Source organism: Myxococcus sp. MH1 (genome assembly GCF_059738865.1).
Map to the genome: position 1 here is coordinate 8,426,582 of NZ_AP026947.1, position 57,671 is coordinate 8,484,252.

The following is a 57,671-nucleotide window of genomic DNA, read 5'->3' on the forward strand; positions in this document are numbered from 1 at the left end:
CCCTCGACGGAGCGCACGCGCTGGTTCCCATCGAAGAGGGCGCCGCGCACGCGCAGGTGCGTCGCCGAGCCGGTGCGGTTCTCAGCGTCCCCTCGGATGAAGAAGAGCGGCTTGCCGGACTGCGTCTCGTACAGGCCGTTGGACACGTCGAGAGCCACCAGCGGCGTGGGCGCGGGGACGACGAGTGAGCGCAGGCGCTCGGGAGAGAGGACGGAGAAGTCCACCCGGCCCTCGTGCAGGTAGACCCAGCCCAGCGCGCCCAGACCCACCACGAGGGCGGCGGCGACCACCAGGTTGACGAACAGGGCCGTCACCTTGCGCGCGCGACTGGGCGGGCGGGCCTGGGGGATTCCGACGTCCTCGGGCCGGGCCGTGGGCTTGGCCACGGAGACCACGGGCGCGGAGGACATGCTCGGGTCCAGCTCCAGCACCTCGCGCTGCCCCACCCCGCTCCCCACGCGTCCCAGGGTGACGCCTCCACCCTGGCCCGCGTCCACGGGAGGCACGTCGTCCAGGAGCGAGCCCAACGAACCGCCGTGCGAGCCATCGTGGTCGAGAGCGCCTGGTGACACGTCACCGAACAGCGCCGCGCGCCCGGTGTCCGAGGCCTCGAGTCCCGCGTGCTCGCCGAAGGCCTCGCCACCGTCCGAGTTCAGGTCGAACAGGTCCTGCGCGCCGGGAGGCGACGAAGGGGGATGTCCCGGTGACGCGGCGGTGGGCGAATGGCCAGGGTGTGTCGCGTCACCCAGGTCGAGGGAAGCAAACGGGTCCGCGGCCGAGGGAGGACGCCCCGGGAGCGTCGCGTCGCTCGGGGCGAGGAAGGGGTCCACGGGAGCAGGAGCAGCAGGTGGACGGCTCGGCTGCGTCGCATCGCGCGGGTTGAGCGGCGCGCCGCCTCCACGAACAGCCGAGGCGGGAGGCTGCCCGGCCTGCGTCGCATCATTCGGATTGAGTGGCGCGGCTCCCCCGCGAGCAGCCGAGGCGGGAGGCCGTCCGGCCTGCGTCGCATCACTCGAGTTGAGCGGCGCGCCGCCTCCACGAGCAGCCGCAGCGGGGGAACGTCCCGCCTGCGCAGCGTCATTCGGATTGAGCGGCGCGCCTCCTGCGCGAGCGGGCGCCGGGGGCGGACGACCGGCCTGCGTCGCTTCGTTCGGAGCCAGGGCCGCGAAGGGATCCACGCGACCAGGAGCAGCAGGCGGACGACCCGACTGCGTCGCGTCGCTCGAGTCAAGGGCCGCGAACGGGTCCGGCGGCTGCCCCGCCTGCGTCGCATCACCCAGGTCGAGCGAAGCGAACGGGTCCGCCGGAGAAGCCGGAGGTCGACCCGCCTGCGTTACATCCAGGTCGAGCGAGGCGAACGGATCCGACGGTGGAGCCGGAGGACGCCCCGGAAGCGTCGCATCCTCGGGCGCCGCGAACGGCGAGGCACCCGCCGCCCCATGCGCGGGGGGCCGCCCTGCCGCTGGCGCACCAGCACGCGGGGCGCCAGGTACCCCCGCCTGAGGAGCCCGAGGAGGCGGCTGCCCCGTCACGCCACGAGGAGCAGCGGTCTGCCCCGCCACCGGAGCACTCGCCGGAGCGAACGGAGGCGGCGCCGACATCGTCGTGTCGTCGATGTCGATGGACGCGAACGGGTCATCCTCGGCCGCGGGAGGAGCGGCGGTCCGAGGCGCAGGCAGCGCGTCATCGATGTCGATGGACGCGAACGGATCCGCATCGACCGGAGGCGCGGGAGGCTTCGCGCCAGGCCCCACGGGCGCGGGCAACGCACCGAACGGATCCGCCCCACCCACCGCCCCAGCGGGCGCGGCGAGGAAATCAGCGAACGGGTCCGCGCCTCGCGACGCGGCGCTTCCCGCCGCGGGAGGCGGAGGCGGCGCGGTGCGGGCTGGCGCCCCCCGAGGCGCAGCGACTCCCGGAGGCTGCCGGGACGCGATTCCGGGCAGGGGCACGGGGCCCGATTGCCGCGATGCGGCGGCCTCATCGACCGGCGGAGGCACCGCGCCACCGTACAAGCCCGAGGAAGTGTCGACTGGCGGACGAACGGGCTGCGCGGCCCCGGGCAGTGGAACCGCGCCAGCGTTGCGCACCGCGGCGACGCCAGGAGCCCCGGCCACGGGAGGGCCCGAGGACTGCGCCGGCGGCAGCGGGATGGGACCCACGCGGGTGGGCTCGCGGAAGACGCCGTCCTCCGTGTCGAGGTCCCCATCCATGCTGTTCCACGAGCCACCCCCAGGGGGGCCCGCGGGGGCTGTTCGCGTCGCCGCGACGCCCTGGGCGAAGAAGCCGGGCCGCGTGATTTCAACGCCTTTGGGGTCGGCAGCGGCCCCGAAGGCGGCGAAGGGGTCGGCCTGCCCGGCCGACGAGGAAGGCGAGGACGCACCGGCATCCTCCCCGCCTGATTCACGGGTGACGCGGAACGTGTTCTGACATTTGGTGCAGCGGACCTTGACCCCCTTCTCGGTCACCTTCTCGTCGGGGATCTTGAACCGCGTCTGGCACCGCGCGCACTTGACGATCATTCAGCAGGCCTGGGGCAGGCACGAGTATAGAGGCACCGGGCGGGTCCGGCGAGACGGGTTCTCGCTGCTTGCTCGCCTCCAACCCCTCTGGTACGAGGTTCGCCCCTGCGAGACTCAGGCATGGAAGCTGGCTTGGAGTCGAGCCCAAAAGGGGCGGAGAAACCGATGAGCGAGGCCGAGCAAGCAGGCGCTCCCAGCAGCAAGGAGCCGAAGATCATCAAGCGGTACACGAACCGGAAGCTCTACGACACCGTGGAGAGCCGGTACGTCACCCTCGATGAGATCGCCGCGATGATCAAGGAGGGCACCGAGGTGCGGATTGTCGACAACCGCACGAAAGAAGACCTGACCTCGGTCACCCTCGCGCAAATCATCTTCGAGGAGGAGAAGAAGAAGAACCAGATGCCGCTGTCGGTGCTGCGGGAGATCATCCGCCACCCCGGCGAGTCCATCTCGGGCTTCATCCAGAAGGAGGTCAGCCCTCGCGTCGCCTCCATCCGCGAGGAGGCCGAGTCCCGCCTCGACAAGCTCCTGCGCCGCGAAGAGGCCGTGAAGGCCGGCCTGGAGGTTCCTCCCGAGGAGCCCCAGCAGGCCGCGGACGCCAACCTGCCTGCCGGTGGCCTGTCCCCCGCCGACCTGCTCAAGGCCAGCCAGCGTGCCTTCGAGGACTGGCAGAAGAAGATCGACGAGCGCGTGAAGCACGTCGTCGAGAACCTCACCGGCAACCTCCCCGCCCTGGGCCGCGACATGCAGTCGCTCACCCAGCGCCTCGAGGAGCTGGAGAAGAAGCTCGAGCAGCTCGAGCAGTCCAAGAAGTCCGAGTAGCCGTCAGGCCCTGGGCGCCGCCCGCTTCCGCTTCCGGGGAGCGGGCCCGCCGTGAATCTCCGAGGCGATGGCCGCCAGCATCTGCGCGCCCCGGCTGCGGGGCGCGTACTCGAAGATGGTCTTCCCGTGGCTCTGGGCCTCGTCCACCTTCACGTCGTAGCCCAGCGGCGTCGTGGCGAGTGACTCCGGGAAGTACGCCCTGAGCCGCTCCAGGATGGCCGTGGCCAGCGCCGTCTTGCGGTACAGCGTGGGCACCACCTTGGTGACGCTCAGGTCCGAGCGGCCCTCGGCCTCGCCCACCTGCCGCACCGTGTCCGCCACCTCGGCGCAGCCATCCAGCGCCAGGTACGTCAGCGCCACCGGCACCACCACCTCCGTCGCGGCCACCAGGATGTTGCGCGTGGTGAGCCCCATGGACGGCGGCGAGTCGAAGACGACGGCGTCGTAGCCCGCGTCCTTCGCCGCCTCCAGGCGGTCCGCCAGCCGGTGCGAGCGCCGCGCGTGGGACGCCACCACCACCGGGAAGTCCGCCATCTCCTTGTACGAGGGCAGCACGTCCAGGCCGGCCACGGCCGACGGCCGCACCACGTCCGCCAGGGCGACGGTGTCGTCGGTCAGCAGGTGGAAGACGTTGCGAGGAAGCGTGCGCACGTCCAGGCCGAGCGCCTTGCTCGCATGGCCCTGCGTGTCCAGGTCCGCCAGCAGCACGCGCAGGCCGCGCTCCCTGACGAGCCAGGCGGCGGTGTTCACCGCCAGCGTCGTCTTGCAGGTGCCGCCCTTCTCGTTGATGAAGGCGATGCGCCGCATGGTGGCCTCGGGCTCCCCCGGACCTGTCCGGGTGCTTACTTCTTCGACGGCGCCTTCTGCGCCACCAGGGTGTCCACCTTGCTCTCCACCGACGCCAAGAGCCGCTCCAGGTCATCCACCTTCGAGCGCAGTTGCTCCAGGTCCGCCGTGGATGGCAGGTTCATGGCCGACAGCGCCGAGCGCAGCGCGCTGTCCAGCGTGCCCTTGGCCGACAGCGAGCGCGACACCAGCGTCTGCACCGCCGCCACGAACTTCTCGTTGGAGAGCAGCTGCTGCGCCAGCTTGCCGACGCGCTCCTCGCCCGTCTCCACGAGCTTCTTCATCACCGGGTTGTTCTTCAGCATGGGACGCCTGGTTTTCACCCGCCCGGTGGAACCCCACCGTCGGGACGTCGGGAAAAAGACGCCGCACTCTGCGAGGGGGCAACGCGACGTGTCAAGCAAGGCAACAACCCCGGGCCAAACGCGTTGACTCCTGGAGACTCGATTCCTACGGTTCGCCGCTCGCTTATGGCAGGGCTCCTGGACAAGCGGTTGTGGGTGGTCTCCGGCAAGGGCGGCGTGGGCAAGAGCACCGTCGCCGCGGCGCTCGCCCTGCGCTCGGCGCGCGCGGGGCGTCGGACGCTGGTGTGCGAGGTGAACACGCAGGAGCGCATCAGCCGCTTCCTCGAGCACCCTCCCGCCGGCCCCGAGGTGAAGCTGTTGGAGGAGAACCTCTGGGCCGTGGACGTGCGCCCGCAGGAGGCCATGCGCGAGTACGGGCTGATGGTCCTGCGCTTCGAGGCCCTCTACAAGACGGTCTTCGAGAACAAGCTGGTGCGCTACTTCCTGCGCTTCGTGCCGTCCCTGCAGGAGCTCGTCCTGCTGGGGAAGATCATGTACCACCTGCAGGAGAAGCTGCCGGACGGGCGCTGGCGCTTCGACACCATCGTCCTGGACGCGCCCGCCACCGGCCACGCCATCTCCTTCCTGAGCGTGCCCCAGGTGCTCGTGCAGACGGTGCCCCCGGGCCCCATGTCGCGCGAGGCCCAGAAGATGCGCGACCTGCTGGTGGACCCGTCCGTGACGGCCGCCATCCTGGTGGCGCTCCCGGAGGAGATGCCGGTGAACGAGGCGCTGGAGCTGCACGCCGCGCTCACGGACCGGGTGAACCTCCGCACGCACGCGGCGGTGCTCAACCAGGCCATCCCCGAGCGCTTCACGGAGGCCGATTTGGAGGCCCTGGCGGGCCACCCCGAATTGCACCACGTGGCCCAGGCGCACCATGACCGCGCGGCGCTGACGGTGCTCGCGGGCACCAAGCTGGAGCGCAACCTTCACACGCCGGTGTTCAACATCCCCCGGCTGTTCCTCCCCGCCTTCGGGCGGGACGCCATCGAGCAGGTCATGGGTCACCTCGAAACACTGGTGATGGGGGAGCGGTGAGCACCACGGCCCTCGCGCCCGCGCTCGCGAACAAGCGCGTCCTCATCTGTGTCGGCTCCGGCGGTGTCGGGAAGACGACGGTGGCCGCCACCCTGGCCCTGCGCGCGGCGGTGGAGGGCCGTCAGAGCCTGGTGTGCACCATCGACCCGGCGAAGCGGCTGGCCAACTCGCTGGGCCTGTCCGCGCTCGGCAACGCGGAGACGCAGGTGCCGGCCTCCGCGCTGCAGCCGCTGGGCGTCACGCCGCGCGCGGCGCTGTACGCGATGATGCTGGACATGAAGCAGACGTGGGATGACCTCATCACCCGCGTCGCGCCTCCGGAGCAGCGCGAGCGCATCCTCGCCAATCGCTTCTACCAGTCGCTCTCCACGGCCCTGGCGGGCAGCCAGGAATACATCGCCATGGAGAAGGTGTGGGAGCTGCGCCGCAAGGGCGAGTACGAGCTCGTCGTGCTGGACACGCCACCCACCGCGCACGCGCTGGACTTCCTGGACGCGCCCAACCGCGTGCTGGACTTCCTGGACAACGAGGCGGCGAAGTGGCTGCTGGCGCCCGCGCTGAAGGCGGGCAAGCTGGGCCTGTCGCTCTTCAACCGCAGCGGCTACGTGCTGCGCGCGCTGTCCAAGTTCACCGGCACGGAGATGCTCCAGGAGCTCTCCAGCTTCATGCTGTCCCTGTCGGGCATGAACGAGGGCTTCCGCGAGCGGGCGCGCGGCGTGCGCTCGCTCCTGGAGGACAAGACGACGGGCTTCGTGCTCGTGACCAGCCCCCACCCCGAGCGCATGGACGAGGCCATCCACTTCAACAGCCTCCTCAAGCAGCACCGCATGGAGGTGGTGTCCCTGGTGGTGAACCGCGTGCACCCGCTGCCCACCGAGGCCATGTGGGCGGACGCGGCCACGCTGACGCCCACCCGCCGCGCCAAGGTGGAGGAGACGCTGCGCGAGCTCCAGGTCCTGGCCGAGCAGGACCAGAAGGGCATCGCCCAGTTGCAGGCCGCCTGCCCGGGCATCCCCCTCATCCGGGTGCCGCGTTTCGGGCTGGACGTCCACGACATCACCAGCCTGTGGCAGACCGGACGCTACCTGCTGGGAGACGACACCTTCTGAGCGGGCCCGGGCTCACCCCTCGTCGCGGCCAGCAGCCGCCCGGGGGCCGGACAGGCGGGACGGCGGCGCGCGCGCCCCGGACGCATTAAACTGGGCGCGCCCACCCTCGGCGGTGGGAACTCCAGGGCACGGCGCGTTGTCCGGAGACGGCAGGGCCAGGAGGACGCATTCCGTGACGCGGAACGAGCGAACGTACATGTCGGTCAGTCGCTGGGGCTGGGTGTTGGCGCTGGGCCTGGGTGTCGCCGGATGTCGGACGACGGGCGCGGCGGGCAGCTCGGACACCGCCCAGGTGGCCCCGGCGAAGCAGGAGATTGAGTTCGACGCGGTGACGGTGACCGCGGACCTGGAGCTGGACAAGCTCAACGACGAGGAGCTCTTCGCCGGGGGCACGTCCGCCTTCGCGGCCAACGACTTCAAGCAGGCGGCGCGCTTCTTCGGGCGGCTGGTGGACTTCCACCCGAAGAGCCAGCACCGTCGCGCGGCGCTCTACAACGCGGGGCTCGCCCACCAGCGCCTCAAGGAGTGGGAGGAGGCGTGGCTGCGCTTCTCCGAGCTGGCGGACGCGAAGGCGGGCCAGGGAGACGCGCTGGACGCGTCCTTCCGCGTGGCGGAGACGCAGTACCACCTGGAGCGCTACGACGAGGCCGTGGCCCTCTTGTCCACGCTCGCCGCGCGCGAGGACATCCCGGTCAACCGCCGCATCGAGGCGCGCGTGCAGCAGGGCGTGTGTGAGCTGGAGGCGGGCCGCACCGACGCCGCCGAGGCCACGCTGCGCAAGGCCCTGTCCGCCTACGAGGCCCTGTCCGACAAGGACGAGGTGGACGACTACTTCCCCGCGCAGGCGCACTTCTTCGTGGGAGAGCTGTACCGGCTGGACTACGAGGACGTGAAGCTGGACCCCTCCAAGGGCGCGGACAAGCTGGCCGAGGACCTCAACTACAAGGCGGAGCTGCTGCTCTCCTCGCAGGGCCACTACCTGCGCTCCATCCGCGTGGGCAACGGCTACTGGGCCACCGCGTCGGGCTCGCGCATCGGCGCGATGTACGAGGACCTCTACGCGCAGATGGTGAGCTCGCCCGCGCCCGCGGAGCTCAACGCGGAAGAGGCCGTCGTCTACCGGCAGGAGCTGCGAAAGAAGATTCGCGTGCTGCTCACCAAGTCCATCAACATCTACGAGCGCACCCTGGAGACGGCCGAGCGCATCGGCTCGCAGAGCAGCTTCGTGGACCGCACGCGCGAGAGCCTCGCCAAGGTGAAGGCCCTGCTGCTGGCGGACGCGGAGGGCGAGCCCCTTCCCGAGCCTCCCGCGTCGAAGGACGAGCCCCACACGTGAGCCGCGGCTGAAGTCGCCCGGAGGCCGCCCCACTGGGCAGCCCCGGGCCGGGCGGCGTAGCCTGGGGCCCTGCCATGGAGCCCCTCTTCACGCCCGAGCAGCTCGCGGAGATTCACGCCTACCACCTGCCCCACTACATCCGCGCGGCGGTGAACCCCTTCGCACGGTTCGCCCTGCTGGCGCTGATGTTGGGCGTGCTGGTGCGGCCCTTCTTCCGCATGGCCACGGCGGCCGCGGCGGGGCTGGAGCGCCGCTTCGGCTTCCTGCGCACCGCGCCCGTCAGCCGCGCCTTCTTCAGCGCCATGGACCGGCTGTGGGGTGAGTCCGGCTGGGGCGCGGCCGTCCTCTTCGCGCTGATGACGGACCTGTTCGTGAAGCTGGTCTACGCCCCCGTGGACATCTGGTTCGCGTACACGCTGGAGCACCAGCACGGCATGTCCAACTACACCCCGGCCGCCTTCGCCCGGGACATGCTCAAGGGACACCTGCTGGGCGGGTTCGCCATCGCCGCGCTCGTCATCGGCCTGTATGGACTGGCCCGTCGCACGCGCCACTGGTGGTGGGTGCTGGGCGTGCCCGTGGCCCTGCTGATGCTCGTCTCCTCCGCGCTGGACACGTACCGGGGCCGGCTCTACTTCGAGCAGGAGCCGCTGCCCCCGGGGCCTTTGCGCACGCGGATGACGGCGCTGATGGCCCAGGCAAACATCACCTTCTCCGACGTGCTGGTGGAGAAGACCTCCGTGGCCTCGCGGCGCATCCAGGCGTACTTCGCGGGCCAGGGCCCCACGCGCGCCATCGTCCTCAACGACGTCATCCTCCAGGAGCTCTCCGAGGACGAGGTGCTCGCGGCCGTGGCCCACGAGGCCGGCCATGTCCAGGAGCAGAAGTGGCCGGGCCGCATCGCCTCCTCCCTGGCTGTCGTCGCGCTCCTCTTCGCCATCGACCGGATGCTGCGCGTCGCGGCGGCGCGGAGCTGGTTCGGCACCTCGCGCTTCGCGGACATCCGCACCCTGCCGCTGCTCTCGCTGCTCCTGTCGCTCGTGCTGCTGCTGGGCGCGCCCATCGCCGGAGCCTTCTCCCGCGAGCGCGAGCGCGCGGCGGACCGCTTCGCCCTCAACCTCACCCACGACGTCGACGCGTTCCGCCGAATGCTGGTGAAGGCCGCGCGCGTCAACAAGATGGACCCCGACCCTCCGCGCTGGGTCGTCCTCAAGGGCATGAGCCATCCCCCCGTGGGCGAGCGCCTGGCCGACCTGCCCGCGCCCTGACGTGAAAAAGCGGCCGGCAGGTGGGCTCTCCCCTTCCCCTCCCCTCTCCACCCGAGCCCACCCGCCGACAGCCGCCGCCGGGCCACTCCCCCGAGCGCCAGCGGCACTTCCTCCCCCCCACGCCACCCAGCTACGGCTGCTGGGCGTCCTGCTTGAGCTTCTCCACCGCGACCAACGTGATGGCCTTCACCAGCGCCCGCGCCCTGCGCCCCGCCGCCGTCTCACCGTGCGGGTCCACCTCCACCGCCTTCGACAGGTCCGTGAAGCCCTGCCGCTCCCCCTTGCGCAGGTACAGCTCCCCCCGGTTCGCCAGCGCCACCGGATGCCCCGCGTCCCGCGCCAGCGCCGCGCTGAACTCCGCGATGGCCTCCTCCAGCCGCCCGAGCTTCTGGTACACGGTGCCCAGCGCCGCGTGAGCGCCCGCGTCCCGAGGATTCCCGGCCACCAACCCCTCGAAGAGGATGCGCGCCTCCTCCAGCCGCCCCGCGGCCGCCAGGTCACACCCCACCTGCGCAATCGCCTTCGCCTCCTCGAAGGTCATCCCCTCCACCTCCGCCCACGTCGCCTCGCCCCGCGCGAAGGACCGCATCCTGTGCACCGCCCCGGTCTCCATCCGCATGCCCTCGACTCCCTCGTGTTTGATGACGCGGCCCATGGACTCAGGCTCCGCGCAGGTTGGAGATGGCGGTCTTCGCCATCTCGTTGAACTTGGCGGACATGTTGCTCATCAGGTCGAACATGGCCTTGCGCTTCTCCAGCAGCCGCTGCAGCCGCAGCTCCAGCTCGCGCATGTCCCCGTCGAGCTTCGCCGCCTTCTTCTTGTCCACGTCCGTGGTGCCCAGCGTCGCGCGGTCCTCGCCCGCGGTCGCCATCTGCTCCATCACCTCCATGATTTCGGTGTCCGTGTCGCTGGAGATGGCGCCGAGGATCGCCTGCACCTTGTCCTCGATGCTCATGCGCGGGTTGTCGACGATGCCGCGAACACTCGAGCTCGCCTTGCTCGGCGTGTTCGTCTTCACGTCCTTCGACTGCTCCAGCTCCGCCTTCACATCCAACCAGCCGATGATGCCGTCGCGCCCGTCGATGCCCGCCGCCATCTCCAGCCGGTCGAAGTACTCCGGGTGGTCCTTGAAGAACTGCGCGGCCTTCTTCAGCGTCGAGGACGCTCCCTGATTGTTCAGCAGCGCCAGCATGTCCGCGCGAGTCACGCGGTCATCCTTCACGCCCGACGCCGTGTCGAACGTCCCCCAGTTGTCGCGCAGCACCGCCACCGCCTCGAGGTACTCGCGGAAGTCCGGGTCCTTCGACGTGGGCGGCTTGCCGCCCCCCACCGGCCCCGCGCCGCCCGAGCCATTCGAACCACCCGTGCCACCGGTGCCTCCCGTACCGCCCGTGCCACCTCCGGTCCCCGGTGACGGATTGCCCGGCGGGGTGGGACGCGGCCCCGGGGACGGCCCACCGGTGGTGGGCGGAGGCGTCGTGCCGGGCGGGCAGTCCTCCTGCTTGGGCGGGGACACCGGCGGCGCCGTCGGCCGGCCATAACGGGCGAACTCCTCCCCCACCCGCTTGAGCTCCGCGCGGACGCCCGACAGCTTGATGCGGTCGTCGTTGTAGATGCTCCCCAGGACCGGCATCAGCGACGAGAGCAGCCCCCGCGAGTCCACCCGCTCGAACAGCGCCGCGTTCTGCGTGAGGAACCGGGCCGCGTCGCGAAGCTGCGGGGACAGGCTGGCGTCGTTGGCCGCGCGCCGCAGCTCCTCCTTCGACAGCGAGCCGGACTTCTTCCCGTCCGCGAGGTCCAGCTGCTCGAAGTTCGCCTCCAGCACCTTCAGCGCGGCCTCGTACTCCAGCATCTTCGGGTCCAACGCGCTGGTGCTCGCGGGCAGCAGCGGGGCATAGCCCTGGGTCTTCCCGGCGGCCCCCGCCGAGGTCGCGTACTCCGTCTTCGCCGCCGGGTTCTTCTTCAGCTCCTCCGCCACGCCCGCCACGCCCGTCGCCGCCTGCAGCACGTTGCCCGTCATGACGCCCGTGGCGGCCTTGATGGAGCTGGAGACGAGCGGAGAGAGAGTCCCCGCGTCCCCCGCCCCCTCCATCGCCGTGCCCTCCGGGCGGGCCAGCAGGTTCGTCGCGCTCTTCAAGAAGTCCACCATGAGTCCTCCCACGCGGCGGGTTGATGGAGTGCCGCGCGATGACTCGTGGGGGTTGCAGCGACGGTGCCGGCAGGCGGCCCGGCAACCACGCGAGCGAATTCCGTCGGTTAGCCGGACTGACAACCCGGGCACGTCCCCGTCAACGGACGGCGCGGTCCGTGAGGGAGGATGCGGTTAAGTTGCGCCACGCATGCGAACCCTGGGTTTGGACTTCGGAACCAAGACCATCGGCGTGGCCGTCTCGGATGGCCTGGGCCTCACCGCCCAGGGCGTCACCACCATTCGCCGCACGTCCCTCAAGGCGGACCTGGCCGCCCTCGGCGCCCTGGCGCGCGAGCACGAGGCGGACCGCTTCGTCCTCGGCCTGCCGCTCAACATGGACGGCTCGGAGGGCCCGCGCGCGGAGGCCTCGCGCAAGTTCGCGGACGCCCTGACGCAGGCGCTCGGCATGCCGGTGGAGCTCTGGGACGAGCGGCTGTCCACCGTGGCCGCCACGCGCACGCTCCTGGAAGCGGACGTCAGCCGCGCCCGCCGCAAGGAGGTCATCGACCAGGTGGCCGCCCAGTTCATCCTCCAGGGCTGGCTGGACGCGCGCCGCCCCAGGGACACCGACTACCACCCGGACGACTACGACGACGAGCCCGGACACTCCGGGTGACGCCGTCGGGCGGCTACGGCCGGCGCCGGTAGACGTGCAGCGGAGCGGTGAAGCCGTCCAGCTCCTCGTAGGCGACGCCGTCCAACGTCAGCGTGCGCCCCTCCAGCCTCACCCCGGGGTCCTTCGCCAGCGAGCCCTGGTCGAAGCGCACCAGCACCTCCGGCCGTGCCTCCCCCAGGAGCTTGCGGAAGGTGTCCCAGCGCACGCGCGCGATGCGCTCCTCGGGCAGCCCGGAGAAGAAGGCCACCTGCAGGTCCATGTAGTTGGGGTCCGTATCCAGCGCGAGCGCCCCGCCCTTCTCGGCCACCTCCGCCTTCACGAAGTCCGCCACGCGCATCACCGGCACGGGGTTGGTCGACGTGGGGCTCACCGGCCGCAGCGACGTCTGCAGGCGCCCGTCGTCGCGGAACGTGTACAGGCCCAGCGCCACCGGCAGCACCACCGCGAGCAGCGCGGACACCCCCGCCACCGCCTTGCGCGCGCCCTCGCCGCGCGAGCCCATCAGCGCCCAGAAGCCGAACGCGACGAACACCGGCACCACCGCCAGCTGCGTCACCGTGAAGCGCCCCAGCGGCACGAAGTTGAGCAGCACCACCGCGCGGAACGTGAAGTACGCCGCGGGCACCGCCGCCGCCGCCACCAGCCAGCGCGTGTCCGGCCGCGCCTTCCACGCCTTCACCATGCCCCACAGGCCGAGCAGCCCCACGCCCGGCGTCAGGGTGAAGAGCGCCACGCCCGGCCAGAAGAACAGCTGCTGCGCGCGCCAGCCGATGGCCGCCCCCGAGCCCGCCGAGGAGAGCACCCAGTCCCGGTGGAAGTCCTCCACCGCCTTCACCGGGTAGAACGGGTCGCCGTGCATCAGCTCGTTGCCCTGCATCCACAACAGGGGGAACGGCAGGCACGCCAGGCCGAAGCCCACCGCGCGCGTCACCGCCGCCACCTTGTCCTGGCTGCTGAAGAACAGCCCCAGGCACAACAGCGGGATGTACATCCACGCGTCGTAGCGCAGCGCGCACGCCAGGTTGAGCATCAGCGCGGCCTGGAACAGCGGCGCGAAGCGGTTCTCGTCCACCCCCTCCGCGTAGAACGCGAACGCGGCCAGCATGAAGAACAGCGACACCGCCTCGCTGCCCGCGGTGGTGGAGAACTGCAGGTGCATGCCCCACGCGCTGAACACCAGCGCGGCCACCACGCCCGCACGCCAGTCGAACAGCCGCCGCGTCAGCGCGAACAACGGCACCACCGACAGCACGCCGAACAGCAGGCTCACCACGCGCCCGGCCACCTCCCGGTCGAACACCGACAGCGCGATGCCCACCAGGTACAGGTGCAGCGGCCCGAACTGGTACGCGCCATCACCGTACGCGGTGATGAGGTGCGGGGCGCGCAGCCACCGCTCCGCCAGCTCCGTGCGCACCACCGCGTCGCCGTACAGGTTCTCGTTCACGAAGAAGACGAGCAGCCGGGGCACCAGCGCCACCGCCAACAGCACTCCGATGAGAAGGCGCGTGCTCGGCTCGGGCGCGGGGGACGGGACCGCCGCGAGACTCGGCACGGAGGACGGAGGGTGGGAGACAGAGGTAGGTGCGGTCGCCATGACGCGCGGCAGGATACGCAGGCACGGCCCAAAGCCAAGCCGGCGACCCCGTCTTCTCCAGCCTCCCCGCAGCCGACTTCACCCTCAGCGAACCGCGCGCCGGAGCGAGCACACCGCCGCCCTCGCGCGCCCCGGAGGCACAGCGGGCCCGAGCCAACGTGTACCGCGTGGCGAATGTATCACCCTTCGGTGCAGGCACGCCCGCCTGGCTGCTGTCAGGGATGTCTTGGCGCCCCTCACCTGCACCGCCGACATGTGGAAGGAACACAGACGCCGCCCCACAACCAGCCAACAGTCCGCCTCCGGCAAGGCCGTCAGGCGTTCAATACCCCTCGCGTTCCGGGGGGGCACCTACCCCGTTGCACGCGCCGCCCTATAATCACCCTTGCCTCTTCACCCCGTGGAGGGGGCGCGCCTGTTCCGGCGTCCTGCCCCTGACACGAGCGTAACGCGCGGTCCCATTCCGCGGCGGGGTCCCGAATTGGCTGCAGGGCTGTCGTGCCTGGGACCTCGGCGGGATGGTTGTGGAATGGCAATCCAGCCCTCCAGGTTCACCATTCTGGCCCCCTAGGGCGCGAGTGCCTCGCACCCCAGGCCGGCTTCCGAGGGAGAGACATGAGGGACGCTGAGAAGGGTTCGTGGGTCTCCAAAATCGCCGCGCTCCAGGACGCGAAGACCTACGCGGAGCTCAACTGGGAAGGCAACTTCGAGGAGTACCTCGAAATCGTCCGGAAGAACCCCAAGGTGACACGCACCGCCTTCCAGAGGATCTACGACATGATCCTCAGCCACGGGAAGACGGAGTACATCGACAACAAGAAGAAGCTCATCCGCTACCACTTCTTCAGCGACGAGAAGTTCGGCGGCAAGGACGCCATCTTCGGCCTGGATGTGCCGCTGATGAAGCTGGTGAACGTCTTCAAGTCCGCCGCCCAGGGCTACGGCACCGAGAAGCGCGTCATCCTGCTGCACGGCCCCGTGGGCTCGTCCAAGTCCACCATCGCGCGGCTGCTCAAGAAGGGCACCGAGGACTACTCGAAGACGCCCGAGGGCGCCGCGTACACCTTCTCCTGGACCACCGACAAGAAGCTGCCGGACGGCACCGTCGTGAAGGAGAAGATGAAGTGCCCCATGAACGAGGAGCCACTCAACCTGGTTCCCCGCGAGTGGCGCGCCAAGGTCTACCAGGAGCTGTCGCCGCCGGACTCCGGCTACACCATCCCGGACGGCTCGGAGCTGTGCCCCGCCTGCCGCTTCGTCTTCAAGGACCTGATGACCCAGTACCACGGTGACTTCGCGCGGGTGATGGACCACGTGCGCGTCAACCGCCTGGTCTTCAGCGAGAAGGACCGCGTGGGCATCGGCACCTTCCAGCCCAAGGACGAGAAGAACCAGGACTCCACCGAGCTCACCGGTGACATCAACTACCGGAAGATCGCCGAGTACGGCTCGGACTCCGACCCGCGCGCGTTCAACTTCGACGGCGAGTTCAACATCGCCAACCGCGGCATCATCGAGTTCGTCGAGGTGCTCAAGCTGGACGTCGCCTTCCTCTACGACCTGCTCGGCGCGTCGCAGGAGCACAAAATCAAGCCGAAGAAGTTCCCGCAGACGGACATCGACGAGGTCATCCTCGGCCACACCAACGAGCCCGAGTACAAGAAGCTCGAGAACAACGAGTTCATGGAGGCCCTGCGCGACCGCACGGTGAAGATCGACGTGCCGTACATCACCAAGCTCGCCGAGGAGGTGAAGATCTACGAGAAGGACTTCAACTCCCGCGCCATCAAGGGCAAGCACATCGCGCCGCACACGCTGGAGATGGCGGCCATGTGGGCGGTGCTCACGCGCCTGGAGGAGCCCAAGAAGCACAACCTGTCGCTCCTGCAGAAGCTCAAGCTCTACAACGGCAAGACGCTCCCCAACTTCACCGAGGACAACATCAAGGAGCTGCGCAAGGAGAGCATCCGCGAGGGCCTGGAGGGCATCTCCCCGCGCTACATCCAGGATAAAATCTCCAACGCGCTGGTGAGCGACAAGGGCGAGGGCTGCATCAACCCCTTCATGGTCCTCAACGAGCTGGAGGCGGGCCTCAAGACGCACTCGCTCATCAACAACGAGGACGCGCGCAAGCGGATGAAGGAGCTGCTCACCTCCGTGAAGCAGGAGTACGAGGACATCGTCAAGAACGAGGTCCAGCGCGCCATCAGCGCCGACGAGGACGCCATCGGCAAGCTGTGCGGCAACTACATCGACAACATCAAGGCCTACACCCAGAAGGAGAAGGTCAAGAACAAGTACACCGGCCTCTACGAGGAGCCGGACGAGCGGCTGATGCGGGCCATCGAAGAGAAGATCGACATCCCCGACAGCCGCAAGGACGACTTCCGGCGCGAAATCATGAACTACATCGGCGCGCTGGCGGTGGAGGGGAAGACCTTCAACTACCGGACCAACGAGCGGCTGCACAAGGCGCTCGAGCTGAAGCTGTTCGAGGACCAGAAGGACAGCATCAAGCTCAAGAACCTCGTCTCCTCCGTCGTGGACAAGGAGACCCAGGAGAAGATCGACCTGGTGAAGGACCGGATGATGAAGAACTACGGCTACTGCGAGATCTGCTCCACCGACGTGTTGAACTTCGTGGCGAGCATCTTCGCCCGCGGCGACGCGAAGGAGTAACCACCTCAGGAGAAGGGCGAGCCGTCGTGACCTTGAAGATCCACCAGGACCACTCCCGCTTCAAACAGATCGTCCGCGGGAAGATCAAAGCCAACCTGCGCAAGTACGTGCAGAAGGGCGAGATGATTGGGAAGAAGGGCAAGGATGCCATCAGCATCCCCATCCCCTTCATCGACATCCCCCGCTTCAAGTACGGCCACAAGGAGCAGGGCGGCGTCGGACAGGGTGACGGCGAGGTGGGCCAGCAGCTCGGCCCCGGGGCGGTGGAGCCCGGGGACGGGCACCAGGCCGGCCAGGGTGAGGGAGACCACGCCCTGGAGGTGGATGTCACGCTCGAGGAGCTGGCGCAGATACTGGGCGAGGAGCTGCAGCTGCCCCACATCGAGCGGCGCCAGAACGAGAAGATCATCACCCAGAAGATTCGCTACACCGGCATCAACACCACCGGCCCCGAATCCCTGCGCCACTTCAAGCGCACCTTCAAGCAGGCCCTGCGCAGACAAATCGCCGCCGGCACCTACGACGCCGCCAGGCCCGTCATCATCCCCACCCGCGAGGACCGCCGCTACCGCAGCTACAAGCTGCAGGACCTCCCGGAGACCAACGCCGTCATCATCTACATGATGGACGTGTCCGGCTCCATGGGTGACGAGCAGAAGGAGATCGTCCGCATCGAGAGCTTCTGGCTCGATACGTGGCTGCGCCACCAATACAAGGGCCTGGAGGCGCGCTACATCATCCACGACGCGGTGGCGCGCGAGGTGGACCGCGACACGTTCTTCCACACCCGCGAGTCCGGCGGGACGATGATCTCCAGCGCCTACAAGCTCTGCCGCGACATCATCCTGGCCGACTACCCGAAGAGCGCCTGGAACGTCTATCCGTTCCACTTCAGCGACGGGGACAACTGGAGCGCGGACGACACGCGCCAGTGCATCGAGATGCTGCGCAACGACGTGCTGCCCAACGTCAACCAGTTCGCCTACGGACAGGTGGAGTCCCCCTACGGCAGCGGTCAGTTCATCAAGGACCTTCGCGAGGCGGTGGGTGACACCCCCAACGTCGCGCTCAGCGAAATCGCGGACAAGGACGCCATCTACGCGTCCATCAAGGACTTCCTCGGCAAGGGACGCTGAAGAGCCAGCGCCCCCACCTGTCCTCCGGAGAGACTTCCCGATGCCCAAGAGCCTTACGCCCCGTCTCGCCGCGCTGAGGGATGAGATCCACGGCTACGCGAAGGAGTTCGGACTCGACTTCTTCGACACCGTCTTCGAGATGGTGTCCTACGACGAGATGAACATGGTCGCCGCCTACGGCGGCTTCCCCACCCGCTACCCGCACTGGCGCTGGGGCATGGAGTACGAGCAGCTCTCCAAGGGCTACGAGTACGGCCTGAGCAAGATCTACGAGCTCGTCATCAACAACGACCCCTGCTACGCGTACTTGATGGAGAGCAACCCGGAGGTGGACCAGAAGCTGGTCATGGCCCACGTCTACGGTCACTGCGACTTCTTCAAGAACAACTTCTCCTTCCGCCACACCAACCGGCGGATGATCGACGAGATGGCCAACCACGCCACGCGGGTGCGCCGCTGGGTGGACAAGATCGGCGTGGAGAAGGTCGAGGACTTCATCGACCGGACCCTGAGCCTGGAGAACCTCATCGACCAGCACTCGCCCCACATCCGGCGCAACCCGGACCCCAGGCGCGCCGAGGACGAGCTCAAGTCCAACGAGCGCGTGGAGGGCTTCAAGGTCGGCCGCGAGTACATGCGCGGCTACATCAACCCGTCCGAGTTCCTCGACTCCCAGCGCAAGAAGGTGGAGGACGAGAAGCAGCGGGCCAAGAAGTTCCCCGAGCGCCCCCAGCGCGACGTGCTGCTCTTCCTCCTGGAGGAGGCGCCGCTGGAGCCGTGGGAGTCGGACATCCTGGCCATCCTCCGCGAGGAGGCCTACTACTTCGCGCCCCAGGGCCAGACCAAGATCATGAACGAGGGGTGGGCCAGCTACTGGCACTCCACCATCATGACCCGCAGGGCGCTGCGCGACGACGAAATCATCGACTACGCGGACCACCACTCCGGCACCATGGGGACGCGCCCCGGCGCCATCAATCCCTACAAGCTGGGCATCGAGCTGTGGCGGGACATCGAGGAGCGCTGGAACAAGGGCCGCTTCGGCAAGGAGTGGGACGAGTGTGATGACCTGCGCGCCCGCCGCAACTGGGACAAGAAGCTGGGCGCCGGACGCGAGAAGATCTTCGAGGTCCGCAAGCACTACAACGACATCACCTTCATCGACACGTTCCTGACGCCCGAGTTCGCGATGGAGCAGAAGCTCTTCGTGTATGGCTTCAACGACAAGCGCAACTCGTGGGAGATCCTCGACCGCGAGTTCCGCAAGGTGAAGAGCAAGCTGTTGCAGGGGCTCACCAACTTCGGCCAGCCCATCATCGAGGTGGTGGACGGCAACCACGAGAACCGCGGGGAGCTGTTGCTCGCGCACAAGCACGACGGCCAGGACCTCAAGGGTGACTACGCCCGCGAGACGCTGCGCAACCTCCAGTCCCTGTGGCGCCGCCCCGTCAACATCATCACCCGCTACGACAACAAGGGCGTGATGCTGCGCTTCGACGGGACGAACCAGACGGAGAAGAAGGTGGAGCTGTAGCGCCCCAAGCAGCCGGAGACCCGCTCACGGGCGGGTCTCCGCGATGGCGGCGGACCGCACGGGCGCGAAGCCCGCGGCCGGCCCCTGCGACACCAGACGCTCCAGCGCGGTGCACAGCGCATCCACGCGGCCGAAGCGCGCGGACGGGTCCTCCTCCAGACAGCGCTCGACGGCCTCCGCGAAGTCCAGGTCGATTCCCGGCACCAGGTCCACCAGCGGCACCAGCGCGGCCGCCACCCGGCCCGCCTCCAGGTCCGCACCGGAGGCGCGCACATGCGGGACACGCCCCGTGCACAGCTCGTACACGAGCAGCCCCAGGGCATACAAATCACTCTGCGGCGTGGCCGGCGCCCCCAGGCGCACCTCGGGCGCCATGTAGCGCGGCGTGCCGACGACGCCCGGCACGGCCCACGGCTTCGAGCGGTCCGTCCCCACGAAGGCCGCGAGCCCGAAGTCGAGCAGCTTGATGCTGCCATCCGCGTCCAGGATGGCGTTGCCCGGCTTCACGTCCCGGTGGAGCACCCCGCGCTGATGCGCGGCCCTCAAGCCCCGCGAAAGCCCCAGCGCGATGTCCAGCACGTACCGCCACGGCAGGGGCGGCGCCAGCTCCGCCAGGCTCTTGCCGTCCACGTACTCGTACACCAGATACGGCCGCCCCTCGACCTGCCCCGCCCGGAACACGGTGACGACGTTGGGGTGCTTGATGCGGGCGATGGCGCGCGCCTCGATGGCGAAGCTGTCCAACGTGCTGGTGTCCGGCTCCAGCGCGACGCTCAGCTTGAGCGCGACGAGCCGGTCCAACGACGTGTCATGCGCCAGGTACACCGCGCCCATGCCCCCCCGCCCCAACAGCCGCACCAGGTGGAACTCGTCCAGCACCCCGGGCGGCACCCAGGTCCGCGCCACCGTGGGCCCCCAGGCAGGCGCGGGCGCGTCCACGCTCCCCGTCTGGCTGCGCATGACGGCGACCAGCAGCTCCCGACACGCGGGGCACTCGGCGGCGTGGCGATGGACGCGCCCCCTCGCCGCGCCGTCCAGCCGCTCCTCGACGAGCGCCACCACGTCTTCCTCGCACAGGCAGCCGGATGTAAGGATTTGACACCCCCCTGTATGCCCCCGGTCAGAGCCTCTCACAAAACGGACTTCATCCGGTAAAGCGAGAAACTCTCCCCTTTCATGCCCAAAGACGACCTTCACTCAGATTAACCCGCACTCAGAGTAAGTCAGGCTCCATCGGTTATAATGGCGGCATGGAGGAGGGGGGCTTGGCATTCGCACCGTTATTCCTGGCGCATGCGGGCGTCCCGCCGGAGGACGTCACGCCCGAGGTGTTGGAGCCGTGGCTGTCACGGCTCTGGAACGAAGGCCGGGAGCACTGGCCGGACATCCCGTTGGGCGCCGAGAGCTTCATGCGACACCTGGCCCTCCACCTCCCGCGCCTGGCGCCGGGCGAGGACTGGGGGACGGCGCTGGAGCGGCTCGAGGCCGGCGACCTCTATCTGGCGTGCGGCTGCGTGCAGGGACTGGGCACGGCGCTCGCCGCCTTCGAGCGGCACCACATGGCCAGCGTGCCGACGGTGCTCGCGCACATGCGGCTGCCGGCGGCGATGGTGGACGAGGTGCGTCAGCAGGTCCGTGAGCGGCTGCTGGTGCGCACCGCCGCCGCGCCCCGCATCGCCGAGTACTCCGGCCGGGGCACCCTGGCCAACTGGGTGCGGGTGGTGGCCCTGCGCACGGCCCTGAGCCTGCTGCGCAAGTCCCAGGAGCCCTGCCCGTCGAGCGACACCGTCCTGGAGCTGCTGCCCACGCCCGCGCCCGACCCCGAGCTGGAGGCCATCCAACGCCGGTACCACGACGCGTTCCGGAAGGCCTTGGAGGACGCCTTCGCCATCCTCCCCGGAGAGCACCGCTACCTGCTGCGCCTCCACTTCGTGGACCGCCTCTCCACCCCGAAGCTCGGCACCCTCTTCGGCGTCAACCAGTCCACCGTCTCGCGCTGGCTGCACAGCGCCCAGCAGGCCGTGCACGACGAGACGCGGCGCCTGCTCAAGGAACGCCTGGACCTCTCCTCCCAGGAGTTCACCAGCGTCCTGCGCAGCGTGGAGAGCCATCTGCATCTCAGCCTCACGCGCATCCTCGATGAAACAATTCACCCAAAGTGAATATCGAGAATTGATGCATAGGTTGATTCGGGCGTGCGTCTTCAAGACGCGAACGTCGCTCGGGCCCGCCTGGGGCTCGCGCTCACGCCATCCACGTCCACGCCTCCCCCCGCGGTAGCGGAAGCCCTCCGCCGCCGCGGACATCCCCCGTCCATCCCGAGAGGCCCCGTGTCGGCGCGGGCGTCGCTCGGCCCACCCAGACCGAGACACCATGCGGCCCCTGCCCCGACGTGCCCATCCCTTGCTTGGAATGAAGCTTGAGGCCCTGCCCTTGTTGGGGGCGCTCGTCCTGGGATTCATCGCCTGCGAGGAGCGCCCGCCCCAGGGCGCCTCCGCCCAGGGGCCCGGTTCGGCTCCGAAGCTGGCGCCGTTGGGCCGCGCCCCCGAGGCGCGGCGCGTCCCCGACGAGTACATCGTCGTCTTCTCCGAGGGCATCACGGGGCAGGCCATCGACTCGGCTGTGGGCCGGGTGGCGCGCGCGGGCGGCATCAATCAGGTGCGGCACCGCTACCAGCTCATCCCCGGGTTCGCGGCGCGCCTGGACAGCGCCCAGGTGGAGCGGCTGCGCGCCGAGCCGGGCGTGGCCCTCATCGAGGAGGACCAGCAGGTCACCCTCAGCGCCACGGTGCCCAGCCCCGCGGACGGCATCGACCGGGTGGACCAGCGCCAGGGGCGCGACGGCCAGTACAACGACTTCGACAACACGGGCGCCGGGGTGCACGTGTACGTGCTCGACACGGGGCTCAACACGGAGCACTCGGAGTTCACCGGACGGGTGGGCTCGTCACAGAGCTTCGTGCCGGATGGCCGGGGCATCGAGGACTGCCACGGCCATGGCACCCATGTGGCCAGCACCGCCGTGGGCACGCTCTATGGCATGGCCAAGGAGGCCACCGTGCACCCGGTGCGGGTGCTGCGGTGCAACGGCCTGGGGACCTGGGGGGCCATCATCGCGGGCATGGACTTCGTGCGCGCCGACTGTCCCCGGCAGGACGGGCCCTGCGTCGCGAACGTGAGCATCACCGGGCCGCTGTACGTGCCGGCGAACCTGGCCGCCGCGGCGCTGGTCAACGCGGGCATCCCGGTGGTGGTGGCCGCGGGCAATGACGACCTGAACGCCTGCACCCAGTCCCCCGCGAGCGAGCCCCTGGTCATCACCGTGGGCGCCGTCGACGACGCGGACGTCCGGGCGACGTTCTCCAACTGGGGCCCGTGCGTGGACATCTTCGCGCCGGGGGTGAGCATCCTCGGCGCCTGGATGGGCGACGCGGTGGCGAGCGTCGTCGACGAGGGCACGTCCATGGCCAGCCCCCACGTCGCCGGCGCGGTGGCGCAATACCTGGGCACCCACCGCACCGCCACGCCCGCGCAAATCGTCGCCAACCTGCGCGACTCCGCCACGCTCGAGTGCGTGGAGGACCTGAAGGGCTCGCCCGACTCGCTGCTCTTCAGCGACCTGACGCAGGGCAACGGCTTCTGCGTGGGCGAGGCCAACAGCTGCGTGGGCCTGTGCGGCGTGGGCGCGGAGGGCTGCTTCTGCGACCCGAGCTGCCTGGAGTTCAACGACTGCTGCCCCGACTTCCAGCAAGTCTGCATGTGAGAGCCGTTCCAAGCGGAGGAGGAAACACCATGTCACGAGCACGTCGTTTTCTGGTGATGGGTAGCACCGCCTGCCTGGCCCTGCTGTCGGGCTGCACCTCCAGTCCCCACGAGCAGCAGGTGGCGGACTTCGGCCGCACGCTGCGCGGGCTCGGCGACGCCACCCGGCTGAGCCAGGCCGAGTGGACCACGTACCGGGCGGACGAGGCCTACCTGCATTCCATCGCCAAGCCGGACGTGCGCGTCCGGTTGAACCTGGCGGACCCGGCCCAGTACCGCTTCGCGAAGGCGCGCCTGAAGCTGGCGGGCAAGACGCCGGAGAACTCGCCGTACCTGTTCGAGGCGCTGGCCGCGCGCCAGAAGGAGCACGTGTCGCGGGGCTTCGCGCCGGGCCAGCTGTCGTCGGAGGACGCCGGGCTGGCGACGTCCGCCGAGCGCAAGGAGATGCACGCCATCGAGTCGGCCAACGCGGGTGAGACCACACGCGAGGAGAACGACGGGCAGGGCGTGTCCACGTCCACCTTCCCGGGCGGCACGTACTACACGTACACGGACACCAACTTCACCGACCAGACGGGCCACCCGCTCACCCAGCTCGCCTGGGCGGAGGAGTACGACCAGGGCACCAACCTCACCGTCCCGACCACCGCGAACCTGGGGCTCACCCAGCTGGGCCGCTACCGGGTCTCCTCGTACAAGGTCGAGGACTCCGTCGAGGGGTTCAAGGACTCGTACCTCTACTCGGAGTTCGGCTCGCCGCCGGGCACCACCTCCACGCGCCCCACGTACTCCGCGCTCACCGTCCAGGCGCCCGTGGACACGGTGCTCAACGACAACCTCATCTCCGTGTGCCTCAACCGCACGTGGACCCAGGACTGCGACTACGACCTGACCGGCACCCCGCAGGCCATCAAGCTGCCCCTCAAGGGGCAGCTGTCGCTCACCTCCGCGCCCCACACCTTCGACCAGGCGAAGATCAACCAGTTCAAGGCGGACCTGGCCCTGGGGACGCCGACGTATGAGGTGGGCCACCTCAAGCTCATCCTCACCAACGCGGGCGGCGGCTGCGACGTGACGGACGGCAACCTCATCGAGGCGAGGATGGGGCAGTTCTGGGACCGCGCCTCCCTCAGCGCCGACAAGAAGACCTTCTCCTGGGATTTGACGGGCGCCCACGCGGCCTTCTTCGACGACGGCTGCCGCCAGGTGCAGGACGAGGTGAAGCTCACGTTGAAGATCGTCCTGCCCGTCGTCGGGACGGGCGGCGCCACGTACCAGTCCTCCGTGACGCTGAGCAACGACCGCGCCGTGCCGCGCCCGGACTACACCTTCAAGAAGATCACCGTCACCAACAGCTGCCTGGCGGCGGGGACGCAGATCGCGCTGGCCGAGGGCAAGGTGGCGCCCGTGGAGTCGCTCAAGGCCGGCGACAAGGTGAAGAACCCGCACCAGCCCACGCTCACCGTCATGGACACGGCCGTGGGCACCGAGACGGTGCCCATGGTGCGCATCCGCAGCGCGGCGGGCCACAGCCTGTTGATGACGGAGATGCACCCCATCCAGGTCCTGGCGCGCGGCATGGTGCAGGCCCGCGCCCTCAAGCAGGGCGACGTGGTGATGACCCAGGCGGGCCCCAGCAGGCTCGTCGAGGTCAGCCGCGAGCCGTACGCCGGCAAGGTGTACAACGTGAAGGTCGGCTCGGACGCGGAGAAGCTCGCGCTCGCCCAGGACCAGACGGTGGTCTACGCCAACGGCTTCGTCGTGGGTGACGGGCAGATCCAGCAGAAGTACGAGTCCATCGCCCAGACGCAGAAGAGCGCCGACGTGCTGGCCTCGCTGCCGTCCCGGTGGCACCGCGACTACAAGCTGGCCGCCCGGCGCCAGTAGCCGCCCAGCAGCGAGGGCGCGGCCCCGAAGGCCTCCGCGCCCCTCGCCCGACGTCATCACCCTTCCAGACCGCCGGCCATCCAGTGGAAGTCCGCTGGATGGCCGTGCCCGTTGCCGCCCCGCCGTTCGCCTCCCGCCGCCCCAGACCTCGGAGTGAACCTGATGCAGCCTCGCAACGTCCCCCTGCTCCCGCTCGTCCTCGCGCTGGCCCTGGCATGTGGCGACGCCAGCCCTCCCGAAGCCTCACCGCCCCAACAGCAATCCCAAGCGACGCTCCGGGAGGAGGCGCAGCGCGCGGAGCGGCGGCGCATCGCGAGCCGCCAGGTCGTGCAACCCGCGGCCCAGCTCGCGCAGGCCACCGCGCCCGACCTGGCCGCGGCGCTGGACATCCCCGCGGGCATGCTGGTGAGCAGCCAGCTCACCGCGCCCGCGCCCGACCAGACGACGAAGGTCATGTCCAACTACGGCATCATCACCCCGCGCAAGGGCCCCTCGCTCATCGTGCTGGGCACCGGCTACGTCAATGACCGCGCCCGGCTGCCCGAGCCCGGCACCGACTTCGCCCCCGAGGGGGCCGAGGGGGACGTCGTCACCCTGCGGCTCACCCTGAACGTGCCCGCGGGCATGACGCGGCTGTCGTTCGACTACCGCTTCCTGAGCGCCGAGTCGCCCGACTTCGTGGGCAGCGAGTACAACGACCAGTTCACCGCGCACGTGCAGGACGCGCAGGGCACGCGCCTGGCCGAGCAGACCTCGGTCAACAGCGCGCACTTCTTCGACGCCTCCGCCACGCGCGCCAAGGACACCCAGTTCGACGTGCTGCTCGCGGACGACCCCTCGGGCGTGGACTTCTTCCCGGCGACCTACCCGGACGGCATCCAGCTCTTCCCGGACGCGGGCATCACCGACTTCAAGACGGTCAACGTGGCCATCGCCGGCGGCGGGCCGGTGACGCTCGTCTTCGAGATCCGCGACCTGGGCGACGGCATCCTGGACTCCAGCGTGGTCATCGACAACGTGAGCATCTCCAGCCTGGAGAAGATCGACCCCAACCCCATCCTCATCGACCCGCTGCTGCGCAAGGTGGAGACCAACCCGGGCCGGCTCGCCACGCTGGGCACGCCCGCCAGCGGCGTCGCCGCCGACGGCGTCAGCGTCATCCTGCTGCGCGCGCGGCTGCCGGGCCCCGGCACCCTGCGCTTCAAGCTGGGCGACACGCACCTGCCCGCCAACGGAGGGCTCAGCCTGGTGGGCTCCTCGGACGCCCCCACCAACGTCATCGACGCGACCGCCCAGCAGGTCGCGACCAACCAGTACTACGCCTTCGCGCTCTACACCGCGCCCGAGGACTTCATCCGCCCGGGCCAGGAGACCGCCGACAAGCTGCTCAAGAAGCGCGCCGTGACGCTCTCCACCCTCTACACCCCGGCCAATGGGACGCCCTTCCCGGACACCCACGAAATCGAGGTGGTCCGTCCGCCCATCGTGGCCATCCATGACCTGTGGTCCGACTGCCAGTACTGGGAGTGGCACGCGGGAATCTCCTCCAACATCCTGTTCGACGTGACGTGCGCCGACTACTCGACGACCAGCTCGGAGAGCATCGACTCGGAGGCGAACCGCGCCGCGCTCGGCAAGGCCATCCGGGAGGCGCTGCTGGAGATGCGCCTGCGCTACATCGCCGTCACCCAGGTGGACGCGCTCGCCCACGGCATGGGCGGCATCATGGCGCGCAGGTTCGCCGCGAGGAGCGACTACCTGCGCGCCGACAACTTCAACAAGGGAGACCTCAACCGGCTCATCCTGCTGAACACGCCCCACGCGGGCAGCGCCATCGCCAAGGCCATCGTCGACACCCGCAACCACATGAAGGGGACGGCCACCTACCAGGTCGCCTGGGACGAGCTGAAGCTGGAGATGCTCCGGGACTTCAACGTCTCGCTCGAGGTGAACTCGGGCACCACGTCCTTCGAGGACCTGCAGCCGGGCAACCCCCTGCTCACCTCCGTGGGCGTGACGAACGTGCCCACCCACGTGCTGGTGAGCCTCAACGGGAAGAACATCGAGCGTCCCCAGGGACAGGGCATGCTCTTCGACCACATCAAGGTCCTCTACACCAACATGGAGGCGTACCACCCGCTGGTGGACAAGCTCACGCCCCCCGCGAACTGGAACCTCATCATGCGCGCGAAGACCTCGCGCAACCCGCAGCAGGCCGCGCAGCCCAGCCGGCTGTTCTGCGACAAGGACTACGACATGTTCGCCTCGGAGGCGGACCAGCGCGGAGGCGCGCCCACCACCGCCACGACGTCCTTCGCCATGGACGCGAGCGTGCCGGACCTCGAGCACTTCAAGACGCCCTCCAACACCAGCTACTACGCGAGCATCGTCAACCTGCTCAACAGCCCCGTGGGCAGTGACAGCTTCGCCCCGTCCCTCCCCGCCCCCGTCGCGGCCACCAACTGCCCGCCGCCGGACGCGGGAGGCGGCGGGGCGTGGATGCCCGACGACGAGCAGCTCGCGCCGGAAGAGGAGCCGCTGCCCGTCATCACCGGGTGGGAGCGCCCCTCGCCCCTGCTGGCCTCCGGCGGGATGCGCATCGTGTCCCCCGCGCCCGGCACGGCGGTGAGCCCCGGGAGCACCCTCACCGTGGTGACCGAGGGCACCGGCGGCTTCGCGCCCCACCTGGTCTATGTCTCGAGCACCGACAAGGCGGTCGTCATCCCCGAGGCGCCCTTCACCACCACGTTCCAGGTGCCACCCCACGCCATCGGCACGGTGCAGCTGGTCGCCACGGGCATCGACGACGCGCGCCAGCGCAGGTCGTCGCCGCCCGTGTCCCTGCAGGTCGTCTCCTCCGCGCAGCTCAACCTCATCTCCGTGCTCAACGGCGATGGCGTCCTGCACGGGGTGGGCTCCACGCGCAACCTGGTGGTGACGGGCCTCTACAACGACGGAATCAAGCGCGACATCACCTCCCAGGCGGTGGGGACGGTGTACTCGTCATCGAACGAGGCCATCGCCACGGTGTCGACCGCGGGCGTCGTCACCGCGCAGGGGCCTGGCATCGCCACCATCGTCATCCGCAACGGGCCGGCCGTCACCAGCATCTCCGTCACCGTCGTGGAGCAGCGCGTGGAGCACTGCATCCAGGTCCGCCTGGCTGACTACAACCTCCTCGTCGCGGAGGACTACCGACAGGGCAATGACGTGGCGGGCCGCGTCGCCGCCGGCGGCAGCATCTTCCTCAAGGACTTCCGCGTCGGCTGGAACCTGCCCGACACCGACACCGACAACCTCCTGGTCGCCGGGAGGGACCTGAACCTGAACAACGGCACCGTCTGGGGTCACGCCCGGTTCGGCGACCGCTACCTGCCCGCGGGCACCCTCACCTTCCCGCGCGGCTCGGTCACCCGCGGCACGCCCATCCCCTTCACCGACGTCCTCGGCTCGCTGCGCAAGCTCTCCGCGGACCTGGCCGCCCTGCCCCAGCAGGGCACCACCACCCTCGAGCCCTGGGGTGGAATCTTCCTGCGGGGCACCCACCCCAAGGTGAATGTCTTCCACGTCCAGGCCAGCGCCATCGCCAGCGCGGCGCTGCTCACCATCGAAGCCCCCGCCACCTCGCTCGTCGTCATCAACGTCCGAGGCACCTCCCCCCTGTTCACCAACTTCGGACATGTCTTCGCCGGCGGCATCGACGAGCACGGCGTGCTCTTCAACCTCCCGGAGGCCACCACGCTCACCGCGTTTGACTATGGCTTCTACGGAACAGTCCTTGCACCCCATGCCCACGTCTCCTTCAGTGATGGAGCCTGGGTGGGCGGCCTCTACGCGCGCTCGATGACAGGCAATGCGGTTGGCCATCTGGGCCAGCTGCGGGATAGTGATATCTGTCGATGAAGGCTTCGGGTCCCCTCGCGGGGACTCGCGCGACATTTCGTGGGGGGTCAAGTGCCCAAGCGTCCAGGGAGCGGTGTCTCCGTCGTGGTACTGGCCCTCGCCTGCTGGGGCGGGTGCGCGGTGGAGCCCCCCACGCCAGGCCCCGTCGACTCGCGCTCGCGGGCCGACGGGGCGGCGGAAAAACCTCACATCGTGACAGTGCTGTCGCGGGACGAGGCGCGGGGCCACCCCACGGTGGTGTGGGCCGGGCAGCGTGGCGCGGCGCCAGGCCTGCGTGTCCATGACACCCCGGAGGCCGCGGCCCGCGTCTATCTGGAACAACAAGCGTCACTGTATGGTTTGAGTGCCGCTGAGCTGGCGTCGGTGTATGTCCATCGGGTCCACGACACGGGCCGGGGCGGCATCATCGTGTTCTTCCGCCAGCGGGTGGCAGGCCTGGAGGTGGGGCGCACCGAGCTGAAGGTGCTGCTGGACCGGGGGCTGGAGCTGGTGGGGCTCACGGGGAACCTGCACGGCGGCGTGGCGGCGATGCACGCGGACGCGACGCGGCTGACGCGGGACGGAGGCTTCACGCTGCCCGCGTCCGAGGCGGTGCTGCGGGCCCTGGGGGATGTGCATGGGCTGTCGCTGGTGGGCGAGGTGGTGGCCGCCGGCTTCGCGCACGCGGACGCGCCCCGCTTCGACCTGGCGCCCGGCGGCACGCTCCAACGCGCGGGCCTGCGGCTGGTGGAGCCCGCGCGCGTCACGCGGCTGTACTTCCCCTCCGGGGGCCGGCTGGTGCCCGCCTACGCCGTGGACGCGCTCTCCACGCGGGCCGGGGACGCCCCCGCGCGCGGCTTCCTGCACGTGCTCGACGCGGCCACGGGCCAGGTGCTGCTGCGCGAGGACCGGGTGGCGCAGGACGCCTATTCGTATCGCGTCTGGGCGGATGCGGACGGCACGCCCGCGGACAACCCCCACGAGGACTACTCGCCGCACCGCACGGGCAACCCCGAGACGGCCGAGCCCGGCTTCGTCGCGCCCCGACAGCTCACGCACGAGGGGCGGGTGCACGCGCAGTCGGGTCGCGTGTTCCCGTGGCTCCCCCAGGGCGCCACGACCACCTGGGGCAACAACGTCCACGCCTACGCGGACCACTTCGACCCGGATGGCTACACCGAGGGCCAGGACCGACGCGCGCAGGTGACGCCCGGCACGCGCGACTTCCCCCACGTCTACGACCCGGAAGCCGCGCCCCTCGACAGCGTGGAGCAGGTGTCCGCCTCGGTGGTGCAACTGTTCTACACCACCAACTGGCTGCACGATTACTTCTACGACTCGGGCTTCGACGAGGCGGCGGGCAACGCACAGGACGTGAGTCACGCTCCGGGAGGGCTGGGGGGAGACCCCGTGCTGGCCGAGGCGCAGAACCTGGGCCCGGACGCGCAGGCGCGAAACCTGGCCAGCGCGTACGTGCCCCGGGACGGGCTGTCGCCCCGGTTGGAGTTCTCGCTCTGGGACACGGAGGAGGCGCGCGCGTTCACCGTGGGCGGTACGCGCTACGTCACGGGCAAGGCCGAGTTCGGCCCGCAGCGCATCCAGCAGTCCCAGCATCCGCTGGCCCTGGCGGAGGACGGCACGGGCGCGGGCACCGACGCGTGCGAGCCGCTCCAGAACGACGTCACCGGGGCCATCGTCCTGGCGGACCGGGGCGGCTGCATCTACGAGCTCAAGGCGGTGAACGCGGAGAACGCGGGGGCCGCCGGGCTGGTCGTCATCAACCATGTCCCCGGCGAGCCGCCTCCGGAGATGCTCGACGTGGACGCGACGCTCACCACGGGCCTGGCCACGCTCTCCATCACGCTCGAGGACGGCCTGGCGCTCAAGGAGCTGCTGTCGCGCGGCTCGCTGACCGGCGCCATGACGCGCGCGCCTGTGCCCCTGCGCGACGCCTCGCTGGACAACACCATCGTCGCCCACGAGTGGGGGCACATCCTGTCCCGCCGCCTGACGCTCTGCGCGGAGCCGCAGTGCCGGGCCATGGGCGAGGGCTGGAGCGACTTCCTGGCCCTGCTCATGATGGTGCGGGAGACGGACGCGCCCCAGGGCACGTACGCGGTGGGCGCCCATGCGGCGCAGGCCTTCGGCCAGAGCACGTACTTCGGGGTGCGTCGCACGCCCTACTCCACGAACCTCGACCTCAACGGGCTGCGGCTGCGCCACATCGCCAACGACGCGGGCCTGCCCGACCAGGACTATCTGCGCGACAACGGCCTGGAGAACGCGCAGATGCACAACGCGGGCGAGGTCTGGGCCACCCTGCTCTTCGAGGCCTACCAGGCGCTGCTCGACGAGGGGCGCAAGAACGCCCGCCCCTTCGCGGAGACGCGGCGTCGCATGGCGGACTACGTCGTGGACGCGCTGCAGCTCGCGCCCGCGGACGCCACCTTCACCGAGCAGCGGGACGCGCTGCTGATGGCGGCCCGGGCCCGTGGGCGGCGGGACGACCTGGAGGCGATGGCCCGGGCCTTCGCGCGACGGGGCGCTGGCACGTGCGCGGTCTCCCCGCCCCGGGACTCCACCGAGCACAACGCGGTGGTGGAGGACGGCGAGGCCCACTCGGACCTCCGGTTGGCGGCCGTGCGCATCGTGGACGGGCGGCGCTCGTGCGACGCGGACGGCGTGCTCGACGCCTCGGAAGAGGGGCTCGTTCGCGTGGAGGTCCAGAACCACGGGCCCCTCCCCGCGCAGCGCGCGACGGTGCGGGTGGTCAGCGACGACGCGCTGCTGACGTTCCCCCGGGGGGCCTCCTTCACCGTGGCCGAGGTCGCGGCCTTCGGCACGGGCGTGGTCGAGGTCCCCATCGCGCTCGCCGCGTCGCTGTCGTCGGCGCGAAGCGCCAGCTACCGCGTCACCCTGGAGAGCAGCGAGGCGTGTCAGCGAAGCGTCGAGCAGGCCCACTCCGTGCTGCTCCACTATGACCTGGCGCCCGCCATGACGGACACGGTCGAGGGCCTGCGCACGACGTGGACCTCCACCGTGCTGGGCGGCACCGAGGAGCAGCGCTGGCGCGTCGTCCCCTCACCGCTCGACGCCCGGGACCAGGTCTGGTTCGCGCCGGACGTCTACGAGTTCTCCGACACGGCGCTGCAGACGCCCGTGCTGAGCATCCCCTCGGGGAACACGTTCGTCCTGTCGTTCGACCATCGGCATGGGTTCGACTTCCGGCACAACCCGGGGCCGAACACCTTCGACTACTGGAACGGCGGCGTCATCGAGCTCACCGAGGTGGTGGCGAACCAGCCGGACGACTGGAAGGACGTCACCGCCTGGGTGACGCCGGGCTACACCGGCACGCTCGACACCCGGACCGGGAACAGTCTGGGTGGCCGTCCCGCCTACGCCGCGAGGAACCCGCGCTGGCCGCAGCGGGAGCGCGTCACGCTGGACTTCGGCACCGCGCTGCAGGGCAAGACGGTGAAGCTGCGCTTCCGCGCGGCCTCGTCGCTCGTCTTCCGGGCCCACGGCTGGGAGGTCGACAACATCACCGTGCAGGGCACGGCCACGCCCCCCTTCCTCGAGCGCGTCGCGGAGTCCACCGCCCCCTGCCGTCCGCTCGCCGAGGCGGGCGTGGACCAGCGCGTGATTGCCGACGCCACGGTGACACTCGATGGCTCGGGCAGCTCGGACCGGGGCTCGGTGCCGCTCGCGTTCTCCTGGCGGCAGGTGGGCGGCGCCGCCGTGGCGCTGCGCGACGCGGACACGGCGGCCCCCAGCTTCACCGCCCCGGACGTGGGACCGGAGCAGGAGCTCCAGCTCGACTTCGAGCTGACCGTCCGCGTGGCCGATGTCGCCGCCACGGACAGGGTGACCGTCACCGTGAGGCCCAAGCCGACGGACCCGGACGCGGGCACTCCGGACGCGGGCACCCCGGACGCGGGCACGCCAGATGCCGGTCCTCCCCCACCCGACGCGGGTGAGGAGCCGGATGGGGGCCCCCCCTTCGAGCCGCCCCAGCGCCCCGGGATGCACAGCTGCGCCTCGGCGGGAGGGGGCGCGCCCCTGGGCCTCGTGGGCGCGCTGATGCTCCTCGCGGCCCGTCGCCGACGGCCGGCCTGAGGCCCCGCTTCCCGAAGCAGCCGAGCAGCCGAGCGCGGGATTTCCCGAGCCGTCGATTGGGCAGGGGCGGGGGTGTCCACTACACTCGCGCCCGCCCCATGCGATTCTCCCCCCTCTGTGCCCTGGCCGCCCTGCTGGCGGTGACCTCCTCGGAGGCCGCTGTCCGGTATGAAATCAAGAACCGCCGCATCGAACCGCGCCAGACGCTGGCGGGCGCGCTGCACGAGGCGCAGTTGCCGGACGCGCAGGTGACGGCCGTCATCTCCGCGCTCGAGGGCGTGTTCGACTTCCGCCGCTCCCGCGTGGGGGACCAGTTCCGCATCGTCCTGCGCGACGGGGAGCTGGACTTCTTCGACTACCGCCAGAGCCTCGTGGACGAGTGGCAGGTGCGCCGCGACGGCGAGAAGTTCGTCGGCAGCAAGCGCGCGATTGAGGTGGAGAAGCAGGTGTCGGTGGTGTCGCTCGAAATCCAGACGTCGCTCTACGAGGCGGCGGTGGACTCGGGCGAGGACCCGGCCATCGGCATGGTGCTGGCGGACGTGTTCGCCTGGGACATCGACTTCTACCGCGACGTGCGCAAGGGCGACACGGCCCGCGCGCTGGTGGAGAAGTTCGTCTCCAAGGGCCGCGTGCTGCGCTACGGCGAGGTGCTCGCCGCGCAGTACCAGGGGGGCCTGGTCGGCCCCAAGAAGGTCTACCGGTACGTGCTGCCGGACGGCCAGCCCAACTACTTCCAGGAGGACGGCGCCAGCGCGAAGAAGACCTTCCTCAAGAGCCCGCTGAAGTACGCGCACGTCACCAGCAAGTTCGGCTCGCGCTTCCACCCGGTGCTCCAGTACCTGAAGAACCACAACGGCGTGGACTACGGCACGCCCATCGGCACGCCGGTGTGGGCGGTGGCGGACGGCACCGTGACGCAGGCCGGGTGGGCCGGCGCCGCGGGCAACATGGTGGTGCTGCGCCACGCCAACGGCTTCGAGACCCAGTACATGCACCTGTCCAAGCTGGGCGAGGGCGTGCGCGTGGGGGCCCGCGTCAGCCAGAAGCAGGTCATCGCCTACTCGGGCAACACCGGCCGCTCCACCGGGCCGCACCTGCACTTCGGCATGAAGCGCGGCGGCAGCTACACCAACCCGCTCAACCAGCAGTTCCCCCGCGCGGACCCGCTGCCCAAGCAGCTGCTCCCGGACTTCCTCGCCAAGGCGCAGGAGCTGGCCTCGCAGATGGAGGCCGTCTCCGTGGCCGCCGTCGCGGGGCAGGCCCCGGCCGCGCCCTGAGGCGGTACCGGCGGGCTACGACTCCCAGGTGATGTCGTAGTCCGCCGCGAAGTAGCCGTGGGGCGTGCCCACGACGCGGCCGTTGCACTGGATGGCCTTGAGGGCCTCCTGCAGCACGCCCTCGTGGAACTGCACCGGCTGCATGTCGCCCTGGAAGGACAGGCGCACGTGGCGCTCGTGCAACACGCTGTATTCCCGGCGCCCGTAGCTGACCAGGGTGGAGTAGGCCGTGGGCGCGTTGGACAACAGGCGCTTGGGGTCCCCCTTGCCAATCAGCCGCGTGAGCGTCTGGCCCACCGTGGAGGAGAAGAACCCGGTGACGGCCGCGGCGCCGCACGCGCGCACCGCGTCCTCCTGCGTGGGGTAGCGCCCCGCCCGCTCCAGCGCCTCCGACGTGGCGTACAGCAACCGGATGGCGTCCACCGCGGAGTAGGAGAAGAAGTCCACCGGTGAGCGCTTGAAGAGCGGCTCGCGCAGGCGCGCGGCGGAGTCCGGGCCCAGCTGCCGCTCGGCGAGCATCAACACCGCGTTGAAGATGAGGCCGCGGACCGTGTCTTCCGGCCGCACCAGCGCCAGGCGCTGGTCCAAGTCATTCTTCGGGAAGGCCATGAGCGTTGATTTCTACATCAAACGGCGCCCCGGAGGGCGGCCCTTCCACGAGGGCCGTGTGGGAAAGCGAGCGGATGGGCGCGCGTGTCACATCGTCCCTGGACGTCCCAGGTCCTTGCCAGGGAGCATCCTCCCCCTCCCTGGCTCCGCGCTTTCCGCATGTGCCGGGCCTTCCGGCTGCGCTACCCTGACGGCCCTCTGCGTTCGTTGCATCCCACTCGACGACACACCTCGGATGGAGACCTCTCGCGACATGGCCTCTCCCGCCTCTTCCTCCTCGCAGCGCCCCGCCGCCCCGTCCACGTCCACGGCGGACGATGGGGGCCGCACCGGGCGCGACGCTTCGTCCATGCGCCGCTCGTTCCTGGACCACGTGCGCTACTCGCGCGGGAAGAACTACGAGACGTCCACCGCGCATGACCGCTTCATGGCGCTGTCGCTGGCGGTGCGTGACAGGCTGGCGGACCGCTGGGTGCGCACGGCCCGCACGTACTACGAGAAGGACGCCAAGCGCGCCTACTACCTGTCCGCGGAGTACCTGCTGGGTCGGGCGCTGGGCAACAACCTGCTGAACCTGGGCATGCACGACGCGGCCGCCGAGGCCATGCGGGAGGTGGGGGTGGACCTCACCAACCTGCTGGAGATGGAGCCGGACGCGGGCCTGGGCAACGGCGGCCTGGGGCGGCTGGCGGCGTGCTTCCTGGACTCGCTGGCGACGCTCGGCTACCCCGGCATGGGGTACGGCATCCGCTACGAGTTCGGCATCTTCACGCAGGACATCGTGGACGGCTACCAGGTGGAGCGCGCCGACGAGTGGCTGAAGTTCGGCAACCCGTGGGAGATCGTCCGGCCGGAGAAGGCGGTGCCGGTGCGCTTCTTCGGGCGCGTGGAGCACCACCAGGGGCCGGACGGCAAGCCGGTGGCGCGCTGGGTGGGCGGCAAGACGGTGGTGGGCGTGCCGTACGACACGCCCATCGCGGGCTACCACAACGACACGGTGAACACGCTGCGACTGTGGCAGGCGCGGGCGTCCGAGGAGTTCGACCTGCTGCTCTTCAACGCGGGCGACTACGAGCGCTCCGTGGTGGAGAAGAACGACTCGGAGGTCATCTCCAAGGTCCTCTACCCCAACGACGCGTTCCAGGCGGGCAAGGAGCTGCGGCTCAAGCAGCAGTACTTCTTCGTCGCGTGCTCCATCGCGGACATCGTCCGGCGCTACCTGAAGAACCACACCGACTTCAGGGACTTCCCGAAGAAGGCGGCCATCCAGCTCAACGACACGCACCCGGCCATCGGCGTGGCGGAGCTGATGCGCGTGCTGGTGGACGAGAAGCGGCTGGGCTGGGAGGAGGCCTGGTCGATTACGCAGGCGGTGTTCGGCTACACCAACCACACGCTGCTGGCGGAGGCGATGGAGAAGTGGCCGGCGACGCTGTTCGAGCGGCTGCTGCCGCGCCACCTGGAGCTCATCTACGAAATCAACCAGCGCTTCCTGCGCCAGGTGCAGATCCGCTACCCCTATGACCAGGAGAAGCTGCGGCGGATGAGCCTGGTGGAGGAGGGGCCGGAGAAGAAGATTCGCATGGCCCACCTGGCGGTGGTGGGCAGCCACAGCATCAACGGCGTGGCGGCGCTGCACACCGACCTCCTGCGCCGGGACGTGCTGCCGGACTTCGCGGCGATGTACCCGGAGCGCTTCAACAACAAGACCAACGGCGTGACGCCGCGCCGGTGGCTGGCGTGGTGCAACCCGCGGCTGTCCAAGCTGATTACGTCCCGCATCGGCGAGGGCTGGGCCACCAACCTGGACAAGCTGCGCGAGCTGGAGCCGCACGCGGAGGACCCCGCGTTCCGCAAGGCGTTCCGCGAGGTGAAGCGCGCCAACAAGGAGGACCTGTCGCGGCACATCCAGGACCTCCGCTCGGTGCGGCTCAACCCGGAGGCCATCTTCGACGTGCAGATCAAGCGCCTGCACGAGTACAAGCGCCAGCTGTTGGACGCGGTGCACATCGTCGCGCTGTGGATGCGGGCGCGCAGGGACCCGGGCACCATCATCCACCCGCGCGCGTTCCTGTTCGGCGCCAAGGCGGCGCCGGGCTACCACCTGGCCAAGCTGACCATCCGGCTCATCAACGGCATCGCCGAGGTGGTCAACAGCGACGCGGGCACGACGGGGCTGCAGGTCGTCTTCGCGCCCAACTACCGGGTGAGCCTGGCCGAGCGCATCATCCCGGCCGCGGACGTGTCCGAGCAGATTTCGACGGCGGGCATGGAGGCGTCCGGCACGGGCAACATGAAGCTGATGCTCAACGGCGCGCTGACGCTGGGCACGCTGGACGGCGCCAACGTGGAGATTCGCGAGGCGGTGGGCGACGAGAACTTCTTCCTCTTCGGCCTCACCGCGGACGAGGTCATCGCCAGGAAGCGCGCCGGCTACCGGCCGCGCGACGAGTACGAGAAGAACCTGGAGCTGCGCGAGGCGCTGGACCTCATCTCCACCGGCTTCTTCTCCCCGGAGGACCGCGGCCTCTACAAGCCCCTGGTGGACAGCCTCCTGGAGGAGGACCGCTACCTGGTGCTGGCGGACTTCGCGTCCTACGCGGCCAAGCAGGACGAGGTGGTGCGCGCCTACCAGGACGCGGACACCTGGGCGCGCAAGTGCATCATCAACGTCGCCCGCGCCGGCATCTTCTCCTCCGACCGCACCATCAAGCAGTACGCGGAAGAGATCTGGCGCATCCAGCAGACCCCCGTCGAGCCGTAGTCTTTCGGGTCCGCCCCGCCCCGTCGCTCGAGTGACGGGACTGGGCCCCGCGCTCCCCCTCCATCCTGGGAGGGGCGAGCGGGACGGTCCCGGCGTCGACACGGCGCGACAGAAGTCAACGCACCAGGACGACGCGTCGTGCAATCACAGACAACGCAGTGCACCACAGAACGTCCGCCTCGTCCGGCGGGGCTGACGCGGCGCGATGTATTGACTCGCGAATCAACCCTGGTGCACTGATACGCCCGGAGTTCGGGACTCGCCTGGTCGTGGGGAAGGTCTGGGCCGTACCGGTGGGGGCCTTCGCAGTGTCCGAAGGCTGGCGTCCCGGTTCCGGGTCCGACGTGCATCGGTTGCAGCAGGCAATCCTCACCAGCAAGGAGTCCCCATGAAGCAACAGCCGCCGCTGTTCCTGGCAGTCCTGGCCGTGGGTGTACTGGGCGTGGCCGCACCCGCCCTCGCCGCGGAGAAGACGACGTACCCCGTGGTGTTCGCGCACGGGCTGGGCGGGTTCGACGACATCCTCGGGTACGACTACTGGGGTGACGACTACGGCGTGTTCGTGGGCGACCCGTGCGACGAGTTCCTGGAGGTGAGCTGCAACGGGGACCTGAACAGCAAGCAGAAGGCGTTCGCCGCCGCGGTGCAGCCGCTGCAGAGCTCCGACGTGCGCGGCCTGGACCTGGCCAACGACGTGGAGGGCTACATGGCCTCCACGGGCTCGGCCTACGTGAACCTGGTGGGCCACTCGCAGGGCGGCATCGACGCGCGCAAGGCGGCGAAGGTGCTGCGCGAGCGCAAGGGCTACACGGCGGTGAAGGCGCTGGTGAGCGTGTCCTCGCCGCACCGGGGCTCGCCGGTGGCGAAGTACGTCCTGGAACTGGGCCCGGGCGTCACCAGTGTGCTGGACGCGCTGTTCCGCATCTACGGTGACGTCGTCTACGGGCCGGGCAATGACGGCTACGCGGCGCTCAAGGCGCTCATCTACAACGACGCGGACGCGAACGACGGCAAGACGACGGGCGCCAAGGCCTTCAACGTGGCCAACCCCATCAACGCCTCGTACGCGGCGCACTACGCCTCGCTGGTGACGGCGCAGAGCGGCCTGAGCGTCAACCCGGCGCTGTGGCTGGTGCGTCAGTTCTTCTTCGACATCGACGGGGACGGCGCGTGCGCGGACGACTGCGACAACGACGGCGCCGCCGGCAAGGGTGACGGCATCCGCAACGAGCAGGACGACGACGGCCTGGTCGGCATCAACTCGCAGCAGATGGGCTACCGCCTGCGCTACACGGAGCGCCTGGGCGCGGACCTGGTCGCGCAGGACTCGGCGCTGGGCTACGTCAGCAACATCAACGCCCCCAGCGCGCTCCAGCAGACCTCCATGTCCAGCGTCATCAACCAGGACCACGTGGACGTCATCGGCATCGGCCCCGACACGTTCAGCGAGATGGAGTTCTACGCGGCCATCATCGACTACATCGCCAAGGTCGACTGACGCGCCGCACACCGGGAGGCCGCGGTGCAGGGCCTCCCGGTTCCCCACGCCCTGCCCGGAGACATGGCCATGCGACGGAGCTTGAAGGTCTTGCTGGTGGGCGCGGGGGTGCTGCTCCTCGCGGGGCTCGGGGTGACGCTCCTGCGGGAGGACGCGCTGGAGGCGACGCCCGTGCAGCCGCCGGGTGTATCCGTCGCGGGCGTGGCACCCACGGTGCCGGGCAGCGCGGTGCCTCCTGTGACGACGAGCGTCGCGCGGCCCTCCCCCACTCCGGTGCCGGAGCCCACGGACACGGAGCTGGAGGAGCTGGCCGCGTCGCTCAAGCAGCGCTACGGGAAGAACCTGAGCGAGCCGCACGCGCAGATACGCCTCGTCGAGGACCTGATGCGCTTCTTCCAGCAGCGCTATCCGGACCGCTGGCGGGAGGAGCTGCTGGCCTTCCTGAAGGCGCACTTCCCGGAGCACTACGACGCGCTGGCGGCGATGCTGCGCAACCGCGAGGACTACGAGAAGTGGGTCCGCGACAATGACCACTACCTCAAGGGCCTGAGCGAGCAGGAGCGGCGGGCGGCCATCCGCGACGCGCGCAACCGGCTGTTCGGCAAGGACGTGGCGGACCGCATCTGGGCGGCGGAGCTGAAGAACCAGGCCATCGGCGACACGCTGCGCTCGCTCGACTCGCTCCAGGGCAAGAGCGTGGAGGAGAAGCTCTCCACCTTCAAGCAGCGGCTCCAGGAGGTGCACGGGGAGCAGCTCGGGGCCGTGCTCGAGCGGCACCAGCAGGAGCTGATGAACCGCTTCCTCGACGTGTCCTCGGTGCAGACCGATTTGGGCGCCATGTCCGCGGAGGAGCGCTCGCGAAACCTGCGCGCCATCCGCCGGGAGCTGGGGTTGGACGACGAGGCGCTGAAGCGCTGGGACACGCTGGACCAGAGTCGTGATGCGCGGTGGGACGCGGGCCTGCGGTACATGGCCGAGCGTCAGGCGCTCGCGCAGGAGCTCTCCGGTGAGGAGCTGGAGGCGCGCCTCGTCGAAATCCGCGCGCGCTACTTCGGCGCCGAGGCGGAGAGCATCGGCCAGGAGGAGGCCAGTGGCTTCTTCCGCTTCGAGCGTCCGCGTCGGTGGGGACGCAACTGAGGGTCAGAGCGGAGTCTCGCCACCGACGCCCGCCACGGGGGGCTCGACGGGCAGGGGCAGCAGCTTGGGAGACAGGCGGCGGCGCTGCTTGAAGCGTCGCCACTCCTCCGGGAGCGACGACACGGCCTTCGACCGGGCCCCCACCCCGTCCGGCTGCGCGGATTCCCAGGCGCGGGTGATGGGGTCCTCGCTCTCCGGCATGACGCGCGGCACGAGGGGCTCTCCGTGCCGCTCCCGGAGCAGGTCGAAGGCAAGCAGCGCCCACCGTGACGGCCCGGAGTCCAGCAGCACCGTCTCCAGGGCTCGTGCCGCCGCGGCATCCACCTCCGCGCTCGCATGGCCGCGCAGGGGCAACAGCAACATCGGCAGCGAGCGGTCCAGGGGCGGATGCATCACGAACCCTCGCGCCAGCGTCTCGCGCTGCTCCGGGGACAGCCGCACTGACCGGTCGACGCCGCCGACATAGAAGTCCCGCACCACGTCGCCCGTGGGCACCAGCCGGAACAGGCCGTCCCAGCGCGTCGCCGGGTGGCTCGCCGCGAGCACCTCCCAATCCACGGGCGCCGAGGCCAGCGCCTGCTCGTCCTCGCGATACGGGACGCGGGGGCTCGCCTGCTTCTGGGCCTTCACCGCGAGCTCCACGACGCGCCGGTAGGCCTGGGCCTCATCGTTGTTCGTCGGGTAGCGCGTCCCGTACGACAACCCCACGGTCGACCACGTGCCGTTCCAGCGCGTCAGGAACGCGACGACGAGCAGGCCCTGCTCATAACGCGGGGGCGCGGGGCAGATGGTGGAGGGCGAGTAGGCCACCTCCACACGCTCGTCGGGATGGGCGGTGCCCTTCCAGACCTCCCGCACCCTCAGTCGCGCGACGCCCTCTTCGAAGCCACTGAGCTTGTACTCGTCGTAGTCCTTGAAGGCCCGCGTCGTCACCGCCTCGACCTCCGCCCACACGATGAGCTCCGCCTCCAGCGTCAGCTCCCAGAGCGTCATCGGGGCGATGGGATAGGCCTCCGCGCGGGGCCCGCCCAGGGCAAGCAGCAGCCCGAGCCACAGCGTTCCGATTCGCACCCCGGAATGACGACGGGACTCCTCACGCATGGCACGCCCTCCGCACGAGATGAAGGAAGTATGCGCCCACGCGGGGACGTGGAGCATCCGTCCGTCCTCACGCCTCCGTCATGCTTCCATCACGGAGCTGGGCATCAGCGGTAGTGCGTGGCAATCCAGTCGCCGTCGATGCACTGGATGGAGATGTCCAGGTCATACACGGCCCGCAGGATGTCGGGCCGCATGATGTCCTGGGGGCGTCCCTGGAAGGCCACCTTGCCGTCGCGCATGGCGATGAGGTGGTCCGAGTAGCAGGACGCGAAGTTCAAGTCGTGCAGCACCATGACGATGCTCTTCTTCAGCGAATCCACCGCGGTGCGCAGCTGCTTCATCATCGCCACCGAGTGCTTCAAGTCCAGGCCGTTGAGCGGCTCGTCCAGCAGCACATGGTCCGTGTCCTGACACAACACCATGGCCACGAAGGCACGCTGGCGCTGGCCTCCGGACAGCTCGTCCAGAAACCGCTCGGAGAGCGTCTCCAGGCCCATGTGCTGGATGGCCCGCTCCACGTGCTCGCGGTCCACCACCGTGGGCCGCCCCTTCGAGTGTGGATAGCGGCCGAACGTCACCAGCTCCCGCACCGTGAGCCGCGACGTCAGGTGATTGTCCTGGCGCAGGATGGCCAGCTTCCGGGCGAGCACGTCCCCCGGCGTGGTGCGCACATCCAGCCCGTCCACCAGCACCACGCCCGAGGACATGGGCATCACCCGGCTGATCATCGACAGCAGCGTGGACTTGCCCGCGCCGTTGGGCCCGATGATGGAGGTGATGCCGCCCACGGGCAGCGTCAGCGTCACGTCATCGACGACGAGCGAGCCGCCGTAGCGCTTGGTGACGTTCCTGGCCTCGATCATACCGGCGCCCTCCTCATCAACATCCCGATGAACACCAGCCCGCCCACGAAGTCGATGATGACGCGGGGGCTGGTGTTGAACGCGAAGACCTGCTCCAGGACGAACTGCCCCGCGACCAGACACACCCCCGCGATGAGCGCCGCGGCGGGCAGCACCAGCGCGTGACGGTATGTGCGCACCAGCGTGTGGGCCAGGTTGGAGACCAGCAGGCCGAAGAACGTGACGGGCCCCACCAGCGCGCTCGACACCGACACCAGGATGGCCACCAGCACCAGGATGATGGCCGCCGTGCGCTGGTGGTCCACGCCCAGGTTGATGGCCGTCTCCCGCCCCAGCACCAGCACGTCGAACGTCTTGAGCATCCGCAAGCCCACCACGGACACCACCAGCGTCAGCGCGAAGGCGACGACGAGCAGCTCCTGGTCCGGGTTGTTGAAGCTCGCGAAGAAGCGGTCCTGCAGGAAGATGAACTCGTTGGGGTCGATGAGCCGCTGCAGGAAGGACGCGAGGCTGCGGAAGAGCACGCCCAGCACCACGCCCGTCAGCAGCACCAGGTGCAGGCTGCGCCCTCCCCCACCGAAGAGCCCCCAGAACAGGACGGCCGAGAAGGCCACCATGATGAGGACCTCCACGCCGAACCGCAGCCTCGGGTCCAGGCTCGACGCCTTGCCGGAGCCCAGGAAGTAGAGCAGGCACGTCTGGATGAAGACGTAGAGGTTGTCGAACCCGAGGATGGCGGGCGTCAGCACCCGGTTGCCCGACACCGTCTGGAACAGCACCGTGGAGACCGCGATGGCGTAGCCCACCAGCAGCGCCGTCGCCAGCTTGCGCCCGCGAAAGGGCAGCACGAAGTCCCACTGGCCGCTCGCGCCAAAGAGCAGGAACAGCACGGCCACGCCCACCATCACCCCGCCCAGGATGAACAGCGTGCGCTCCGGGCGCCGCTCCACCATCAGGCTCTCAACCGACACGGGCGTCCCGCCTCAACAGCACGGAGAGGAAGAGCACGCTGCCCAGCACCCCGGCGATGGTGGCCCCCGGGATTTCATACGGGAAGCGCACCACCCGGCCGAGGATGTCGCACAGGAGCACGAAGCCCGCGCCCCCCACCGCCACCCAGGGAATCGCCTTCCGCGCGTTGTCCCCCGTGAACAGGCTGACCAGGTTGGGGACCAGCAGGCCCAGGAACGGCACCATGCCCACCGTGACGACCACCATGGCGGTGACGAGCGAGACGATGAGCAGCCCCAGCCCCATGATGCGCGTGTAGTTCATCCCCAGGTTGGTGGTGAACGACTCGCCCATGCCCGCGACGGTGAAGCGGTCCGCCGCGACATACGCGCAGCACGTCAGCCCCAAGGTCAGCCAGAGCAATTCGTAGCGCCCGCGCAGGATGGTGGAGAAGTCCCCCGTCTTCCACGCGTTGACCGACTGGAGCAGGTCCAACCGGTACGCATAGAAGGTCGTGACGGAGTCGAAGACGCTGCCCAGCACCAGCCCCACCAGCGGGACGATGAGCACCGAGCGCAGCGGAATCCGGCGCAGGATGAGCAGGAACAGCGCGGTGCCCCCCATCGCGAACAGGGCCGCCACCAGCATCTTGCCCACCACGGGGAGCTGCGGCGCCAGGACGGCGGCGACCATCAACCCCAGGCTGGCGGACTCGGCGGAGCCGGCGGTGGAGGGCTCCACGAAGCGGTTGCGCACGAGCATCTGCAACAGCAGCCCCGCCACGCCCAGCGACGTGCCCACCAGCATCACCGCCAGCAGCCGGGGGATGCGGCTGATGACCAGCAGTTGGAGCGCCTGTTCGTCGGCGCTCGGCGTGACGAGCGCATGCCACGACACGTCGCCGACGCCGATGAGCAGGCTGCCCAGCGCCAGGAGGAGGATGACGATGCCGGCGACGAAGAGGCGCATCAGGGAGCGGGCGTGGCGTACGCCTGGGCCACCTGGTCTCGCAGCAGGCCCACCGCCTGGATGCCACCGCCGATGAGGTACGCGTTGAGCGGGTCCAGGTAGACGACCTGCCCCTTCGTCCAGGCCGTCGTCTGGCGCACCAGCTCGTTGTCGAGCACCTGCTTCGCCCCGCCCTGCTGCCCCATGCTCGCGTCGCGGTCGATGACGAAGAGCCAGTCCGGGTTCTTCTCGCGGATGAACTCCGAGCCGATGGCCTCGCCGTGCAGCGACGCCTTGAGCCCGTCCGCGGCCACGGGCACGCCGAAGTCCTCGTGCACCACGCCGAAGCGCGAGCCCGGCCCATAGGCGCTGATGCGGCCACCGGTGACGAGCACCACCAGGCCCTTGCCCCGGCTGGCCGTCGTCTCCTTCAGCTTCGCGAGCGACTGGCGCAGGCCATCCACCAGCTCGCGCGCCTTCTCCTCCTTGCCGAAGATGCGCGCGAGCAGCTCGGTGTTGGCGACCACGGTGTCGATGTAGCGCGCGCCGCCCATGGGCACGTCCACCGTGGGGGCGATGCGCGACAGGCTGTCGTACTTCGCGCTGGAGCGGCCGCCGGTGATGATGAGCTCCGGGCGCACGGCGTTGATGGCCTCGTAGTTCGGCTCGAACAGCGTGCCGATGCGCGGGTACTTCGCGTCCGCGAACGGGGCCAGGTGCAGCGGGAACTGGTCCCCCGCCACGCCCACCACCGCGTCCACGCCCAGCGCCTGGAGGATGTCCAGGGCCGCCAGGTCGAACACCACCACCCGCCGCGGATTCAAGGGGACCACCGACTCCCCTCGCGCATGCTGGATGGTGACGGTGGCCGCCTTCGCGCCGGACGCGGGCTCCACCGCCGGCGCCGTGACGACCTCCGCCGGGGGCTGCTGGAGCTTCACCACCACGCCGATGACGGCCAGCATGGCCACGACACCGAGAATCGCGAAGGGAAGGAACGAACGCTTGTCAGAAGTGCTCACGGTTTCATCCAGCCGGTGCGCTCGCATGCGAACGCAAGAGGTCGCTCGGGAAGCGCGGCCCCACATACCAGCCTGGGCGTGAAGTCGCACTATTTGATTGTGCGACTCATTATCATTATCACGTACAACGCGTCAAACGAAGCTCCGGCGAGGGGTGCGTGCGCGGAAACGAGAATGGGGTGCCCCATCAGCGGAGCACCCCACCCGTCAGCCCGGCGTCACGCTCACGCGGCCTTGTTCAGCCAGGCCTCGTAGGCGGTGTAGTCGTAGTCGCGGCCCAGGAAGGCATGGACCAGCCGGGCCGCGTCGTCGGAGCCACCCGGCTCCAGCACCGCGCGGCGGTAGGCCTTCGCGGGCTCCGGAGACAGCAGGCCCTGCTTCTGGAACACCGTGAAGAGGTCCTTCGCGATGACCAGCGACCACATATACGTGTAGTAGTTCGACGAGTACCCCTCCAGGTGCCCGAAGGACAGGTGGAAGTACGTCCCCTCCACGTAGGGGAACGGCGTGTACTTGCCCTGCAGCTCGCGCACGAGCGCGGTGGCGTCCAGGCCCTTCGGCTCCCGCCGGTAAATCTCCAGGCTGAGCGCCGCGTAGAACATCTGCTGGCGCACCCACAGGCCCTTGCCGAACTCCTCCGCGCGGCGCATCCGCGTCACCAGCTCCGCGGGCAGCGGCTCGCCCGTCTGATAGTGCTTCGCGAAGGTCTGCAGGCTCGGCGCGTCGCGCGCCCACTCCTCCAGCATCTGCGACGGCGCCTCCACGAAGTCCCACTCCGTGCGCACGCCCGACACGCCGGCCCAGCGCGTGTGGCCACCGAAGATGTGGTGCAAGAGGTGGCCGAACTCGTGGAGGAACGTCTCCACGTCGTCATGCTGGAGCAGCGCGGGCTCGGCGCCGGGCTTGGGGAAGTTGCACATCAGCACGCCCTCGGGCAGCCGGCGTCCGGCCTTGCCGCTGGTGAGGGTGAACTGGGCCGCGTGCTTGTACTTGTCCGCGCGCGGGTGCATGTCCAGGTAGAAGCGCCCCTTGACGGCGCCGTCCTCCAGCACGTCGTAGGCCTCCACGTCCGGGTGCCACACCGTGGCGTCGGTGATGCGCCGGTAGGTGACGCCGAACATCTTCGCCGTCAAATCCAACATGCCCTGCTTCACGCGCGAGTACTCGAAGTACGGACGCACCGCCTGCGAGTCGAACGCGTACTGCTCCGCCTTGATGCGGTCCTCCAGGTAGGCCTGGTCCCACGGGTCCACGCGCGCCGCGTCCGGCACGTCGCGGCGCTTGCGCTCGAGCAGCAGCGCGTAGTCCCGCTGCATCCGCGCGCCGGACGCCTGGGAAATCCGCTCGATGAAGTCCGCGGCGGCCTGCTCGTCGCGAATCATCTTGTCCTCGGTCGCGAAGGCCGCCCAGTTGCGGAAGCCCAGGAGCGTCGCCAGCTCGTGGCGGCGGGCCACCATGCGCTCGAGCACGTCGGTGTTGCTCGGGTGGCCGCGCAGCCGGAAGGCGCGCCACATCTGCTCGCGGGCCTTGGCGTCGCGCGAGTACGTCATGAACGGGATGATGTCCGGGTAGTCGGTGGTGATGACCACCTGTCCGTCGGCGCCCGGCGGGTGCGCGCGGACGTAGTCCTCCGGCAGGCCGTCCAGCGCCGCGGGCGGCAGGGACACGGTGCGCGTGTCCTGGAGCATGTTGCGGCTGAACTCCTGGCCAATCTTCACCAGCTCGTCGTTGAGCGCCTTCACGCGCGCGCGGGTGGCGTCGTCGCGGTCCACGCCGGAGCGGCGGAAGTCGCGCAGCACCTTCTCCACCCACTTGCGCGTCTGCGCGTCCTGGCCGGACACATCCAGCGAGGCGAGGACGTCATAGACGCCCCGGTCCATGCGGATGTCGGTGGCGAGCGTCTCCAGCTCCTGCTCCGCGGCCTCGGCGGCGTCGCGCATGGCGGCCTCCGGGTGAGAGTGCCGGGCGACGCTCGCGCGGGCAGCCGCGTCGTCGAGCGAGGCCATGGCCTCGTCGTAGAGCTCCAGCACCTGGACCACGTCGTAGGGGGCCTTGAGGCCCTTGAGGCGGGCGATGCCGGCGCGCGTGGCCTCCATGGCGGCCTCTCCGGAGCGCCGGAACTCGGCGGGCGGACAGGTGATGAGGCGGACAGCGTCGGTGACGGGCGTTTCAGACACGGGCTGCTCTCCTGAGCGTGCTGACGGGTTTCACCCACGCTCCTCGCGTTCTTCCGAGGAGCGACGGAAGGATGCGGGGCAAAGGTAATCCGCCCGCCGCTCACGAGCAGCAGCCTTTCACGGCCGGACGGCACGCTGGCCGACAGTGGGCCGCCCCCACCCCACCCCGGGAGGGCACGTGGGCCCTCCCCGGCTGTCGGCTGGACTACCGACGAGGGGGCGTCCGGACCGGCAGCGCCGGAGACGGCGGGGCGTCCAGCACGTTCACCTCCTGGGACGCGGTCAGCGCCGGGTCCTCGGTGTCCTCGGCCAGGACGGTCATGGTGTCCGACTCGGAGAACGTCACGCTGAAGACGTGCACGCCCGCGCTGGCCTCGGTGAAGGTGAAGGGGGCCGGGAGGGTGGCCCCCGGGTCCTGGGCCACTCGCACCTCCACGGTGCCCCGGTAGCCCGAGGCCGGGTTCTCGTACGCATCCTGGAGCGTCACCGTGACGTCGACCGGCTGACCTACCGTGGGCATCGGTGTCGCGACCGACAGGAGCATCGACACCGCCGGCCCTGGCGTCACCTCCGCCTGGACCTCGACCGACAGCCCGCCCCCCGCCTCCGACACGGTGAGGGTGTGCGTGCCCGTGCTCTTCAGGGCCGCGGTGAAGGTGAGCTGCCCCGCGTTCGGGGCCGCGAAGTCGAGCGTCAAGGGGAACTCGGCCTGCGCATCACTCGACTCGAGCTCCACGATGCCCATGTAGTCGGTGACGACGTTGTCGAACGCATCCCTCATGCTGAGGGTGAGCACGTGCTCGGAGCCCGCCTCCACCTCGGCGGGGAGCCCCTCGAGCGTCAAGTGGTGGGGTACCCCGCTTGTGACCTGCGCCTCGACCGAGCCGGTGAGCTGCGAGGGGCCCGTGGCCGTCACGCGCTGCAGGCCCGTGGTGACCAGCACCACCGGACTGCCGAAGACGTGCACGCCCTCGTCCTGTGTCGTGAAGGTGTGGCTCGCGGGGAGCACCGCGTCCGGGTCCGTGGAGGTGAGCGCCACGGCGCCCGTGAAGTTCCGCACGGGGTTGCCGAACGCGTCCACCACCGTCACCGTCACCGCGGACTCGTCTCCCGCGGTGACGGTGGAGGCGAGCCCCGTGAGCACCAGCTCGGCGGGCGCGGCCGCGTCGATGTCGAACTCCTCGCTCTGCACGGTCAGCCCGTTCGCGGTGGCGACGAAGCGGTACGTGCCCGCCTCCTCGAGGACCAGGTTCGTGAAGCGCGCCACGCCGGCCACCGCGGAGACCTGCACCGGCTCGAAGTCCGCGCCGCCGACGAGCGACAGCGTGACGGGCAGCGTGGACGCGGTGACGACGTCGCCCTGCGGATTCAGGAGGGAGACGACCACCTCCACCAGCGGCTGCCCCGCGGTGCCCGACGCGGGCTGCGGGGTGAAGGCCACCTGCGTCACGTCGTTGCTCTGCGTCTGGAAGGCCAGGCTGTTGGAGAGCGTGGTGTTGCCGCGGTTGTCCGTCACGCGCAGCGCCGCGTGGTAGGTCTGCTGCGGCGTCAGGTCCCCGATGGTCGCGGACTCGGCGGTTCCAGGCTCCGCGGGAGCCCCCACACCGCCCACGGGCGTGGCCCCGTCGAAGTCCGCGGCGGTGACGATGGGCGACATCGAGTAGCGCAGCGACTGCGCCGTGGCCCGGCCCAGGAGGCCATCGTCTCCGACGGCGGTCCACGTCAGCGTCACCGAGTCGGTGCCCGGCGTCCCGAGCGCGAGCGTGGGCTGCGCCGGCGGGAGGTCATCGATGATGGAGAGCGTCTGGCTCCGGGCCTGCGCGAGCCCGCTCGCCGTGGCGAGCAGGTGATGGTCGCCATCCGAGTCCACGCGCAGGCCGGTGAAGCGGGCCACGCCGTCCACCGGCGCCAGCTGGGTGACGCCCACGAGCGGGATGCCCTCCTCCAGCGCCAGCGTCACCTGGGGGGCGCCCACCAGCGCGACGTTGCCGTGGGCATCGTGGAGCTCCACCGTCACTTGCGACAGCTCGCCGCGCACGGAGGCCGCGGGAGGCGCGCGGGTGATGGCGAGCACCGACGCGGCGCCGGCCACCACGCCCACCGTCCGCCGCGTGCTGAGCACCGCCACGTCCACGTCGCGCACGGTGAGCTGGTGGCTGCCCGCGCGGTTCAGCGTGATGCCGGTGAAGGTGAAGCGGCCCATGTCCTGTGGGGTGAAGGCATGGGACGGGGGCAGCGAGGCCGAGTCATCCGTGGCGAGCAGCCCGAGCGTGCCCCGGTAGGTCGTGACCACGTTGCCGGAGGCATCGCGCACCGTCACCTGCGCGGAGCGCTGCGTGCCGGCGACAGCGACGGCCTCGAGCCCCTCGACCTCCAGGGATGCGGGCACCCCCGGGAGCACGTTGAACGAGTCCAGGATGGCGTCCGCCACCCCCGGAGCGCTCGCCACCAGCCTGCGTCCCACCACCGCCTTGCGGACCAGCAGGTCGTCGAACCGCGCGACGCCGTTCACCGGCGTCACGGTGAGCGTCCCCTCCAGGACCGCGCCCTCGGGGTTGACGGGGAGCGACAGCGTCACGGGGGACGTGGCATCCGCGACGAGCCGTCCGTCCTCGTCCACGAAGCGGACTCCCAATGTCGGAAGCCGCGCGCCCGCCGAGCCATCCACCACGGACGTGGAGAACTCCAGTCGCGTGGCCACCGATGAGACGAAGGTGAAGGTGGGCTGGGACACGAGCACCACCGAGCCGCCCTCGGCCGCGACGGAGGCCGTCACCCGCTTGACGCCGCCGCGCGTGGAGACCACGAAGCCGACCGCCACCCCCGCTGCATCCGTCCGGCCCGGCTGCGTCACCACGTTGCCCTCACCCGACACCGCCACCGCCACGGTGCGGCCGGCCATGGGCGCGCCGTCCTCGTCCTTCACGAAGACGGTGATTTCGCCCCGGTCCTCACCATTCGCGACGAGCTGCCGCGCCGGCGTCAGGAGGACCGTGGAGGCGACGGCGTCCGGCAGCAGCGGCGGGGGCGCGAACTGCTGGGGCGGTGAGTCCTCGCCACAACCAAGCAACAGACCGAGGCACAGCAGGACCCACCCGAGGAGCCGGGGTGACGGACGAAGGCTGACGGACATGCGGTTCTCCGGAACGCGAGCGGCCCCCCCCAGGGAAGGTACCGCTCGCGTCGCCTTCTATCAGACCTACCCCCGAAGACGTACCCGCGGGGGGCTACATGCCCAGGGCGCCCATCAGCGCGGCGCCGCCCAGCAGGGACTGGCCGCCGTCACAGACCATGATGGAGCCGGTGATGTAGGACGCGGCATCCGACGACAGGAAGAGCGCCAGGCGCGCGATGTCCGCCTTGGTGCCGAAGCGCTGCAGCGGCAGCAGCTGCGCGAGCTTCTGGGTGCCCTCCTCGCTGGGGGCGAGGCGCCGCATGCCCTCGGTGTCCTCGATGGGGCCGGGGGTGATGGCGTTGACGCGCACGCCAGCGCCGCCCCACTCGAGCGCCAGCACGCGGGTGAGCATGTCCACGCCCGCCTTGGCGGCGCAGACGTGGGCCTGCATGGCCATGGGCAGGTAGGCCTGGGGCGCGGAGATGTTGATGACGGAGGCGCCGGGCTTGCGCAGGTGCTCGAAGCCCGCGCGGCACAGGTTGAAGGTGCCCAGCACGTCGATGTCCATCACGGCCTTGAAGCCGTTGGAGGACATGCCCAGGGCGGGCGCGGGGAAGTTGCCGGCGGCGCCACAGATGAGGATGTCCAGCTCGCCGTACGCGTCGCGCACCGTCTGGAGCGCCTTCTCCACGGAGGCGTAGTCACGCACGTCCGCGGGCACGCCCATCGCGGTGCCGTGGGCCTGCAGGCCCTTCACCGCGCCCTCGAGCTTCTCCACGTTGCGGCCATTGATGGCCACCTTGGCCCCGGCCTTCACGAACGCCTCGGCGATGCCGAGGTTGATGCCGCTGCTGCCGCCCGAGATGAAGGCCACCTTGCCCGCGAGCAGCCCGTCCTTGAAAACGCCATCCGCCATGACTCGTCTCCTGTGGAAGCAACCGGGCGGCGACTTGACCAGAACCTGCCGCACCGCGTCCACGAGCGATTGAGGACGGACGCGGGCAGAGGCCCTCTGTGTTAGAGGTCCCGACATGCGCCGTCGTCCTGAAATCCTCGCTCCCGCTGGTGACCTCGACTCCATGAAGGCCGCGCTGGCCAGCGGCGCGGACGCCATCTATTTCGGTCTGGACGAGGGCTTCAACGCCCGCGCCCGAGCGGAGAACTTCTCGCTCGCCCGCCTGCCGGAGACGCTGGCGATGGTGCACCGCGCGGGCGCCCGGGCGTACCTGACCTTGAACACGTTGGTGTTCGAGCCGGAGCTGCCGGTGGTGGAGGACATCCTGCGGCGCGTGGCCGCGGCGGGCGTGGACGCGCTCATCGTGCAGGACCCGGCGGTGGCGCTGGTGGCGCGCGCGGTGTGTCCGCAGATGGAGGTGCATGCCTCCACGCAGATGACGATTTCGAGCGCGGAGGGCGCGCGCTTCGCCCGGGGCCTGGGCGCCACGCGCGTGGTGGTGCCGCGCGAGCTGTCGGTGGCGGAGATTGCGCGGCTGGCGTCGGAGACGGACATCGAGCTGGAGGTCTTCATCCACGGCGCGCTGTGCATGTCGTGGAGCGGCCAGTGCCTCACCAGCGAGGCGTGGGGTGGACGCTCGGCGAACCGGGGACAGTGCGCGCAGTCGTGCCGGCTGCCGTACGACCTGGTGGTGGACGGGGAGACGAAGGACTTGGGCGACGTGCGCTACCTGCTCAGCCCCAAGGACCTCGCTGGCGTCATGGCGGTGCCGAAGCTGGTCGAGGTCGGTGTGCACTCGCTGAAGATTGAAGGTCGGCAGAAGGGGCCGCAGTACGTGGCCACGGCGGTGCGGGGCTATCGGCGCTGGGTGGACGGAGTCGCCGCGGGACAGGGCGACACGGGCGCGCTGCGCAAGGACCTGGCCGACATGACGCTGTCGTACAGCCGGGGCTTCTCGCACGGGTTCTTCGCGGGCTCGGACCACCAGACGCTGGTGGAGGGGCGCTTCCCCAAGCACCGCGGTGCGTTCCTGGGCGTGGTGGAGTCGGTGCACGGCCGGGACGTGCGCGTCGTGGAGGACCCGAAGGGGCGTCCGTGGACGGGCGGGCTGGGCGCGGACTCGAGGGCCGGGGCGCCGCAGGGAAAGGTGTCGTCTCCGCTGGAGACGGAGGCGCCCGTGGCCGCCGAGCTGTCACCGCGTCCGGGCATGGGCGTGGTGTTCGACGACGGGCATCCCGAGGACAAGCACGAGGCCGGTGGGCCGTTGTTCCGCGTGGAGCGCAAGGGACACGGGTGGGTGCTGGGCTTCGGAAACCCCGGGCCGGACATGTCGCGCATCGCGGCGGGGCAGCGCGTCTGGGTGACGAGTGATCCCGCGCTGGTGAAGCAGACGGAGGAGCTGCTCGCGCGGGGGGAGCCCGAGGGGCGTGTGCCGTTGACGCTCACGGTGTCGGGCTCGGCGGGGACGCCGATGGTGGTGACGGGCACGGCGCGCGGTGGGCATGTGGCCACGGCGTCGAGCACGACGCCGCTCGCGCAGGCGCGGGCGGGAGGACTGGACGCGGCGCTGTTGAAGGACAAGCTGGCGGCGCTGGGTGGGACGCCGTTCCATCTGGCGGAGCTGGAGCTGTCGGGGCTTTCGCCGGGAATGCACCTGCCGGTGTCGGAGCTCAAGGCGCTGCGGCGCTCGCTGGTGACGGAGCTGACGGAGTCGGTGTCCCGGGGGCTTGCGCGCACGGTGCGCGAGTCGTCGGTGCTGGACGAGGTGCGGGGCTCGGCGCGCGAGCGCGTCGTTGCTCGGCCGGTGGTCGAGGGCGCGCGGTTGTTGCCGCTGTGCCGGACGGACGAGCAGTTGGAGGCGGTGATTGCGGCGGGGCTGCCGGAGGTGGAGCTGGACTGGATGGAGCTGGTGGGGCTCCAGCGCGCGGTGGAGCGGGCGAAGGCGGCGGGGCTGAAGGTGACGATTGCGACGGTGCGGGTGCAGAAGCCCGGCGAGGAGGGCTACGACGCGCGCATCGCGAAGCTCAAGCCGGACGCGGTGCTGGCGCGGCACTGGGGCGCGATGATGCACTTCCTGGAGCGTCCGTTCGCTCCGGACGAGACGCGGCCCGCGCTGCATGGGGACTTCTCGCTCAACGTCACCAACTCCGTGACGGCGCTGCATCTGTTGGGGTTGGGGTTGGACACGCTGACGTTCGCGCACGATTTGGACGCGGTGCAGCTGGGCGCGATGTTGGAGCACCTGCCGGCGGAGCGCTTCGCGGTGACGGTGCACCACCACATCTCCACGTTCCACACGGAGCACTGCGTGTATTCGCACACGCTGTCGCACGGGCGTGACTACCGCAGCTGTGGGCGGCCGTGTGAGAAGCACCGGCTGTCGCTGCGCGACCACAAGGGCCTGGAGCACCCGGTGGTGGTGGACGTGGGGTGTCGGAACACGGTGTTCAACGCGCAGGCGCAGAGCGCGGCGTCGCTGGTGCCCTCACTGCTGGCCCGTGGGGTGCGGCGCTTCCGCGTGGAGTTCGTGCGGGAGTCGCGCGAGGAGGCCACGCGGGTGCTGGGCGCGTATCAGGAGCTGCTCGCGGGAAGAATCTCCCCGGCGGAGACGGTGCGGCGCGCGGCCGTGCACGAGCAGTTCGGGGTGACGAAGGGGACGATGAAGGTGTTGAACCCCACGTTCACCGTGCAGCGCTGAGGGTCAGGGCTCCTCTTCGGGTTGGGTGACGGTGTCGCGGCACAGGCGCAGCACGGCGTGGAAGACCTCGTCGATGGAGCCGGTGTGGAGACCGTCGTGCTCGGCCCATGCGCGTCGGGTGTCGAGCATGGAGGCTTCCCGCTCGGCGTCGGGGAACGGGAGCCCGTGTTCGGACTTCACGCGGGCCGCGTCCTGGACGAGTCGAGCGCGGCGCGCGAGCAGTGAGACCAGCTCACGGTCGACCTGGTCGATGCGCTGGCGCACGTCGAGCAGGGCGGGAGGCGCGGTGGGGCTGCGCACGGCCTTCGCGGAGGCCTCGAGTCCCTGGTGGAGTTCGGTGAGGGCCGCGAGCAGCTCCGCGCGAGCCTCGCGGGCGTAGGGGTTCTCCGACTGCACGACGTTGAAGAGGTGGGGCACCTCGGTGCGTGCGTACTCCTCCAATCGGGCCACGGGTTGGAAGCTGGGCGGCGCGAAGGGGATGCCCTTCCCCACTCCGGCCTTCACGAGCCCGTGCGCGAGGAAGAACGTGAGCACATGCGTGCGAGCCATCAGCGCGTCGTGTGCCTCGGGAGTCATCTCCGTCACTTCACAGCCGAGCCGCTCGAACAGCGCGCGGGCCCGCTGTGCGGCCTCGGGGTGTAGCGAGTTGGGACACACCACGGTGCGCCGGGCGTCACCGCGCGCGAGGCTCGCGGGGCCAAAGAGCGGATGCGTGCCCACCCACGGGATGTCGCGTCCCAGGACGGAGGCAAGCGCCTGCACGGGGCTCACCTTCACGCTGCCCACGTCGATGACGAGCTGGGTGGGGGACAGCAAGGGGCGCAGCGAGGTCAGCGCGTCGTGCATGGCGGTGACGGGCATCGCCAGCACGAGCAGCGAGGAGCGAGTGGCCAGTTCCGCGAGCGAGCCGGCCTGGAGCTTGGGAGGGACCTCATCGAGCTTCGGGTCATGGACGCGGTGGGGGATGTCCGCGTCCGCGAGCAGCCCCGAGAGGGCGCGACCGAAGCGCCCATAGCCCAGCAAGCCAACCGTCTCCGTCATTCCGAGGGACTCCCGAGACTTGGACGTCGGTGGACTCAGCGGCCCAGGAACCTGGCGGGGCGGCGCTCGGCGAAGGCGGAGAAGGCCTCGGCGAGGTCGTGGGACTGGAGGAAGGCGGAGTTCCACACGGCGACGTAGCGCAGGCCGTCGGCGGTGGACTTGTCGGCGCAGTACTCCATGACCTGCTTGGCGCCCTGGACGACGAGGGGCGGATTGTCGGCGATGCGGCGCGCGGTGGCACGGGCCTGGGTGAGCATCTCCTCCGCGGAGGGGAACACCTCGTTGACGAGGCCCATGCGAAGGGCGCGCTCGGCGTCCACGTCGCCGCCGGTATAGGCGAGCTCGCGGGTGTGGCCCTCGCCGATGATGCGAGGCAGGCGCTGGAGAGCGCCCAGGTCCGCGACGATGCCGACCTTCACCTCGCGAAGGGAGAACTTCGCGTCGCGCGAGCAGTAGCGGAAGTCGCACGCGGCGATGAGGTCCATGCCTCCGCCGATGCACCAGCCGTGCACGGCGGCGATGAAGGGCTTGCGACAGCGGGCGACTCCCTCGGTGGCCTGCTGCATGTCGCCGATGAGCTTGAGCAGCCGGGTGCGCTCCAGGGCGAGGTTGTTGTCGCCGGTGAGCAGCGGCCCCAGGGACTCCATCATGCCCATGAGGTCCAGGCCGTAGGTGAAGTGGTCGCCGTTGCCACGGACGAGCACCACACGGACGGAGTCATCGTCATCGAGTGCGCGGATGGCCTCCGGCATCTCCCGCCAGAAGTCCGGGCCCATGGCATTGCCACGCCCAGGGCCCAGCAGAACCACCTCGGCGACTCCATCCGCCTTCTCGATGCGCAGCGACTTGTACGTGGCGTCCATCACGACCTCCCGCGAGAGTGAGCGCACCGTACCTCACCCACGCGAAAGCGGCGCGTGACAGCGCCCCTTCATCAGCCGAACTCGACCACCTTCATCCCGAACAGTCGGTCCACGGCGAGCAGCAGGTCGTCATGCACCTGGACCTTCAGGGACGTGTTCCCGATGAGCGCCTCCGCTTCACCGGGGAACAGCACGCTGACGGCCACGGGCGTGGCCCCCGCGTACTTCTTCGCCAGTTCGTTGAGCTTCGCCACCCGGTCCTCCGTCAGCAGGTCCGCCGGCACCCGCAGCTCCAGCCGCTTGGTGCGCTTCTCACGGACCTCCTTCAGGCTCTGGATGTTGTCGACGATGAGCTCCGGCGTGGGCGAGTCCTCGTCACGCTGGCTGATCTGCACCGTCCCCGTCACCAGAATCGGGTCGTCCGACTTCAGCAGGTGCTCCCAGTTCTCGAACCCCGGCTTGGGCCCCTGCTTCGTCCACTTGCCGTTGCTCCCCATCACGCTGCGCGTCCCCTCCTTGCCCGGGAAGCACACCAGCTCGATGGAGCCCGACAAATCTTCAATCGTCACCCACGCCATGCGCTTGCCCGTCTTCGTGGGCCGCTCGCGCAGCACCGTGACGACCCCCGCCACCGTGAGCTTGTCGTCCTTGCGCGCGCGCTGCACCGCCGTAATCGGCTTCGCGTAGCGCTTGAGCTCCTTGTCGTACTGATGCAGCGGATGGCCCGACACGTAGAAGCCGATGGCCTCCTTCTCCAGCGCCAGCCGCTCCTTCTCCGACCACTCCTCCACCACCACGTAGTCGTCCTTCAGCCCCGCCCCGCCCGTCGCCGGCCCCGCCAGCATCCCGAACAACGAGCTCTGCCCCGCCGCCTTGTCCTTCTGGCTGGCCGAGCCGCGGTTCATCGCCTTCTCGATGGTGTCGAAGATCTGCCGACGCGGCCGCTTCTCGAAGTCGAACGAGCCCGCCTTCACCAGCGCCTCGAGCACCTTGCGGTTCACCTTGCGGCTGTCCACGCGCTCGCAGAAGTCGAACAGGCTCTTGAAGTGCCCGTCCTTGCGCGCGTCCAGGATGGACTCGATGGCGCCCTCGCCCACGCCCTTGATGGCGCCCAGCCCGAAGCGGATCTTCCCGTCCACCGCGCCGAACTGCAGGTCCGACTGGTTCACGTCCGGCGGCAACACCTGCAGGCCCGACTCGCGCGCCTCGCCGATGTGCTTCACCACCTTGTCCGTGTTGTCCTTCTCACTGGAGAGAAGGGCCGCCATGAACTCGCACGGGTAATGGGCCTTCAGCCACGCCGTGTGAATCGTGACGAGGCCGTACGCCGCCGAGTGGCTCTTGTTGAAGCCGTACTCGGCGAACTTCTCCATCAGGTCGAAGATTTCGCCGGCGACCTTCAGGTCGACGCTGTTCTTCGCACACCCCTCGAGGAAGCCGGCGCGCTCGGCCTGCATGACCTCGGCCTTCTTCTTGCCCATGGCGCGGCGAAGCAGGTCCGCGCGGCCCAGGGTGTAGCCACCCAGGACCTGCGAGATCTGCATCACCTGCTCCTGGTACACGATGACGCCGTACGTGTCCTTGAGCACCGGCTCCAGCGCGGGGTGCGGATACGACACCTTCTCGCGGCCGTGCTTGCGGTTGATGAAGACGTCCACCATGCCGGAGTCCAGCGGACCCGGGCGGTAGAGCGCGCCGGCGGCGATGACGTCTTCGAAGCAGGACGGCTTGAGCTTCACCACCATTTCCGTGAAGCCGCTGGACTCCATCTGGAAGACGCCGGCCGTGTCGCCCTTGGCCATCAGCTCCCAGACCTTGTCGTCGTTGAGCGGAATCTCGTGCCGGGGGATGTCCTTGCCGTGGTTGCGCTTGACCAGGTCCAGCGCGTGCTGAATCACCGTGAGCGTCTTCAGGCCGAGGAAGTCGAACTTCACCAGCCCCGCCGCCTCCACCTCGTC

At 69.8% G+C, this 57,671-nt stretch carries 38 protein-coding genes and 1 pseudogene (2 of these 39 running past the window's edge); 19 read left to right on the top strand and 20 right to left on the bottom strand.

Annotated elements, in window-relative coordinates:
- Together AC6JA9_RS33150 and AC6JA9_RS33155 are read right to left on the bottom strand one after the other, a co-directional pair.
- A protein-coding gene (locus tag AC6JA9_RS33150) for a hypothetical protein (protein ID WP_497960798.1) crosses the window boundary here: on the bottom strand, positions 1-830 show its 5' portion. 265 nt of this gene lie to the left of the window's left edge; 830 of the gene's 1,095 nt are visible here — the first part of the coding sequence; it begins with the start codon at positions 828-830; its stop codon lies beyond the left edge, outside the window.
- A 1,593-nt stretch (positions 831-2,423) separates the two neighbouring features.
- Positions 2,424-2,522 (bottom strand): annotated as a pseudogene (locus tag AC6JA9_RS33155) (zinc-ribbon domain-containing protein); the annotation flags it as partial.
- 165 nt (positions 2,523-2,687) lie between these two features.
- On the opposite strand from AC6JA9_RS33155, the gene AC6JA9_RS33160 reads away from it, so the two are divergent.
- Positions 2,688-3,347: a polyhydroxyalkanoate synthesis regulator DNA-binding domain-containing protein gene (locus tag AC6JA9_RS33160; RefSeq protein WP_141332526.1), complete on the top strand. Its 660-nt coding sequence runs from the start codon at positions 2,688-2,690 to the stop codon at positions 3,345-3,347.
- 3 nt (positions 3,348-3,350) lie between these two features.
- Here AC6JA9_RS33160 and AC6JA9_RS33165 read toward each other — a convergent pair whose 3' ends face one another.
- Positions 3,351-4,154, bottom strand: a complete 804-nt coding sequence (locus AC6JA9_RS33165) for a ParA family protein (RefSeq protein ID WP_223748098.1) — start codon at positions 4,152-4,154, stop codon at positions 3,351-3,353.
- Positions 4,155-4,189: 35 nt separating this feature from the next.
- A complete protein-coding gene (locus AC6JA9_RS33170; protein WP_141332524.1) occupies positions 4,190-4,498 on the bottom strand; it encodes a hypothetical protein in 309 nt (102 codons plus the stop codon).
- Between the two features lie 165 nt (positions 4,499-4,663).
- Between AC6JA9_RS33170 and AC6JA9_RS33175 the strand changes: the two genes are divergently transcribed.
- From AC6JA9_RS33175 to AC6JA9_RS33190, 4 genes are all read left to right on the top strand, one after another.
- A complete protein-coding gene (locus AC6JA9_RS33175; protein ID WP_223748097.1) occupies positions 4,664-5,578 on the top strand; it encodes an ArsA family ATPase in 915 nt (304 codons plus the stop codon).
- Positions 5,575-6,687: an ArsA family ATPase gene (locus AC6JA9_RS33180; RefSeq protein ID WP_223781734.1), complete on the top strand. Its 1,113-nt coding sequence runs from the start codon at positions 5,575-5,577 to the stop codon at positions 6,685-6,687. The genes AC6JA9_RS33175 and AC6JA9_RS33180 overlap by 4 nt, the downstream gene beginning before the upstream one ends.
- Positions 6,688-6,883: 196 nt before the next feature.
- Entirely contained in the window at positions 6,884-8,023 is a 1,140-nt protein-coding gene (locus tag AC6JA9_RS33185) for a tetratricopeptide repeat protein (RefSeq protein WP_223748095.1), read from the top strand.
- Positions 8,024-8,097: 74 nt separating this feature from the next.
- Complete coding sequence (locus AC6JA9_RS33190) at positions 8,098-9,291, top strand: M48 family metalloprotease (RefSeq protein ID WP_426745308.1); 1,194 nt, start codon at positions 8,098-8,100, stop codon at positions 9,289-9,291.
- Between the two features lie 130 nt (positions 9,292-9,421).
- Here the strand turns inward: AC6JA9_RS33190 and AC6JA9_RS33195 are convergent, their stop codons facing one another.
- Together AC6JA9_RS33195 and AC6JA9_RS33200 are read right to left on the bottom strand one after the other, a co-directional pair.
- Entirely contained in the window at positions 9,422-9,946 is a 525-nt protein-coding gene (locus AC6JA9_RS33195; protein WP_141332029.1) for a tetratricopeptide repeat protein, read from the bottom strand.
- Positions 9,947-9,950: 4 nt separating this feature from the next.
- The gene (locus tag AC6JA9_RS33200) at positions 9,951-11,441 is read right to left on the bottom strand and encodes a hypothetical protein (RefSeq protein ID WP_267699799.1); all 1,491 of its coding nucleotides are present in this window, start codon (positions 11,439-11,441) and stop codon (positions 9,951-9,953) included.
- A gap of 190 nt (positions 11,442-11,631) precedes the next feature.
- Between AC6JA9_RS33200 and ruvX the strand changes: the two genes are divergently transcribed.
- Positions 11,632-12,099 carry a Holliday junction resolvase RuvX gene (ruvX, locus tag AC6JA9_RS33205; protein WP_267699798.1) on the top strand — a complete coding sequence of 156 codons (468 nt, stop codon included), beginning with the start codon at positions 11,632-11,634 and terminating at the stop codon, positions 12,097-12,099.
- A 13-nt stretch (positions 12,100-12,112) separates the two neighbouring features.
- On the opposite strand, the gene AC6JA9_RS33210 is transcribed toward ruvX, so the two are convergent.
- A complete protein-coding gene (locus tag AC6JA9_RS33210; protein ID WP_223748091.1) occupies positions 12,113-13,696 on the bottom strand; it encodes an ArnT family glycosyltransferase in 1,584 nt (527 codons plus the stop codon).
- Positions 13,697-14,311: 615 nt separating this feature from the next.
- Here AC6JA9_RS33210 and AC6JA9_RS33215 point away from each other — a divergent pair.
- Genes AC6JA9_RS33215 through AC6JA9_RS33225 form a run of 3 tightly spaced genes read left to right on the top strand, consistent with a single transcriptional unit; the run spans position 14,312 to position 19,045 of the window.
- Positions 14,312-16,375 (top strand): PrkA family serine protein kinase, encoded by a 2,064-nt coding sequence (locus tag AC6JA9_RS33215; RefSeq protein WP_141332033.1) that lies wholly within the window; start codon positions 14,312-14,314, stop codon positions 16,373-16,375.
- Positions 16,376-16,401: 26 nt separating this feature from the next.
- A complete protein-coding gene (locus tag AC6JA9_RS33220) occupies positions 16,402-17,511 on the top strand; it encodes a DUF444 family protein (RefSeq protein ID WP_141332034.1) in 1,110 nt (369 codons plus the stop codon).
- Positions 17,512-17,551: 40 nt separating this feature from the next.
- Positions 17,552-19,045, top strand: a complete 1,494-nt coding sequence (locus AC6JA9_RS33225) for a SpoVR family protein (protein WP_223748090.1) — start codon at positions 17,552-17,554, stop codon at positions 19,043-19,045.
- A gap of 24 nt (positions 19,046-19,069) precedes the next feature.
- On the opposite strand, the gene AC6JA9_RS33230 is transcribed toward AC6JA9_RS33225, so the two are convergent.
- Positions 19,070-20,104: a serine/threonine-protein kinase gene (locus tag AC6JA9_RS33230; RefSeq protein WP_194869484.1), complete on the bottom strand. Its 1,035-nt coding sequence runs from the start codon at positions 20,102-20,104 to the stop codon at positions 19,070-19,072.
- Positions 20,105-20,310: 206 nt separating this feature from the next.
- On the opposite strand from AC6JA9_RS33230, the gene AC6JA9_RS33235 reads away from it, so the two are divergent.
- From AC6JA9_RS33235 to AC6JA9_RS33260, 6 genes are all read left to right on the top strand, one after another.
- Entirely contained in the window at positions 20,311-21,207 is an 897-nt protein-coding gene (locus AC6JA9_RS33235) for a sigma-70 family RNA polymerase sigma factor (RefSeq protein WP_223748089.1), read from the top strand.
- A gap of 250 nt (positions 21,208-21,457) precedes the next feature.
- A complete protein-coding gene (locus AC6JA9_RS33240) occupies positions 21,458-22,807 on the top strand; it encodes a S8 family serine peptidase (protein ID WP_223748088.1) in 1,350 nt (449 codons plus the stop codon).
- A 29-nt stretch (positions 22,808-22,836) separates the two neighbouring features.
- Positions 22,837-24,693 (top strand): Hint domain-containing protein, encoded by a 1,857-nt coding sequence (locus AC6JA9_RS33245; protein ID WP_223748087.1) that lies wholly within the window; start codon positions 22,837-22,839, stop codon positions 24,691-24,693.
- 162 nt (positions 24,694-24,855) lie between these two features.
- Positions 24,856-28,596, top strand: a complete 3,741-nt coding sequence (locus tag AC6JA9_RS33250) for a choice-of-anchor A family protein (protein ID WP_497958359.1) — start codon at positions 24,856-24,858, stop codon at positions 28,594-28,596.
- 192 nt (positions 28,597-28,788) lie between these two features.
- Positions 28,789-32,694, top strand: coding sequence for a M36 family metallopeptidase (locus AC6JA9_RS33255; protein WP_497958360.1), 3,906 nt, complete (start codon positions 28,789-28,791; stop codon positions 32,692-32,694).
- Between the two features lie 98 nt (positions 32,695-32,792).
- Positions 32,793-33,971, top strand: a complete 1,179-nt coding sequence (locus tag AC6JA9_RS33260; RefSeq protein ID WP_223748085.1) for a M23 family metallopeptidase — start codon at positions 32,793-32,795, stop codon at positions 33,969-33,971.
- A 15-nt stretch (positions 33,972-33,986) separates the two neighbouring features.
- Here the strand turns inward: AC6JA9_RS33260 and AC6JA9_RS33265 are convergent, their stop codons facing one another.
- The gene (locus tag AC6JA9_RS33265) at positions 33,987-34,580 is read right to left on the bottom strand and encodes a TIGR02265 family protein (RefSeq protein ID WP_223748084.1); all 594 of its coding nucleotides are present in this window, start codon (positions 34,578-34,580) and stop codon (positions 33,987-33,989) included.
- Between the two features lie 253 nt (positions 34,581-34,833).
- On the opposite strand from AC6JA9_RS33265, the gene AC6JA9_RS33270 reads away from it, so the two are divergent.
- From AC6JA9_RS33270 to AC6JA9_RS33280, 3 genes are all read left to right on the top strand, one after another.
- Complete coding sequence (locus AC6JA9_RS33270; protein WP_223748083.1) at positions 34,834-37,344, top strand: glycogen/starch/alpha-glucan phosphorylase; 2,511 nt, start codon at positions 34,834-34,836, stop codon at positions 37,342-37,344.
- Positions 37,345-37,732: 388 nt separating this feature from the next.
- Positions 37,733-38,842, top strand: coding sequence for an esterase/lipase family protein (locus tag AC6JA9_RS33275; RefSeq protein ID WP_223781729.1), 1,110 nt, complete (start codon positions 37,733-37,735; stop codon positions 38,840-38,842).
- A gap of 69 nt (positions 38,843-38,911) precedes the next feature.
- Positions 38,912-39,979 carry a hypothetical protein gene (locus tag AC6JA9_RS33280; RefSeq protein WP_497958361.1) on the top strand — a complete coding sequence of 356 codons (1,068 nt, stop codon included), beginning with the start codon at positions 38,912-38,914 and terminating at the stop codon, positions 39,977-39,979.
- Positions 39,980-39,982: 3 nt separating this feature from the next.
- Here AC6JA9_RS33280 and AC6JA9_RS33285 read toward each other — a convergent pair whose 3' ends face one another.
- The 8 genes from AC6JA9_RS33285 to AC6JA9_RS33320 all read right to left on the bottom strand — a co-directional run bounded on the left by AC6JA9_RS33285 (position 39,983) and on the right by AC6JA9_RS33320 (position 51,072).
- Positions 39,983-41,080: a hypothetical protein gene (locus AC6JA9_RS33285; RefSeq protein ID WP_497958362.1), complete on the bottom strand. Its 1,098-nt coding sequence runs from the start codon at positions 41,078-41,080 to the stop codon at positions 39,983-39,985.
- A gap of 104 nt (positions 41,081-41,184) precedes the next feature.
- Positions 41,185-41,943, bottom strand: coding sequence for an iron ABC transporter ATP-binding protein (locus tag AC6JA9_RS33290; RefSeq protein ID WP_141325775.1), 759 nt, complete (start codon positions 41,941-41,943; stop codon positions 41,185-41,187).
- Positions 41,940-42,914 carry an iron chelate uptake ABC transporter family permease subunit gene (locus AC6JA9_RS33295; RefSeq protein WP_473570322.1) on the bottom strand — a complete coding sequence of 325 codons (975 nt, stop codon included), beginning with the start codon at positions 42,912-42,914 and terminating at the stop codon, positions 41,940-41,942. Before AC6JA9_RS33295 ends, AC6JA9_RS33290 begins: the two co-directional genes overlap by 4 nt.
- A complete protein-coding gene (locus AC6JA9_RS33300; protein WP_223748078.1) occupies positions 42,904-43,863 on the bottom strand; it encodes an ABC transporter permease in 960 nt (319 codons plus the stop codon). Before AC6JA9_RS33300 ends, AC6JA9_RS33295 begins: the two co-directional genes overlap by 11 nt.
- Positions 43,863-44,864 (bottom strand): siderophore ABC transporter substrate-binding protein, encoded by a 1,002-nt coding sequence (locus AC6JA9_RS33305; protein WP_408889418.1) that lies wholly within the window; start codon positions 44,862-44,864, stop codon positions 43,863-43,865. The genes AC6JA9_RS33300 and AC6JA9_RS33305 overlap by 1 nt, the downstream gene beginning before the upstream one ends.
- 224 nt (positions 44,865-45,088) lie before the next feature.
- On the bottom strand, positions 45,089-47,041 hold the full coding sequence (locus AC6JA9_RS33310) for a M3 family metallopeptidase (RefSeq protein ID WP_223748076.1): 1,953 nt from the start codon (positions 47,039-47,041) through the stop codon (positions 45,089-45,091).
- A gap of 205 nt (positions 47,042-47,246) precedes the next feature.
- A complete protein-coding gene (locus AC6JA9_RS33315) occupies positions 47,247-50,174 on the bottom strand; it encodes an Ig-like domain-containing protein (RefSeq protein WP_497958363.1) in 2,928 nt (975 codons plus the stop codon).
- 94 nt (positions 50,175-50,268) lie between these two features.
- The gene (locus AC6JA9_RS33320; protein ID WP_046715710.1) at positions 50,269-51,072 is read right to left on the bottom strand and encodes an SDR family oxidoreductase; all 804 of its coding nucleotides are present in this window, start codon (positions 51,070-51,072) and stop codon (positions 50,269-50,271) included.
- A 115-nt stretch (positions 51,073-51,187) separates the two neighbouring features.
- Here AC6JA9_RS33320 and AC6JA9_RS33325 point away from each other — a divergent pair, with 115 nt between their 5' ends.
- The gene (locus AC6JA9_RS33325) at positions 51,188-53,809 is read left to right on the top strand and encodes a U32 family peptidase (RefSeq protein WP_497958364.1); all 2,622 of its coding nucleotides are present in this window, start codon (positions 51,188-51,190) and stop codon (positions 53,807-53,809) included.
- Between the two features lie 3 nt (positions 53,810-53,812).
- Here AC6JA9_RS33325 and AC6JA9_RS33330 read toward each other — a convergent pair whose 3' ends face one another.
- The 3 genes from AC6JA9_RS33330 to dnaE form a co-directional block, all read right to left on the bottom strand.
- Entirely contained in the window at positions 53,813-54,850 is a 1,038-nt protein-coding gene (locus AC6JA9_RS33330) for a prephenate dehydrogenase/arogenate dehydrogenase family protein (RefSeq protein WP_223748072.1), read from the bottom strand.
- 35 nt (positions 54,851-54,885) lie between these two features.
- Entirely contained in the window at positions 54,886-55,713 is an 828-nt protein-coding gene (locus tag AC6JA9_RS33335) for a crotonase/enoyl-CoA hydratase family protein (protein WP_223748071.1), read from the bottom strand.
- A 71-nt stretch (positions 55,714-55,784) separates the two neighbouring features.
- Positions 55,785-57,671, bottom strand: the 3' portion of a protein-coding gene (gene dnaE / locus AC6JA9_RS33340; RefSeq protein WP_408889413.1) for a DNA polymerase III subunit alpha. The gene runs 1,665 nt beyond the window's last position; only the last 1,887 of its 3,552 coding nucleotides appear in the window; the start codon falls outside the window, past its right edge; its stop codon occupies positions 55,785-55,787.

What these genes read in the sequence shown, in the direction of transcription:
- AC6JA9_RS33285 (WP_497958362.1), bottom strand. Translation starts at nt 41,080, where the DNA reads ATGCGTGAGGAGTCCCGTCGTCATTCCGGGGTGCGAATCGGAACGCTG.
- AC6JA9_RS33300 (WP_223748078.1), bottom strand. Translation starts at nt 43,863, where the DNA reads ATGCGCCTCTTCGTCGCCGGCATCGTCATCCTCCTCCTGGCGCTGGGC.
- AC6JA9_RS33210 (WP_223748091.1), bottom strand. Translation starts at nt 13,696, where the DNA reads ATGGCGACCGCACCTACCTCTGTCTCCCACCCTCCGTCCTCCGTGCCG.
- AC6JA9_RS33190 (WP_426745308.1), top strand. Translation starts at nt 8,098, where the DNA reads ATGGAGCCCCTCTTCACGCCCGAGCAGCTCGCGGAGATTCACGCCTAC.
- AC6JA9_RS33265 (WP_223748084.1), bottom strand. Translation starts at nt 34,580, where the DNA reads ATGGCCTTCCCGAAGAATGACTTGGACCAGCGCCTGGCGCTGGTGCGG.
- AC6JA9_RS33200 (WP_267699799.1), bottom strand. Translation starts at nt 11,441, where the DNA reads ATGGTGGACTTCTTGAAGAGCGCGACGAACCTGCTGGCCCGCCCGGAG.
- AC6JA9_RS33325 (WP_497958364.1), top strand. Translation starts at nt 51,188, where the DNA reads ATGCGCCGTCGTCCTGAAATCCTCGCTCCCGCTGGTGACCTCGACTCC.
- AC6JA9_RS33175 (WP_223748097.1), top strand. Translation starts at nt 4,664, where the DNA reads ATGGCAGGGCTCCTGGACAAGCGGTTGTGGGTGGTCTCCGGCAAGGGC.
- AC6JA9_RS33280 (WP_497958361.1), top strand. Translation starts at nt 38,912, where the DNA reads ATGCGACGGAGCTTGAAGGTCTTGCTGGTGGGCGCGGGGGTGCTGCTC.
- AC6JA9_RS33290 (WP_141325775.1), bottom strand. Translation starts at nt 41,943, where the DNA reads ATGATCGAGGCCAGGAACGTCACCAAGCGCTACGGCGGCTCGCTCGTC.
- AC6JA9_RS33335 (WP_223748071.1), bottom strand. Translation starts at nt 55,713, where the DNA reads ATGGACGCCACGTACAAGTCGCTGCGCATCGAGAAGGCGGATGGAGTC.
- ruvX (WP_267699798.1), top strand. Translation starts at nt 11,632, where the DNA reads ATGCGAACCCTGGGTTTGGACTTCGGAACCAAGACCATCGGCGTGGCC.
- AC6JA9_RS33320 (WP_046715710.1), bottom strand. Translation starts at nt 51,072, where the DNA reads ATGGCGGATGGCGTTTTCAAGGACGGGCTGCTCGCGGGCAAGGTGGCC.
- AC6JA9_RS33185 (WP_223748095.1), top strand. Translation starts at nt 6,884, where the DNA reads ATGTCGGTCAGTCGCTGGGGCTGGGTGTTGGCGCTGGGCCTGGGTGTC.
- AC6JA9_RS33260 (WP_223748085.1), top strand. Translation starts at nt 32,793, where the DNA reads ATGCGATTCTCCCCCCTCTGTGCCCTGGCCGCCCTGCTGGCGGTGACC.
- AC6JA9_RS33245 (WP_223748087.1), top strand. Translation starts at nt 22,837, where the DNA reads ATGTCACGAGCACGTCGTTTTCTGGTGATGGGTAGCACCGCCTGCCTG.
- AC6JA9_RS33275 (WP_223781729.1), top strand. Translation starts at nt 37,733, where the DNA reads ATGAAGCAACAGCCGCCGCTGTTCCTGGCAGTCCTGGCCGTGGGTGTA.
- AC6JA9_RS33270 (WP_223748083.1), top strand. Translation starts at nt 34,834, where the DNA reads ATGGCCTCTCCCGCCTCTTCCTCCTCGCAGCGCCCCGCCGCCCCGTCC.
- AC6JA9_RS33195 (WP_141332029.1), bottom strand. Translation starts at nt 9,946, where the DNA reads ATGGGCCGCGTCATCAAACACGAGGGAGTCGAGGGCATGCGGATGGAG.
- AC6JA9_RS33240 (WP_223748088.1), top strand. Translation starts at nt 21,458, where the DNA reads ATGAAGCTTGAGGCCCTGCCCTTGTTGGGGGCGCTCGTCCTGGGATTC.
- AC6JA9_RS33160 (WP_141332526.1), top strand. Translation starts at nt 2,688, where the DNA reads ATGAGCGAGGCCGAGCAAGCAGGCGCTCCCAGCAGCAAGGAGCCGAAG.
- AC6JA9_RS33315 (WP_497958363.1), bottom strand. Translation starts at nt 50,174, where the DNA reads ATGTCCGTCAGCCTTCGTCCGTCACCCCGGCTCCTCGGGTGGGTCCTG.
- AC6JA9_RS33225 (WP_223748090.1), top strand. Translation starts at nt 17,552, where the DNA reads ATGCCCAAGAGCCTTACGCCCCGTCTCGCCGCGCTGAGGGATGAGATC.
- AC6JA9_RS33165 (WP_223748098.1), bottom strand. Translation starts at nt 4,154, where the DNA reads ATGCGGCGCATCGCCTTCATCAACGAGAAGGGCGGCACCTGCAAGACG.
- AC6JA9_RS33170 (WP_141332524.1), bottom strand. Translation starts at nt 4,498, where the DNA reads ATGCTGAAGAACAACCCGGTGATGAAGAAGCTCGTGGAGACGGGCGAG.
- AC6JA9_RS33330 (WP_223748072.1), bottom strand. Translation starts at nt 54,850, where the DNA reads ATGACGGAGACGGTTGGCTTGCTGGGCTATGGGCGCTTCGGTCGCGCC.
- AC6JA9_RS33250 (WP_497958359.1), top strand. Translation starts at nt 24,856, where the DNA reads ATGCAGCCTCGCAACGTCCCCCTGCTCCCGCTCGTCCTCGCGCTGGCC.
- AC6JA9_RS33215 (WP_141332033.1), top strand. Translation starts at nt 14,312, where the DNA reads ATGAGGGACGCTGAGAAGGGTTCGTGGGTCTCCAAAATCGCCGCGCTC.